The 55,634-nt window shown below is 58.5% G+C and carries 56 protein-coding genes (2 of these 56 cut by a window edge); 18 read left to right on the top strand and 38 right to left on the bottom strand.

Annotation, left to right across the window (positions count from 1 at the left end; all coding sequences use genetic code 11):
- From KGA69_RS03165 to KGA69_RS03150, 4 genes are all read right to left on the bottom strand, one after another.
- Positions 1-989: the 5' portion of a restriction endonuclease subunit S gene (locus KGA69_RS03165; RefSeq protein ID WP_213292797.1), read on the bottom strand. The gene continues 403 nt to the left of window position 1, outside the view; 989 of the gene's 1,392 nt are visible here — the first part of the coding sequence; its start codon is at positions 987-989; its stop codon lies off the left edge, out of view.
- On the bottom strand, positions 979-2,598 hold the full coding sequence (locus KGA69_RS03160; protein WP_213292796.1) for a type I restriction-modification system subunit M: 1,620 nt from the start codon (positions 2,596-2,598) through the stop codon (positions 979-981). The genes KGA69_RS03165 and KGA69_RS03160 overlap by 11 nt, the downstream gene beginning before the upstream one ends.
- A 63-nt stretch (positions 2,599-2,661) precedes the next feature.
- Complete coding sequence (locus tag KGA69_RS03155) at positions 2,662-3,828, bottom strand: restriction endonuclease (protein WP_213292795.1); 1,167 nt, start codon at positions 3,826-3,828, stop codon at positions 2,662-2,664.
- Positions 3,829-4,022: 194 nt separating this feature from the next.
- Entirely contained in the window at positions 4,023-5,435 is a 1,413-nt protein-coding gene (locus KGA69_RS03150; RefSeq protein ID WP_045395466.1) for an aminotransferase-like domain-containing protein, read from the bottom strand.
- Positions 5,436-5,612: 177 nt separating this feature from the next.
- Between KGA69_RS03150 and KGA69_RS03145 the strand changes: the two genes are divergently transcribed.
- The 4 genes from KGA69_RS03145 (at position 5,613) to KGA69_RS03130 (ending at position 8,518) form a co-directional block, all read left to right on the top strand.
- Complete coding sequence (locus tag KGA69_RS03145) at positions 5,613-5,777, top strand: DUF1127 domain-containing protein (protein ID WP_064571553.1); 165 nt, start codon at positions 5,613-5,615, stop codon at positions 5,775-5,777.
- A gap of 148 nt (positions 5,778-5,925) precedes the next feature.
- Entirely contained in the window at positions 5,926-6,390 is a 465-nt protein-coding gene (locus tag KGA69_RS03140; protein ID WP_045395468.1) for a MarR family winged helix-turn-helix transcriptional regulator, read from the top strand.
- Positions 6,391-6,396: 6 nt separating this feature from the next.
- Complete coding sequence (locus KGA69_RS03135; protein WP_213292794.1) at positions 6,397-7,464, top strand: HlyD family secretion protein; 1,068 nt, start codon at positions 6,397-6,399, stop codon at positions 7,462-7,464.
- On the top strand, positions 7,454-8,518 hold the full coding sequence (locus KGA69_RS03130; RefSeq protein ID WP_045395472.1) for a DUF2955 domain-containing protein: 1,065 nt from the start codon (positions 7,454-7,456) through the stop codon (positions 8,516-8,518). The genes KGA69_RS03135 and KGA69_RS03130 overlap by 11 nt, the downstream gene beginning before the upstream one ends.
- On the opposite strand, the gene KGA69_RS03125 is transcribed toward KGA69_RS03130, so the two are convergent.
- The 6 genes from KGA69_RS03125 to KGA69_RS03100 all read right to left on the bottom strand — a co-directional run bounded on the left by KGA69_RS03125 (position 8,515) and on the right by KGA69_RS03100 (position 13,649).
- On the bottom strand, positions 8,515-8,769 hold the full coding sequence (locus KGA69_RS03125) for a putative Se/S carrier protein (RefSeq protein WP_213292793.1): 255 nt from the start codon (positions 8,767-8,769) through the stop codon (positions 8,515-8,517). The two genes, KGA69_RS03130 and KGA69_RS03125, sit on opposite strands and share 4 nt — an antisense overlap.
- Positions 8,766-9,533: a putative 2-hydroxyacyl-CoA dehydratase activator YjiL gene (yjiL, locus tag KGA69_RS03120; RefSeq protein ID WP_045395476.1), complete on the bottom strand. Its 768-nt coding sequence runs from the start codon at positions 9,531-9,533 to the stop codon at positions 8,766-8,768. The genes KGA69_RS03125 and yjiL overlap by 4 nt, the downstream gene beginning before the upstream one ends.
- Before the next feature lie 9 nt (positions 9,534-9,542).
- Entirely contained in the window at positions 9,543-10,694 is a 1,152-nt protein-coding gene (locus tag KGA69_RS03115; protein ID WP_213292792.1) for a double-cubane-cluster-containing anaerobic reductase, read from the bottom strand.
- A 97-nt stretch (positions 10,695-10,791) separates the two neighbouring features.
- The gene (locus tag KGA69_RS03110) at positions 10,792-11,031 is read right to left on the bottom strand and encodes a DUF2164 domain-containing protein (RefSeq protein WP_045395479.1); all 240 of its coding nucleotides are present in this window, start codon (positions 11,029-11,031) and stop codon (positions 10,792-10,794) included.
- Between the two features lie 24 nt (positions 11,032-11,055).
- Positions 11,056-12,300, bottom strand: a complete 1,245-nt coding sequence (gene mdtM / locus KGA69_RS03105) for a multidrug efflux MFS transporter MdtM (protein ID WP_047043834.1) — start codon at positions 12,298-12,300, stop codon at positions 11,056-11,058.
- Positions 12,301-12,356: 56 nt separating this feature from the next.
- A complete protein-coding gene (locus KGA69_RS03100) occupies positions 12,357-13,649 on the bottom strand; it encodes a DUF445 domain-containing protein (protein WP_165430622.1) in 1,293 nt (430 codons plus the stop codon).
- 262 nt (positions 13,650-13,911) lie between these two features.
- On the opposite strand from KGA69_RS03100, the gene KGA69_RS03095 reads away from it, so the two are divergent.
- Entirely contained in the window at positions 13,912-15,282 is a 1,371-nt protein-coding gene (locus KGA69_RS03095) for an NAD-dependent succinate-semialdehyde dehydrogenase (RefSeq protein ID WP_213292791.1), read from the top strand.
- Positions 15,283-15,339: 57 nt separating this feature from the next.
- Here KGA69_RS03095 and yjiA read toward each other — a convergent pair whose 3' ends face one another.
- The 14 genes from yjiA to KGA69_RS03025 all read right to left on the bottom strand — a co-directional run bounded on the left by yjiA (position 15,340) and on the right by KGA69_RS03025 (position 29,497).
- Positions 15,340-16,296 (bottom strand): GTPase, encoded by a 957-nt coding sequence (gene yjiA, locus KGA69_RS03090; protein WP_015368442.1) that lies wholly within the window; start codon positions 16,294-16,296, stop codon positions 15,340-15,342.
- A gap of 11 nt (positions 16,297-16,307) precedes the next feature.
- Positions 16,308-16,511, bottom strand: a complete 204-nt coding sequence (locus KGA69_RS03085; protein ID WP_002887451.1) for a YbdD/YjiX family protein — start codon at positions 16,509-16,511, stop codon at positions 16,308-16,310.
- A gap of 109 nt (positions 16,512-16,620) precedes the next feature.
- Complete coding sequence (locus KGA69_RS03080; protein WP_045395482.1) at positions 16,621-18,771, bottom strand: carbon starvation CstA family protein; 2,151 nt, start codon at positions 18,769-18,771, stop codon at positions 16,621-16,623.
- A 300-nt stretch (positions 18,772-19,071) separates the two neighbouring features.
- Entirely contained in the window at positions 19,072-19,584 is a 513-nt protein-coding gene (locus KGA69_RS03075) for a 4-hydroxyphenylacetate 3-monooxygenase reductase subunit (RefSeq protein WP_002887467.1), read from the bottom strand.
- 19 nt (positions 19,585-19,603) lie between these two features.
- On the bottom strand, positions 19,604-21,166 hold the full coding sequence (gene hpaB / locus KGA69_RS03070; RefSeq protein ID WP_063447361.1) for a 4-hydroxyphenylacetate 3-monooxygenase, oxygenase component: 1,563 nt from the start codon (positions 21,164-21,166) through the stop codon (positions 19,604-19,606).
- 225 nt (positions 21,167-21,391) lie between these two features.
- Complete coding sequence (gene hpaA, locus KGA69_RS03065; protein ID WP_004182836.1) at positions 21,392-22,282, bottom strand: 4-hydroxyphenylacetate catabolism regulatory protein HpaA; 891 nt, start codon at positions 22,280-22,282, stop codon at positions 21,392-21,394.
- A 9-nt stretch (positions 22,283-22,291) separates the two neighbouring features.
- Positions 22,292-23,650, bottom strand: a complete 1,359-nt coding sequence (gene hpaX, locus KGA69_RS03060; protein WP_045395483.1) for a 4-hydroxyphenylacetate permease — start codon at positions 23,648-23,650, stop codon at positions 22,292-22,294.
- A 21-nt stretch (positions 23,651-23,671) separates the two neighbouring features.
- A complete protein-coding gene (gene hpaI / locus KGA69_RS03055) occupies positions 23,672-24,469 on the bottom strand; it encodes a 4-hydroxy-2-oxoheptanedioate aldolase (protein ID WP_045395484.1) in 798 nt (265 codons plus the stop codon).
- Positions 24,470-24,479: 10 nt separating this feature from the next.
- Positions 24,480-25,283 carry a 2-oxo-hept-4-ene-1,7-dioate hydratase gene (gene hpaH / locus KGA69_RS03050; RefSeq protein WP_002887487.1) on the bottom strand — a complete coding sequence of 268 codons (804 nt, stop codon included), beginning with the start codon at positions 25,281-25,283 and terminating at the stop codon, positions 24,480-24,482.
- A gap of 108 nt (positions 25,284-25,391) precedes the next feature.
- Positions 25,392-25,772, bottom strand: coding sequence for a 5-carboxymethyl-2-hydroxymuconate Delta-isomerase (locus tag KGA69_RS03045; protein ID WP_015368431.1), 381 nt, complete (start codon positions 25,770-25,772; stop codon positions 25,392-25,394).
- Between the two features lie 9 nt (positions 25,773-25,781).
- Complete coding sequence (gene hpaD / locus KGA69_RS03040; RefSeq protein WP_009485358.1) at positions 25,782-26,639, bottom strand: 3,4-dihydroxyphenylacetate 2,3-dioxygenase; 858 nt, start codon at positions 26,637-26,639, stop codon at positions 25,782-25,784.
- 1 nt (position 26,640) lies between these two features.
- Positions 26,641-28,107, bottom strand: a complete 1,467-nt coding sequence (gene hpaE / locus KGA69_RS03035) for a 5-carboxymethyl-2-hydroxymuconate semialdehyde dehydrogenase (RefSeq protein ID WP_008807572.1) — start codon at positions 28,105-28,107, stop codon at positions 26,641-26,643.
- Entirely contained in the window at positions 28,104-28,868 is a 765-nt protein-coding gene (locus KGA69_RS03030; protein WP_009485356.1) for a fumarylacetoacetate hydrolase family protein, read from the bottom strand. The genes hpaE and KGA69_RS03030 overlap by 4 nt, the downstream gene beginning before the upstream one ends.
- On the bottom strand, positions 28,865-29,497 hold the full coding sequence (locus KGA69_RS03025) for a fumarylacetoacetate hydrolase family protein (protein WP_025713114.1): 633 nt from the start codon (positions 29,495-29,497) through the stop codon (positions 28,865-28,867). Before KGA69_RS03025 ends, KGA69_RS03030 begins: the two co-directional genes overlap by 4 nt.
- Positions 29,498-29,784: 287 nt before the next feature.
- Between KGA69_RS03025 and hpaR the strand changes: the two genes are divergently transcribed.
- Complete coding sequence (hpaR, locus tag KGA69_RS03020; RefSeq protein ID WP_045395485.1) at positions 29,785-30,225, top strand: homoprotocatechuate degradation operon regulator HpaR; 441 nt, start codon at positions 29,785-29,787, stop codon at positions 30,223-30,225.
- Between the two features lie 3 nt (positions 30,226-30,228).
- Here hpaR and KGA69_RS03015 read toward each other — a convergent pair whose 3' ends face one another.
- From KGA69_RS03015 to KGA69_RS03000, 4 genes are read right to left on the bottom strand one after another with little or no spacing between them, the layout of a single operon-like run.
- Complete coding sequence (locus tag KGA69_RS03015) at positions 30,229-31,491, bottom strand: NAD(P)/FAD-dependent oxidoreductase (RefSeq protein ID WP_045395486.1); 1,263 nt, start codon at positions 31,489-31,491, stop codon at positions 30,229-30,231.
- Positions 31,472-31,735 (bottom strand): (2Fe-2S)-binding protein, encoded by a 264-nt coding sequence (locus KGA69_RS03010; RefSeq protein WP_045395487.1) that lies wholly within the window; start codon positions 31,733-31,735, stop codon positions 31,472-31,474. The genes KGA69_RS03015 and KGA69_RS03010 overlap by 20 nt, the downstream gene beginning before the upstream one ends.
- Complete coding sequence (locus KGA69_RS03005; protein ID WP_213292790.1) at positions 31,732-32,841, bottom strand: NAD(P)/FAD-dependent oxidoreductase; 1,110 nt, start codon at positions 32,839-32,841, stop codon at positions 31,732-31,734. The genes KGA69_RS03010 and KGA69_RS03005 overlap by 4 nt, the downstream gene beginning before the upstream one ends.
- Positions 32,838-33,785 carry a 4-hydroxyproline epimerase gene (locus KGA69_RS03000; RefSeq protein ID WP_213292789.1) on the bottom strand — a complete coding sequence of 316 codons (948 nt, stop codon included), beginning with the start codon at positions 33,783-33,785 and terminating at the stop codon, positions 32,838-32,840. Before KGA69_RS03000 ends, KGA69_RS03005 begins: the two co-directional genes overlap by 4 nt.
- A gap of 310 nt (positions 33,786-34,095) precedes the next feature.
- Here KGA69_RS03000 and KGA69_RS02995 point away from each other — a divergent pair, with 310 nt between their 5' ends.
- From KGA69_RS02995 to KGA69_RS02975, 5 genes are all read left to right on the top strand, one after another.
- Positions 34,096-34,920, top strand: coding sequence for an AraC family transcriptional regulator (locus KGA69_RS02995; protein ID WP_023288209.1), 825 nt, complete (start codon positions 34,096-34,098; stop codon positions 34,918-34,920).
- A gap of 151 nt (positions 34,921-35,071) precedes the next feature.
- Entirely contained in the window at positions 35,072-35,992 is a 921-nt protein-coding gene (locus tag KGA69_RS02990) for a dihydrodipicolinate synthase family protein (protein ID WP_008807565.1), read from the top strand.
- A gap of 14 nt (positions 35,993-36,006) precedes the next feature.
- Positions 36,007-37,611, top strand: a complete 1,605-nt coding sequence (locus KGA69_RS02985; RefSeq protein WP_213292788.1) for an aldehyde dehydrogenase (NADP(+)) — start codon at positions 36,007-36,009, stop codon at positions 37,609-37,611.
- Positions 37,612-37,626: 15 nt separating this feature from the next.
- Positions 37,627-39,228 carry an APC family permease gene (locus tag KGA69_RS02980; protein ID WP_045395494.1) on the top strand — a complete coding sequence of 534 codons (1,602 nt, stop codon included), beginning with the start codon at positions 37,627-37,629 and terminating at the stop codon, positions 39,226-39,228.
- An 11-nt stretch (positions 39,229-39,239) separates the two neighbouring features.
- The gene (locus tag KGA69_RS02975; RefSeq protein ID WP_045395495.1) at positions 39,240-40,256 is read left to right on the top strand and encodes an Ldh family oxidoreductase; all 1,017 of its coding nucleotides are present in this window, start codon (positions 39,240-39,242) and stop codon (positions 40,254-40,256) included.
- Between the two features lie 115 nt (positions 40,257-40,371).
- On the opposite strand, the gene KGA69_RS02970 is transcribed toward KGA69_RS02975, so the two are convergent.
- Entirely contained in the window at positions 40,372-41,592 is a 1,221-nt protein-coding gene (locus KGA69_RS02970; RefSeq protein WP_063447357.1) for an amino acid deaminase, read from the bottom strand.
- Positions 41,593-41,635: 43 nt separating this feature from the next.
- The gene (locus tag KGA69_RS02965) at positions 41,636-41,815 is read right to left on the bottom strand and encodes a hypothetical protein (RefSeq protein WP_075052444.1); all 180 of its coding nucleotides are present in this window, start codon (positions 41,813-41,815) and stop codon (positions 41,636-41,638) included.
- On the opposite strand from KGA69_RS02965, the gene KGA69_RS02960 reads away from it, so the two are divergent.
- The 5 genes from KGA69_RS02960 (at position 41,793) to KGA69_RS02940 (ending at position 46,777) form a co-directional block, all read left to right on the top strand.
- A complete protein-coding gene (locus KGA69_RS02960) occupies positions 41,793-43,232 on the top strand; it encodes an N-acyl-D-amino-acid deacylase family protein (RefSeq protein WP_045395497.1) in 1,440 nt (479 codons plus the stop codon). The two genes, KGA69_RS02965 and KGA69_RS02960, sit on opposite strands and share 23 nt — an antisense overlap.
- A 10-nt stretch (positions 43,233-43,242) precedes the next feature.
- Positions 43,243-43,635: a RidA family protein gene (locus KGA69_RS02955; RefSeq protein WP_015368415.1), complete on the top strand. Its 393-nt coding sequence runs from the start codon at positions 43,243-43,245 to the stop codon at positions 43,633-43,635.
- A gap of 186 nt (positions 43,636-43,821) precedes the next feature.
- Positions 43,822-45,309 carry a sodium:solute symporter family protein gene (locus tag KGA69_RS02950; RefSeq protein ID WP_045395499.1) on the top strand — a complete coding sequence of 496 codons (1,488 nt, stop codon included), beginning with the start codon at positions 43,822-43,824 and terminating at the stop codon, positions 45,307-45,309.
- A 9-nt stretch (positions 45,310-45,318) separates the two neighbouring features.
- Positions 45,319-46,191 carry a 2-dehydro-3-deoxygalactonokinase gene (locus KGA69_RS02945; RefSeq protein WP_049059819.1) on the top strand — a complete coding sequence of 291 codons (873 nt, stop codon included), beginning with the start codon at positions 45,319-45,321 and terminating at the stop codon, positions 46,189-46,191.
- Positions 46,178-46,777, top strand: coding sequence for a 2-dehydro-3-deoxy-6-phosphogalactonate aldolase (locus KGA69_RS02940; protein WP_049059818.1), 600 nt, complete (start codon positions 46,178-46,180; stop codon positions 46,775-46,777). Before KGA69_RS02945 ends, KGA69_RS02940 begins: the two co-directional genes overlap by 14 nt.
- Here KGA69_RS02940 and KGA69_RS02935 read toward each other — a convergent pair.
- Positions 46,774-47,637, bottom strand: a complete 864-nt coding sequence (locus tag KGA69_RS02935; RefSeq protein WP_015368411.1) for a MurR/RpiR family transcriptional regulator — start codon at positions 47,635-47,637, stop codon at positions 46,774-46,776. The genes KGA69_RS02940 and KGA69_RS02935 overlap by 4 nt on opposite strands.
- A gap of 81 nt (positions 47,638-47,718) precedes the next feature.
- Positions 47,719-48,252: a GNAT family N-acetyltransferase gene (locus KGA69_RS02930; RefSeq protein WP_063447354.1), complete on the bottom strand. Its 534-nt coding sequence runs from the start codon at positions 48,250-48,252 to the stop codon at positions 47,719-47,721.
- Between the two features lie 32 nt (positions 48,253-48,284).
- Here KGA69_RS02930 and KGA69_RS02925 point away from each other — a divergent pair, with 32 nt between their 5' ends.
- Positions 48,285-49,100, top strand: a complete 816-nt coding sequence (locus KGA69_RS02925) for a GNAT family N-acetyltransferase (protein WP_213292787.1) — start codon at positions 48,285-48,287, stop codon at positions 49,098-49,100.
- 27 nt (positions 49,101-49,127) lie between these two features.
- Here the strand turns inward: KGA69_RS02925 and opgB are convergent, their stop codons facing one another.
- From opgB to KGA69_RS02895, 6 genes are all read right to left on the bottom strand, one after another.
- A complete protein-coding gene (gene opgB / locus KGA69_RS02920; RefSeq protein WP_213292786.1) occupies positions 49,128-51,419 on the bottom strand; it encodes a phosphatidylglycerol--membrane-oligosaccharide glycerophosphotransferase in 2,292 nt (763 codons plus the stop codon).
- A 256-nt stretch (positions 51,420-51,675) separates the two neighbouring features.
- Complete coding sequence (locus KGA69_RS02915; RefSeq protein ID WP_015368407.1) at positions 51,676-52,167, bottom strand: YjjA family protein; 492 nt, start codon at positions 52,165-52,167, stop codon at positions 51,676-51,678.
- 65 nt (positions 52,168-52,232) lie between these two features.
- Entirely contained in the window at positions 52,233-52,970 is a 738-nt protein-coding gene (dnaC, locus tag KGA69_RS02910) for a DNA replication protein DnaC (RefSeq protein ID WP_026612409.1), read from the bottom strand.
- Between the two features lie 2 nt (positions 52,971-52,972).
- The gene (dnaT, locus tag KGA69_RS02905; protein WP_063447352.1) at positions 52,973-53,512 is read right to left on the bottom strand and encodes a primosomal protein DnaT; all 540 of its coding nucleotides are present in this window, start codon (positions 53,510-53,512) and stop codon (positions 52,973-52,975) included.
- A gap of 85 nt (positions 53,513-53,597) precedes the next feature.
- Complete coding sequence (locus KGA69_RS02900; protein ID WP_045395512.1) at positions 53,598-54,071, bottom strand: threonine/serine exporter; 474 nt, start codon at positions 54,069-54,071, stop codon at positions 53,598-53,600.
- Positions 54,062-54,838, bottom strand: coding sequence for a threonine/serine exporter family protein (locus KGA69_RS02895; RefSeq protein ID WP_047043890.1), 777 nt, complete (start codon positions 54,836-54,838; stop codon positions 54,062-54,064). The genes KGA69_RS02900 and KGA69_RS02895 overlap by 10 nt, the downstream gene beginning before the upstream one ends.
- Before the next feature lie 270 nt (positions 54,839-55,108).
- Here KGA69_RS02895 and pobA point away from each other — a divergent pair, with 270 nt between their 5' ends.
- On the top strand, positions 55,109-55,634 hold the 5' portion of the coding sequence (gene pobA / locus KGA69_RS02890) for a 4-hydroxybenzoate 3-monooxygenase (protein ID WP_063447351.1). Its footprint extends 659 nt past the window's final position; the window shows 526 of its 1,185 coding nt (coding positions 1-526); it begins with the start codon at positions 55,109-55,111; the stop codon falls past the right edge of the window.

Raw genomic sequence — 55,634 nt, 5'->3', positions numbered from 1 at the left:
ACACAAATACTGCCTTTGGGTATTAATTTTTTAATTTGTGTTTCACTTCCCAATGTACTTAATTTGTCAGTGGAGTTTGTGACAAAAACTTTGCCATGCATATCGGGAATCTTGATGAAAAGGTAATCTTTACCATAATATTCTTTGTTACTTTTGTCTGGCGTTTTTCCACAAATTATTTTACCGAGATTTTTTAGTGGTACATAATACCAATCTCTCGGCACCCAACCCAACTCTGTTTCTTCAAATTCAGCCGGGAACAATGTACGAATATCCGCCGGAAGTGGTTTGAAATTTTCACTATTGCGTACTTTTTGACGCAGCTCAGCGCGAGATTGCAGCGCTTCCGGAATGGGATTTCCCGCATCCAGCGCGTTATCAATCACCGGGTCGAAATCCACAAACCAGGATTTGAACAGGGTTTGGGACATTTGTTCCAGGGTTTGGTTGGTTTCTTTGTTAAGAATTATTTTGTCATCTAATTTTTTCAGGAAATTAGATATGTTTTTTTGTATTCTTATTTCTGGTACGGGAAATATTATGCGCTCTAAAGTTTGTAGATTTATATTATCCTGAACGCTTCCATTTGCTTGGGCTTGAATCCGTTTTTTTAAAAGGCGAAACAGGTATTCAATAAAGTATACATCGCATTGTTTTTTATCTGCGATAAAACCGATGATGCTGTCAGGGAAACAAGCAGGAAATGTTAGTATACCCGTTTCGGCGATGTTCGCTGCAATTGTTATACACATTGTCTCTGACGGCCACAGGCGGCTTTGCTTCAATCCTGCTTCACTATAAGTTTGGTTATAGGACGTTATTCTTCCATCAGAAGCTTTCACATCTCCTGTCTGTATGAAGGGATAGCTACCACCATATAAAAAAGCAGCATCACGAGGTCTATGCTTAGACTTTCCTCTATTTACTTCACCTAAGTCACTTAATTTTACTAATTTCCAACCATTAGGAACGCTGCCTTCAAACACCATAACCCAACCCCTCCAGGTTCTGGCGAATGGCTTTATCCAGTTCTTCCGCCTGCTTCATCTGCGCAAACAACGTCTGCGACAGCTCGCGCATTTTGGTTTCAAACGCCACGCCGTCGTCCTCCTGCTCGGCGGCGCCAACGTAGCGGCCCGGGGTCAGCACATAGTCGTTAGCCTTGATCTCTTCAATAGTCGCGACCTTGCAGAACCCGGCCTGGTCTTCGTACTGCGCCAGCTTGCTGTCGCCGCGCTTAACGCGTTCGGCCAGCTCTTCCGGCGTGCTGCGCCAGGCGTGGTAGGTGTCGGCGATAGTGGCGATATCGTCCGCCGTCAGCTCTTTGGTGGTGCGGTTGATCATGGTGCCAAGGTTACGCGCATCGATAAACAGCGTTTCGCCCTGACGGTTACGATAGCCTTTGGCTGGATCGGCCGCTTTCGACTTGGTCATAAACCACAGGCACACCGGGATCTGGGTGGTGAAGAACAGCTGGCCGGGCAGGGCAATCATGCAATCGATCAGATCGTTTTCGATCATCTGCGCGCGGATCTCGCCTTCGCCGCTGGTGTTGGAACTCATCGAGCCGTTCGCCAGCACAAAACCGGCGGTGCCGTTGGCCGACAGCTTGGAAAGCATATGCAGAATCCAGCCGTAGTTGGCGTTACCGGTCGGCGGCGTACGGTAGCCAGCAAAGCGCGGATCTTTGGTCAGCTCGGCGTCGTTACGCCAGTCTTTCAGGTTAAACGGCGGGTTGGCCAGAATATAGTCGGCTTTCAGATCCGGGTGCTGGTCGCTGAAGAAGGTGTCCGCCGGGCGTTCGCCGAGGTTGGCGGAAAGGCCGCGAATGGCAAGGTTCATCTTCGCCAGCTTGTAGGTGGTGGCCGTCAGCTCCTGACCGTACAGGGCGATATCACGGCTTTTCCCCTGATGACTTTCGACAAACTTCACCGACTGGACAAACATCCCCGCTGAGCCGCAGCACGGGTCATAAATTTTACCCTGGAACGGTTCGAGCATTTCGGTCAGCAACGTCACCACGCATTTTGGCGTATAGAACTCGCCGCCGCCTTTGCCCTCGGTGGCGGCAAACTTGCCGAGGAAATACTCGTACACGCGACCGACCAGGTCTTCTTTCGACAGCGCTTCGACGTCGGTTTCGTGGGCCAGCGTTTCGATGTTATCGATGGTGTCGATAAGCGACGCCAGCTTCTTGGTTTCCAGATTCTGGCGGCTGAAGTAGTTGTCCGGCAGCGCGCCTTTCAGCGTCGGGTTGCGCTTCTCGATGGTGGAGAGCGCAGTATCAATGCGTACCGCAATGTCGTCCTGCTTGGCATTTTGCTTGATGAACGACCAGCGCGCCTCTTCCGGCAGATAGAAGATGTTGTCCTGCTGATAGAAGACTTCCATCTCAAGGAAATCGCCCTGTCCCTCGTCTTTCATCTTCTGACGGCGGGCTTCAAATTTATCGCTAATAAATTTGAGGAACACGAGGCTCAGCACCACGTGCTTGTACTCGGAGGATTCTACGCTGCCGCGAAGCTGGTTCGCGGTATCCCATAATGTGTCTTCAAAGCCTTTCTTTGCTTTGGCTTTTTTAGTTGGTGCTTTGGCCATGATGAACTCGTTCTGGAAAAATTTGCTGGCTATTGTAACGGTAAAAGCGGTGAAGTTCGCCCTCTACTCAATCTCCAGCTCATCAAACAGCTGTAAGTCTACGTCGAGTAATTCAACGGCATTACTGCGTCTGATCCCGACGTTGTTTTCAATCAACAGTTCCAGCAGGCGATCGCCGTCGATCAGCGTAATCGGCGCGGCTCCGGGGAATAGCGCCGCCTCTGCGCATTTTGCCGCAAATTTTCCGGTAGTGATAAGCGTGCCGCGAATGGCTTTGTGGTAGGGCAAAGCGCCGCGCAGCTGATCGATAAACGGGCGGGTAATGGTATTTTGCATCCGCTTCACCTGCACCACTTCGGTAATGGTGGTGATGCCAACCTGCACTTTACCGACCACATCCACACCTTTATCGCCGGAGGCTTTGGTCACTTCGACTTGCTCATAGCCCATCGCTTCCAGTAGTTGGCCGACCAGATGCTCAAACTTGTAGGGATTAATCGTGGAGATCTGTTCACGCAACAGCTCTTTTTGCTGTTGATTGTAGCGCTTCACTGCATCCAGAAGTTCTTTGCGCGGGTCGGTTTGCCGTTCTGGCAGCGCTTTGCCAAGCCACTTTCTTCCTGCTTCGGTGATTTTGTAGCTCATGCCTTCACGAGTAATAAGTTCGCGCTCGACCAGATTGTAAAGCCGGGCATAGAGCGTTGTTTTAACTGAACTTGGAGAGGCGAATTTAGAGTGCTGATGCAAGAAAGCCAGCCATTCCGGAAGCAGATCGGCGCGCCGGGCCTGTTCGCGACCGGCGAGCAATTCCAGTAGCTGCAGCATGCCTTCAATATCGTCCAGTTTACGCAGCGTCGCTTCATCGTGAGCGAGGAATAAGCGTCCCTGTTCACTGGGATGCCAGCCACCATTCTCATCGGTCTGCATCAAATCGAATAGCGGATTATTGATAAACATATAACAGCCATAGCTGTGGCGGGGATTAAGTATATGGTTATCGGTATTCCAGATTTGCCAGGCTATTTTTGCATCTTCTCCGCTCAGTCGTTCCTTAATCCAGTGGTCCGGTTCTGACCAGTCTACCGGGTTCTGCGGGGTGCCGGTCTGTTCCTGAATGGCGGAGATCATATTACGGACCGATTTTACTGAGCATCCTGTTACGGCTTTCATCATCGCTCGGGTTTGGTCGTAGGTCGGAAACAATGGCGTGATGACTTTATAATTTCGCATGGCAATTCCTTCGCTAAAGCAATGTACGGCATCATGCCATTTTATAAAGGCTAATGGCGGGCCGACTATCACTAAATTCTTTTAATTTCATTCTATTGCTCGCCTGGCTTATGGTGAGTGTGTTTATCCCGGAGGCGGCGCATGCCGCGCCTTTTCCGGGCTACCGGTTCGTAGACGGTGGGGACGCCAGAGCCTCACTCCATCGCCACCTTCACCGCTTCCCCCAGCTTGACCATCACCTCTTTATGCTTCTCGATCGGCGGCAGGGCGCAGTTGATCCTTAAGCAGTTGCGATACTTCCCGGATGCCGAAAACAGCGATCCTGGCGCGACCTGGATCTTCAGCCGACACAGCTGCTTGGCGACGCAGACCATATCTACCTGCTCCGGCAGCTCGACCCACAGCATAAAGCCGCCTTTTGGCCGGGTGACGCAGATGCCGCAGGGGAAAAACTCCCGCAGCCAGCAGGTGTAGATCTCCATATTACGCTGATAGATCTGCCGCATCCGCCGCACGTGGCGGTGGTAATGGCCTTCGCGAATAAAGTTACAGGCCGCCAGTTGGGTTGAAGGGACGTTAGTGCCGCTGGCGGCGTACTTCATCTGCAGCAGACGATCGTAGTAGCGCCCGGGGGCAATCCAGCCGATGCGCAGGCCGGGGGCGATGGTCTTGGTAAACGAGCTGCAAAGTATCACCCGACCGTCGATATCCCATGAATGAATCGTACGCGGGCGCGGGTATTCCGTCGCCAGCTCGCCGTAAATATCATCTTCGAAAATCACGATATCGTGGCGCTGAGCAAGGGACAGCACCGCGCGTTTGCGCGCGTCAGGCATGATGTATCCCAGCGGATTGTTGCAGTTAGGCACCAGGATCACCCCTTTGATTGGCCACTGATCCAGCGCCAGCTCTAAGGCCTCGATGCTGATCCCGGATTCCGGATCGGTTGGGATCTCAATGGCTTTCAGCCCCAGGCCGCGAAGTATCTGCATGGTGCCGTAGTAGCAGGGGGATTCGACAGCGACGATATCGCCGGGGTGGCACACCGACAGCAGCGCCAGCGATAATGCGCTGTGGCAGCCGCTGGTGATCAGCAGATCGTCGGCGGTGACGACCGATCCGCCGTCGAGCATCAGGCGGGCGATCTGTTCGCGCAGTTCGCGACGCCCGGCCAGCTCGTCGTAGTTGAGCACTTCGCTGAGGTTGTGCTGAATTGCCCGGCTCAGTTCGCGCCAGATAGGCTTAAGGCTCGGCTGGGTGACGTCCGGCGAACCGCCGCCGAAGGTAATGATCGATTTATCATTGCGCGCATCGAGCATGGTCAACACCTGGTCCCACTGGGTGATCTCCACCGGGCGCTGCACCGGGCGCGACATCGTCGGTACCGGCGCCTGAGCTTTACGCGGGGCGACGAAATAGCCGGAGCGCGGCTGCGGCACGATCAGCTGTTGCTGTTCCAGCGTCTGGTAGGCCTGCTGAACGGTACTGATGCTGACGCCATGCTCCTGGCTCAGGCTGCGCACCGACGGCAACTTTTCGCCCTGGCGATACAGCCCTTGTTCGATACGCTCAGCCAGCAGGCTGGCCAGATGTTGATAACGGGTCATGCTGTATCCTTAGTAATTGCCATACAGATAGATAAACCAGTACAGATGGCGGTCAAAAATGGGGCATGGTGTACGTTTTAGCCAATCTGTATGTTAAAGAAAAGTGTTTTGTGAATCTGTATTGTTCAGGCCCGGATCCGTGAAGATAAAGCCTCTGGCAAGGCGAGGAGGTAGAGGATGGAATTTCACGAGAATCGGGCAAAACAGCCGTTTATCGGCTGGGTATTTCTGGCGCGAGCAATTAGAAAATGGTGGCTTCGTGGGCAAACGCGCAAAGTATTGCAGCGAATGAGCGACGAACAGCTGAAAGATGTCGGGTTGCGCCGGGATCAGATCAATTAAAGAGTGCTTTTTTGTAGCCCCGGTAAGCGTCAGCGCTACCGGGGAATTACATTCACAAAATTTATCAATTGATGCTTCTACTCCCATCGTTTCTTGATACTTACCATGATAAGTATTATTTTCCCCACAGCTAAGTGAGGAAAGTAACATGACCGAAGACGAACTGTTTGCCCGCCGCCCGATGGGGATGCGCATGGCGATGGTGGTGCGCCAGTGGCGCGCGATTATCGACAGCGCCATTACCGATACCGGCCTGACCCAGTCAAGCTGGACGGTGCTGATGCAGCTGCATCAACTGGGGTGCAACGTCTCGGTAAGCGAACTGGCGGAAGTGCAGGGTATTGAGCTGCCGCCGCTGATGCGCACTCTCACGCAGCTGGAAAAGCAGGGGTATCTACTGCGCTCAACATCGCCATACGACAAGCGCATTCGTCTGCTTACGCTGACGGTAGAAGGCCGTACAGTCCTGGAAAAGCTGAACCGCGTGATTGAAACCTATCAACGGCGCGTGACGGAAACCATCCCCGATGCGGACCTCGACACCTTCAGCGCCACGTTAAATCAAATCGCCTGCAACTTGCGGATTATCCGCGAAGAAGATAACAAGATCTAAAACACTATGATGACGCCAGAACAAAAATTTGCCCGCTGGGTAAGGGTAAGTATTGCCGCTTTCCTGGTGATATTCGCCTGGTTTATCGTTGCCGATATCTGGATCCCGTTGACCCCGGACTCCACCGTGATGCGCGTGGTGACTCCGGTCTCGTCGCGGGTCTCCGGCTACGTCTCGCACGTCTACGTGCACAACAATAGCCAGGTCAAAAAGGGCGACCTGCTGTATGAGCTCGATCCCACGCCATTCATTAATAAAGTTGAAGCGGCGCAAATCGCTCTTCAACAGGCCAAACTGAGCAACCAGCAGCTGGATGCGCAAATCGCCGCCGCTCGCGCCAACCTGCGCACCGCGCAATATACCGCGCGTAATGACAAAGTCACCCTCGACCGCTACCAGCGCCTGAGCACCATGCAAAACGTGTCGCAATCGGATCTCGATAAGGTGCGCACGACATGGCAGACCAGCGAACAATCGGTCAGCGCCCTGAATGCGCAAATTCAGAACCTGTTGATCCAGCGCGGCGAGCGCGACGATAAGCGCAACGTGACGCTGCAGAAATACCGCAACGCGCTGGAAGAGGCGCAGCTCAATCTCGGCTGGACCCAGGTTCGCGCCGAGACCGACGGTATGGTCAGCAACCTGCAGCTTAACCCGGGAATTTACGCCACCGCCGCCACCGCCGTGCTGGCGCTGGTTAACAACAACACCGATATCGTCGCCGACTTCCGTGAAAAAAGCCTGCGCCACACGGCGGTGAATACCGATGCGGCGGTAGTGTTCGATGCCCTGCCGGGTAAAGTCTTCCCGGCGCACGTGACCAGCAGCGACGCCGGTATTCTTGCCGGTCAGGAAGCGGTGAATGGCCAACTGTCGCAGCCTGAGCAGTCCAGCCGCTGGGTGCGTGATGCGCAGCGCATGCGGATCCACGTCGCACTGGATCAACCGCTGGATAAGCCGCTGCCGACCGGCGCCCGCGCTACGGTGCAGTTGTACAATAGCGACGGCCCTTTCGCCCGCACCTTTGCCGGCCTGCAGATCCACCTGGTGAGCTGGTTGCACTATGTCTATTAATACCCTGGCGCACGTCTTTACCCCGCATGGCAATATCGTCTACACGGCCAATGATTTTCGTCAGACGGTACGCATTGCCGTCGCCGGGACCATCGCGCTGAGTATTTCGACTTTCTACGACGTGCAGTACGGCGTGTTTTTCGTCGTTTATCCGCTGATGCTGATGTCGCTGGTGCCGGTGTTTAACCGTCACGTCGCCCGACAGTTTGTGTTCAGCGCGGCGGTGAATTGCGTCGAAATGGTGCTCATCGTCGGCTATCTGTCGCAGTGGCCGGTGATAATGACATTAGTTGTCTTTGGTCTGTATGTGATGCGCTTTCGCTTTATGAGCCAGGGGCCGCTGTTCTTGCTGGGGTCGATGGGCGTGGTGTGCCAGAGCACGATGCTCAATTTTATGAGCTATCCCTCCAGCAACTGGCACACGCTGATGTTCTCCAATATGGAGGCCTGCGTGATGGCGGTGGCGCTGAGCGCATTGCTCCATTACCTGATCCCGGATGTCGAACCGCGTAAGCCGCCGCCGCGCATTGAGAAAGACGCCGCGCGGATCCGTCATGAATCGCTGCTTTCCGGCACGGTTGCGACCATTATCTTTGTGATCTTCCAGATCTGCGATCTGAGCGATTCGCTATCGGCGCTAATGGCCGGGGTGCTGATCCTGTTTCCGATGCACTATCGCGGCGCGGTGATAAGCTCGATCTGGCGTGTGGCGGGGGTCGTGTTGGCTTGTCTTTACATTCTGGTGGTGCAGCTGATTATCTATGATTTCAGCAACCACATGATCCTGATGATGCCGCTGATTGGTCTTGGTCTGGCTTTTAGCGCCCGCCTGCACGTGATGGAAAAAGTGGGCGCGGGCGTGGGTTTCGCCAGCATTACTACTATCGGTATTATGTTTGGCCAGAACCTGCATCCGAATCAGGATCTGGTGTTCAGCGACCTGTACCGTATTACTTCGGTCACGGTCTCGCTGGTGGCGACGCTGACCATGGTGTTTCTGGTCCATCGGGTACTGAACTGCTTCGCGCCGACGCGTTTTGTGGTTACCGATTAATCCTCCTGCGGGAAGCGGGCGATGCAGCGCCACGCTTCCCCGTTTTGCTGATAAAGCGCCGCAGTATGCCCGGCGATTATCCAACTTCGCGCCGCTTCTTCGCTCCCCTCAATCAATATGCACAGGCCGCAGCCGCTGCGCAGCTGGCGGGGAATATCCTTTACCTCGAAGGTTATCCCTGCCGCCTGCAGGGCTTTGCGCATCCGCACGACGCCCACTGTTGAATGGAATAAGAATAGATATTTGCTCATCCGCGCCTCCGCTGGCGCTGGCCGATCAGCGCCGCGCCGATCGCCCCGGCAAATTGGGCATCGGGATGGGTCGCGACCGGCATGCCGAGATGCGTCTCCAGCATGCGGGCGAAGGCGGCGCAGTGGCTGACGCCGCCGGTGAACAGCAGCGGTCCCTGCGCCGATAAACGGCCAATAAAGTTCGCGCTGCGCCGCGCCATGGCGTTGATCACCCCGGCCAGAATCGCCTCCGGGGCAACCCCCGCGGAACGCAGGCTGATGACTTCCGATTCGGCAAAAACCGTACACATGCTGGTGATAGCGTGCGGTTCTACACCTTCGGTAATGGCGTCAAGCTGTTCGACGCTGGCGCCGAGGGTCCGTGAAATCACTTCCAGAAAGCGCCCGGTACCAGCGGCGCATTTGTCATTCATCAGAAAGTCGCTGAGATTGCCCTGCGCATCCAGTTGAATGACTTTGCTGTCCTGGCCGCCGATATCAATTACCGTGCGGGTTTTCGGCGCCAGCAGACGCGCGCCGAGCCCGTGACAGGAAATCTCGGTGACTTGTTTATCGGCGAAATCGACCAACTGGCGACCATAGCCGGTGAGGGTTAAAAAAGGCGTTGCCGCGAGGCCCGCGCGCAGCGTCTCCCAGGCCTCGTGAATGGCATCGGCGGGGCGAAAGGGCGTCGGGCCGAGGAAACGGCGCACGATGGCGCCGTCTGCCAGCAGGATACCTTTGGTGGCGGTGGAGCCGGAATCAATACCTACCGAGTAGATCACGCTTGCTCCTTATAGCATTTCAATAAAGGCGGCGACGCGGGTGCTGAGCTGGCCGAGATCCGCCGTCGAATAGTCGGTTTCAATCGCGATATAAGGAATGTCGTGCCGCTGGCGAACGTGGCGCTTGATCGCCAGCGATTCCACGGTGTAGGTATGGCAAGCCTGCAGAATCACATCGACCACGCCGTCGGCCTGATACTCCTCAACCATCTGACTTAGCAATTGCAGGCGCTGGTCGTTAGGTGAAATACAGGAGCAGCCGATGGCGAGATATTTATCGGTTAAGGCATCGTAGACGTCGCCATCTTCCGCTACGCAGCGTTCGGTGGCCTTCGCGCCGGTACAGTTCTCGTAGCCCACCACCCAGCCGCCGTTTTCTTCGATAGCGCGGACGACTTTTTCCGCCGCGCCGCCGATCGGGCAGCCGGTGATCAGAATACGCGGACGAGACGCCAGCCGTTGGCCTCCTTGCCATTGCTGATGGATACGTTCCGCCATCGCGTTCAGTTCGTCAATCAGCGCGCTTTTGTCGAAGCGGAAGGTGGCGCCATAAACCACCTTTAGAATATCGCTGCCGCTAAGCGCCGGCGGATTGAGTTGCCCGAGGCGATAGAAGTTGGCCAGCGCCCGGCGTTCGCGATTTTTCAGTACGATGGCTTCACGCAACGCCGCTTCGCTAATGGGCGTGGCGAACCGGGTTTCAACGACCTGCTGCAGGCGTTTGATTTCCGCTTTCCACAACGCGCGGGAGGCGGCGTCGCTGGCGCTGTTCGGTAGTTGCATTACGTGTACCGCCTTGAATTCGGCCATGTACTCGTACATCTTCTTTTTGCCGTCGCAGGTGGTTTCGCCGACCACCAGATCGGAGAAATAAAAGTAGGGGCATTTATCGGTTTTGCCAAAGCCGTAGCTGCTTTTAATCAGCGGGCAGAGATTGCGCGGCAGGTCTTTCTCCGCCTCTTCGATGGTTTCATCAGAAGTGGAACACAGTGAGACGACCACGGCGCCCGCCGCCATGACTATCTCCTGGGGCATAAAAGTGCAGTAGGTACCGACCAGCGGCACGTTCTGCTCTTTGAGTTCCATTACGCTGAGAAAGCCTTTCTGGCGAGCTTCTGAGAATTGATCGAAGAGGGCGGGTAGATCGGTGATGAGCGACATGATTTTCCTTCCCCGTACACGGGAGATGATGAAAGAGTCGCCATTATAACCTTGTTATTTGTGCGTGTTTATTGATCTCCCGCCCATCCTGACGGCGTTAATAGACCTTCTTCAAATCCATCTCTTCCTGAATGCGCTCGCTCCATGCCAGATGGGTGCGGATGGCTTCCTCAATACCGGCGTTGTAGAACAAAGGCCCCAGCTCTGTGGCGATAAAGTCGACAAAAAACTCGGCGTCGAACTGTTCCAGCTCCAGGTTAAAGGTCTCTTCGCAGTACTTGCTTAGCCGCTCGCGTAGCAGATCGCGCTGCGCCGGGCTGAGTTCAATATCGCTCATGCGTGGTTAATCTCGGTGAGTTAGTCAGGATTGCCGGGCTTCGATGACCGCCTCTGAACGCTGGCGCAAATTACGGAGTAACCCCGCCAGACAGCAGGCGGCGACGATCCCGGCGGCTACCGCCAGCAGGTGGAACGGCAATCTGCCGCCATGGAACCATAACCAGCGCGCGCCTTCAATCGACAATGCGCTGACGCTAAGGATCACGATATTCAGCGAGGCGGAAACGGTGCCTTTCGGCAAGTCGTTGGAAAAAAGGGTAAAACGGAACAGCGTCGGGAAAATCAGCCCGATGCCGAAGGCGTAGAAGCAGGTGCCGAGCACCGACCACAGCCAGACGTGCGGCCACGTCAGATTACCGATAATCAGGATCGCCAGGCCAACCATCTGGATGGGCACGGCGCTTAACACAAAGCGTGGGCGAGTCGGGTCTTTCACCCAGCGCGCCACCGACAGGTTAGCGATAATCACCGCGCTGAAGACCGGCACCTGGCTCCAGGCAAACTCGCTGGAGGTGAGCCCGCCGGCGTCCATTAAAATCACCGGCGATACTGCCACCCAACTCATCAGCGGAATATAGCTCAGCGCCAGCGTGGCGGCGCCGAGTAAAAAGATGCGGTTGCGGAAGACGTCGCGAAAATCGCACATCACGCCGAGCGGGCTAAACGGCACGTCGCCGCGACGCACCGTCTCCGGCATGTTAAACAGTAAACCCAGCCAGGCCACCAGACCCATCGCGGCGATAATGCCAAACAGCGCTTTCCAGTGGATAAAATGCATCAACGCCGCACCGGAAAGCGGGCCGACGATCGGCGCCACCAGCACGATGGAGGTAATCACCGCCATCAGCTTGATTGACCGCTTTTCGTCAAAGGCCTCCTGCACGGTGACGTAGCCGACGGTGGCGATAAAACAGATGCTGGTGCCCTGCACAAAGCGGGCAATCAGGAACTGGGTCATTGAGGTCGTCCACAGGGTGGCGAAGCAGGCGAGGGTAAAAATCAGCGCGCCGCTCAGCAGTACCGGTCGGCGGCCAATACGATCGGAAAGCGGTCCCAGCAGCCACTGTAGCGCCATCCCACCGGCCATATACAGGCTCACCGAGGCCGGAGCCAGCGCCACATCGGCGTTAAAATCCCGTACTACGTGCAGGATCCCCGGCTGGATGAGATCGGTGGTCAGGTAGGCGGAAAAGTCATACAGGATCAGCGCCATCGGAAAGAACAGCGATGCGCTGTAGCGGGCGCTCAATCGCGAAATCCATGACATAACCTTCTCCTTGCCGTCGGGTATTCATCGTTCGAATGGTTATGATGCTACCATTGTCAGCCGATATGCAGATGCAGCAGCGCCGGAATTTGCGATAACAGCCACAGGCCGAGGCCGATAGTGCCGCCGACCAGCGTGCCGTTGATGCGAATAAACTGCAGATCCTTGCCGATGTTGAGCTCGATCTGTCGCGACATATCGCGCGCGTCCCAGCTTTTGACCGTATCGCTGATATGGCGAGTGAGGAAAGCGGAGAATTCCGGCGCCACCCGATGCGCCGCCTGCTCCAGATGCTCATTCAGCGATTCACGCAGCGCGTCGTCGCGCACCAGCGTTTCGCCGAACCACTGACCGGCCTCGGCGATCCGCTGCTTGATGCGCGAATCGTCACTGCTGATATCGTTTTTCACCCAGCCGCGCAGATCCGCCCACACCTCGCCGAGATAGCGATTAAAGGTCTCATCGTTTTTCAGATACGCTTTGATGTTATCGGCTTTTTGCGCCATTTGCGGGTCGGATTTCAGATTGTCGATAAGCTTCTGCGCCGCGCGGTCGAAGGCCTGACGAATCTGGTGCGTGCGGTCCTGAGTGACCTCATCGAGCAGCGTATTCACCGCGTCAGTCACCATTTCGGCGCTGTGCTCGCCAAGCCACTCGGTGGGTAACAGTTTGGCCTTCAGCGGATGTTCGGTCTCCAGCCAGTGCACGATACCGCGGGCGATAAAGGCGCGGGAGCTGTCGCGCTGTAGCAGGGCGATCAGCTGGCTTATTAGTGAATCCAACAGCTTTTGATGACGGTTATCGCGGGTTAGCCCCTCCAGCATCATGGCGCTGGTCTGCGTCAGGTCGACCTTATCGATAGCCTTGTGCACCGCGCGCCGCAGCAGACGCTGAATACGGGTGTCATCGGTGAGCTCGAGAAAACCGCTCATCACCTGTAGCAGATGTTGACCCACACGGCGGGCGTTTTCAGGCTGGCTGAACCAGTTGCCGAGCATCAGGGCCGGTTCATAGCGGCGGATCAGCGCCACCAGAGATGGGGTATCAAGAAACTTCTCCTGCACGAAATGGCCGAGATTATCGGCGATCCGGTCTTTATTACGCGGGATGATCGCCGTATGGCGGGCGACAAACGGCAGCGGAATGCGGCGAAACAGGGCCACCACCGCAAACCAGTCGGCCAGCGCCCCGACCATCGCCGCTTCGGAAATAGCCTTTAGCGCGCTGACCCACGGCGTCGGCGGTAGCAGCAGCGTAGTGATAAACAGCGCCGCCGCAATGAGCAGCAGCGACAGCGCCAGCAGTTTGGCGCGTTTTAATTCAGCGAGTTTTTCCATAGGTTTAAGCATATAACCTGACGGCGAGGTCATGCAAAAATTGGCAGCACTTCCTGTGCCTGCGGGTCAATTTGCGAGTGGGCTGCCAATATTGGATAACGATTGCAGCACGCAGAAATTAGCTTTCGGCACGGCTCGTGAAAACGCTTTTTGCCCTCATGGAATATTCCGGATATACCTAACTTTACCCGCATCGTCAGCTATCTCGACTACCCTTAATATCCTTAGCGGCATTTTTGACTGCGTTAATAGCGATAACAAGGAGACATGCGATATGGCTTATCAGACAGTGAATCCTGCGAATAACCAGCTAATTAAGAGCTATCCCGCACACAGCGATGCGGACGTGGAGGCGGCGCTAAAACAGGCCGATGCGCTTTATCATTCTGCGTGGGCGAAAGGCGATATTGCGCAGCGTCTGCCGGTGTTGCATAAGCTTGCCGATCTTATCGACAGCCGGGCGGAGGAGCTGGCGAAAATCGCCAGCCAGGAGATGGGGAAGCTCATTAAGCAAAGCCGCGGCGAGGTCAAACTCTGCGCGCAGATCGCCCGCTATTACGCCGACAACGCCGAACGGTTCCTGGCGCCGGTGAAGTATCCCTCCGAGTCTGGCGAAGCCTGGGTTGAGCATCATCCCATCGGCGTCTTAATGGCGGTGGAGCCGTGGAACTTCCCCTATTACCAGTTAATGCGCGTGCTGGCGCCAAATCTGGCGGCCGGTAACCCGGTGATTGCCAAACATGCCAGCATCGTTCCGCATTGCGCCGAGACCTTCGCGCATCTGGTGCGCGAGGCTGGCGCGCCGGAAGGGGCGTGGACCAATCTGTTTATCTCCCAGGATCAGGTGGCGAAAATCATCGCCGACGATCGGGTGCAGGGCGTGGCGCTGACCGGTTCGGAAAAAGCGGGCGGCATCGTGGCGGCGCAGGCGGCGAAACATATCAAGAAAGCGACGCTGGAGCTGGGCGGCAACGATGTGTTTGTGGTGCTCGACGATGCCGACCTGGAACGCGCGGTGAAAATTGGCGTACAGGCGCGGCTGAACAACGCCGGGCAGGTTTGCACCGCCGCCAAGCGCTTTATTTTGCATGAAAAGATCGCCGAGCCGTTCCTGAGCAAGTTTAGCGATGCCTTCCGCCAGGTGAAGATCGGCGATCCGCTCGATGAAAGCACTACGCTTGGCCCACTTTCCTCGAAAGATGCGCTGGAAACCTTAAGCAAGCAGGTCGACGAGGCGGTGAAACATGGGGCCAAATTACACCTTGGCGGCAAGCCGGTTTCCGGCGAAGGCAACTTCTATGAACCCACCATTCTGACGGGAATTACCCGTGATAACCCGGCGTACTTCGAGGAGTTCTTTGGCCCGGTGGCGCAGATTTACGTGGTGAAAGACGATGATGAGGCGATTGCGCTCGCCAACGACTCTCACTACGGCCTGGGCGGCGCGGTGTTCAGTCAGGACATTGAGCGGGCGAAGCGCATGGCTTCGGGGATTGAAACCGGCATGGTCTATATCAACTGGTTAACGGATACCGCGCCGGAGCTGCCTTTTGGCGGCGTGAAGCGTTCCGGCTTTGGCCGCGAGCTCTCCGACCTCGGTATCAAAGAGTTTGTGAATCAGAAGCTGGTGGTCGTTCGCCGCTAAACCACCCTGCGCGCAATATCCCTCTCCCATCGGGAGAGGGTAACCTTTTTGCCGCGGCTATTTGCGTAGCCCGGCAAACGCGGCGCGGATTTCCTCTTCCGGCAGCTGAATGCCGATAAACACCAGCGTGCTGTGCGGAGTTTCATCGCCCCACGGGCGATCCCAGTCGGCGCTGTAGAGGCGCTGCACGCCCTGGAACAGCAGGCGATTTGGCTCTCCATCGATCCACAGCATGCCTTTATAGCGCATCAGTTGCTCGGCGAAAGAGAGCAGCAGGTTTTCCATCACCCGTGACACTTCGCTGATATCCACCGGATAGTCGAGCTCGACCACAATCGACGAGACGTCGTTCTGTTTTTCCGCCACGAAGTGAAAGCGCGGTGTGGCGCTGACAACCTTCTCTTCGAGCATAAAACCGCTGGTATTAAAGAGCAGGCTTAAATCGATATCGCCGTGGATGACGGTATAAATTGGCGCCCGCGCGTTGATGCGCGCCAGCCGTTCGCGCAGCTTTTCGGTGTCGCCGGCGACATCGGTTTTGGTTAACAAAATCCGGTCCGCGTAGCCGACCTGCGACTGGGCAATGGTGAACTGATCCATCTGCTGGTCGGCATGGACGGCGTCGACCAGGGCGATCACGCCGTCCAGCAGATAGCGTTCGCAAAGCACCTCGTGGGAGAAAAAGGTCTGGATAATCGGCCCCGGGTCGGCCATGCCGGTGCACTCAATCACCAGTCGGTCGAAGGCAATCTCGCCGCGATCGCGGCTGTCGAGCAGATCGAGCAGGGCATCCTCCAGTTCGTTGGAGCGCGTACAGCAAATACAGCCGTTGGTCAGGGTTTTAATCTGCGTGGCGCGATCGCCGATCAGCTGGTCGTCAACGGACACTTCGCCAAATTCATTTTCAATCACGGCGATTTTGAAACCGTGCTGCTCATTAAGGATGTGGCGCAGCAGGGTGGTTTTTCCCGCGCCGAGAAAACCGGTGAGTAGGGTGACTGCAATCGGTGCCATTATTGCCTCCATTAACAGCAGCGTACGCCGCCTTTGCCGTCGCCGCCGTAGCGGGCCTGCTGGCGTTCGCGGAAGAATTCTTCATAAGTCATGTACGGCTGATCCGGATGGTTGGTTTGCATATGGGTGACGTAGTTGTCGTAATCCGGAATGCCGATCAGCATTTTTGCCGCCTGACCGAGATATTTTTTTGCCTGACCTAAGTTACCAAACATTGTGAGTTCCAGATAACGAATAAAGCCGGATGGCGGCTAGCGCCATATCCGGCCTACGTTAATGCGCTTTTGGTAGGCCGGATAAGCGTAGCGCTATCCGGCATCAGGGTTAATGATGTGACGAAGTTTTCACGCCGCCTTCCGGTACCGGCACATACGGAGTCTCTTTGTCGGTGCGCACCTTATTGTTGCGGACATTGAGCCAGGTTTTGATGCCGTAGAAGATGATGCTATACACCACCACCAGGAACAGGATGCTCAGGCCGGCGTTGGTGTAGTTGTTAACCACGATATGGTTCATGTTGGCGACCTGCTGCGCGGTCAGCTCGCCGCCGGCGGCAATCTTCTCTTTATACTGCTGAGCCATAAAGAAGAAGCCTTCCATCTGCGGGTTGGTGCTGAACAGTTTCAGACCCAGCGCCCAGGTGGTGCACAGCAGCAGCCACGCAGCCGGAATAACGGTAACCCAGATATATTTGGTGCGCTGCATTTTGATCAGCACCACCGTGCCGAGCACCAGCGCCACCGCGGCCAGCATCTGGTTAGAAATACCGAACAGCGGCCACAGGCTCTTCACGCCGCCCAGCGGGTCGACCACGCCCTGATACAGCAGGTAACCCCACAGGCCGACGCAGCCGGCGGTACCGATAATACCGGCGACCAGCGAGTCGGTTTTTTTCAGGAACGGCACGAAGTTACCCAACAGATCCTGCAGCATAAAGCGGCCTGCGCGGGTACCGGCATCCAGCGCGGTGAGGATAAACAGCGCTTCAAACAGGATACCGAAGTGGTACCAGAAGCCCATATCCGCCATCGGGATGATTTTGTGGAACACGTGAGCGATACCGACGGCCAGCGTCGGCGCGCCGCCGGCGCGGTTCAGTACTGAAGGTTCGCCGATATCTTTCGCCGTCTGCAGGATCTGCTCAGGTGAAATTACGAAGCCCCAGGAGCTGACGGTAGCCGCCGCGTGGACGGTCACTTCTTTCAGCTGCGCAGCGATCATCGCCGCGTTTTCACCGCCCATTTCGTGCAGGTTCGGCATGACGATGCCAAGGCCTGCCGGCGGGGTATTCATCGCGAAGTAGAGACCCGGTTCGATAATTGATGCCGCGACCAGCGCCATGATGGCGACGAACGACTCCATCAGCATCGCGCCGTAGCCGATAAAGCGGGCGTCGGTTTCGTTGGCCAGCAGCTTCGGCGTGGTACCGGAGGCGATCAGCGCGTGGAAGCCGGAGACCGCGCCGCAGGCGATGGTGATAAACAGGAACGGGAACAGCGCGCCTTTCCACAGCGGGCCGGTACCATCAATGTACTGGGTCACTGCCGGCATTTTCAGGTCCGGGTTGAGGATAACGATCCCCAGCGCCAGGCCGACGATCACGCCGATTTTCAGGAAGGTGGCCAGATAGTCACGCGGCGCCAGAATCAGCCATACCGGCAGCAGCGCGGAGATAAACGCGTAGCCAATCAGGGTAAAGGTGATGGTGGTGTCTTTAAAGGTCAGCGCCGGGCCCCAGTACGGGTCGTGGGCAATGATGCCGCCAAACCAGATAGACGCCACCAGCAGCACGATACCGATAACCGAGACTTCACCGACGCGGCCAGGGCGCAGGAAGCGCATATAAATACCCATAAACAGCGCGATAGGCACCGTCGAGCAGACGGTAAAGACGCCCCACGGGCTCTCCGCCAGCGCTTTCACCACGATGAGCGCCAGCACCGCGAGGATGATGATCATAATCAGGAAGCAGCCGAACAGGGCGATAGACCCCGGTACCGGCCCCATCTCCTGTTTAATCATCTCGCCCAGCGAGGCGCCGTTGCGCCGCGAGGAGATAAACAGCACCATGAAGTCCTGTACCGCGCCCGCCAGCACCACGCCGGCCAGTAGCCACAGGGTGCCCGGCAGATAGCCCATCTGCGCGGCCAGTACCGGGCCGACCAGCGGGCCGGCGCCGGCAATAGCGGCGAAGTGGTGGCCGAACAGCACGTAGCGGTTGGTCGGCACGTAGTTCAGGCCATCGTTATTAATGACCGCCGGCGTCGCGCGCGTTGGGTCAAGCTTCATCACCTTCTGCGCGATATACAGGCTGTAATAACGGTAGGCGACGAGGTACACGGAAACCGACGCGACGACGATCCACAGAGCACTGACGTGCTCACCGCGGCGCAACGCGACGACTGAGAGGCAAAATGCCCCGATGATTCCAAGAATCACCCAGGGTATGTGCTTGAGTAGTTTTTTGGTATCCATAGTAAAACCTGGCGTTAATTAGATTAATAATTGGCCGAAGCCGTCTGGTTTTGTGTTTGGGTTGGTGGAGGTATTGATTAGCTAGGCTAGCGTCGATCTTGCCAGAACTGCGCGCGCGTAAAGTTGGGTAAATGAGTGAGTGGTTGTATGGGGGGTTAAGCGGTCGCTAGCTGGGGTAAGCGGTTGGCTATGAAGTGAACAGGAGATAAATATGTGATTGAGATCACAGGGTATTATGACCGGGAAGATGGTCATGAAAGATAAGGCTCCTCCCCGGGCGGAGAGGAGCAGACGAGGCCATTACACCGCGACTTCCATTTCCATCATCACCGGATGGAAACGGCGTTTAAAGTAAATCAGGCCGTGCCCTTGCGGGCTCAGGGTAATATTGCGGATCTCCACCAGATACACCAGGTGGGTACCAATGGTTTGCACCTGGCTTATCTCGCCTTCGAGGCTGGCCAGCGAGCCTTTCAGCACCGGCTGCCCGAGCGCGCCCTGCTGCCAGCCGCTGAGGGCAAACCGTTCTTCCATCGTCACCCCGGTCATCCCGGCGAAGTGACGGGCCATGATTTCCTGCTCGTGGTTCAGCACGTTGATGCACAACTTGCCGTTGCCCTGAAAGACCGGGTTCATCGCGCTGTTGGCGTTGATACAAACCATTACCGATGGCGGCGTATCCGTCACCGAGCAAACCGCCGTGGCGGTAATGCCGCAGCGGCCTGCTTCGCCTGCGGTGGTGACAACGTTAACCGCCGCCGACAGGCTGGCCATGGCATCGCGAAAACGCAGGCGTTGTTCATCTAATTGCATTATGACCTCCCGCTGTGAATTACTTCAGCAGCTTATCCAACATGTTGATATCAGCGTTATTGTGCAGATGCGGCACCGTCCAGCCGTTCTGGTCGTACTCGGACAGGCAGCGGTCAACCATCGCCATCATTTTGTCCATATTGCCGGAGCTCTGCGCCTGGCGCAGACACTGCAGGCGAATTTCATCCTGGCTACCGGAGTAGTTGATTTCATACAGTTCATGACGGCCACCGAATTCGCTGCCGATCGCGTCCCACATTAGTTTGAGGATCTTGATACGTTCAACGTGATCCATACCGTTGGAGCCGCGCACGTACTTCGCCAGATACTGGTCGATCTGCGGGTTGTTCAGATCGCGGGCGCTGGACGGCAGATAAATTAGGCCGCTGGTGACGTTACGCTCGATGATGTTCTTGATCTTGGCGTAGGCCATCGGCGCCATCACGCGATAGGTCTGCAGCGCGGCGTGATCCGGCAGCCATGCGCCGTTGACCCACGGCGTCGCTTCCGAGCACATAGAATCGCTTAACGCCCAGAACATGTTGCGCCACGCCACCACTTCGCCAAGGTCGGCCTGCACGCCGCGGAATTCGAGGGTGCCGGTACATTCCAGAGAACGCTTCAGCAGGGCGGTGATAAAGTCCAGTTTTACCGCCAGGCGCACGCAGGCCTGCAGCGGGTACATGCGGGCGAAACCGCCTTCCATGGTCCAGCGGCGGCAGCGGTCGAAGTCGCGATAAATCAGTACGTTCTCCCATGGGATCAGCACCTTATCCATCACCAGAATCGCGTCGTTCTCGTCGAAACGGCTGGAAAGCGGATAGTCGTACGGCGAGCCGGTCGCACCGGCGACCATCTCATAGGAGGCGCGGGAGATAAGCTTGACGCCTTCGGCATCCATCGGCGCGACGAACATCAGCGCGAAGTCCGGGTTCTCGCCCATCACCTGCGCGGAGCCGAAGCCGATCATGTTGTAGTGGGTCAACGCTGAGTTGGTGGCGACCACTTTCGCGCCGCTGACGATGATCCCGGCATCGGTCTCTTTTTCCAGCTTGATGTAGACGTCCTTCACTTCATCGGCCGGCTTGTGGCGGTCGATCGGCGGGTTGACGATAGCGTGGTTAAAGTACAGGCCGGTTTCCTGAATGCGGGTGTACCAGTTGCGGGCGTTCTGCTCGAACTGGCCGTAAAACGCCGGGTTGGCGCCCAGCGCGCAGCCGAAGGCGGCTTTGTAGTCCGGGGTGCGGCCCATCCAGCCGTAGCTTAAGCGCGACCACTCGGCGATGGCGTCGCGCTGCTGGCGCAGATCGTCGGCGCTTTTCGCCACGCGGAAGAATTTATGGGTGTAGCCGCCGCTACCGGTATCGGTGCCCCAGCACAGGGAATCCTGCATCTCCGCTTTGTGCAGCGCATCGTACAGCTGAGCGACGGAAGCCGCGGCATTACGGAAGGCCGGATGCGTGGTGACATCCTTCACGCGCTCGCCGTAGATATAAATTTCGCGGCCATCCTGCAGGCTTTTTAAATACTCTTCGCCAGTTAACGGGCGTTTCGCGTCGGCGCGGAAATCTTCAGGTTTCATAGGGGCCTCTTCAGTATTTATCGGAATAATAATGTTAAATATATGTTTTGTTTTTGTTGTTTAATTGAAGCGGTTATTGCGCTTGTCGTGAAGGGACGTTTGCGACAACGGCGGGTACTTTTCAGGCGGGAGTGAATTTTGTGATCTCTGCAGCTTTTGGCGGGCGGCGCGGCGCTGACCCGCCCTATGGACCGTAGCCCCGGCAAGCGCGGCGCCGCCGGGGTATTACGACACCGGTACTTTTTGCGCCCGGTAACTGCTTGGCGAGCAGCCGACCTGGCGGCTAAAAAAGCGCGCAAAATAGGCGGGATCTTTAAACCCCAGTTGCCAGGCTATCTCATTGACCGCGCTATCGGAAAACAGCAGCAGCCGCTTCGCCTCGCGTAGCTGGCGGTCGAATATCAATCGCTTCGGCGGGCGGTTGGCGAAGCGGCGGCAGATATCGGTCAACCGCGATTCGGTCAGATGCAGCTCGTTGGCGTAATCCGGTACCGTCCAGTGTTGATGAAAGTGGCTGTCGATCATCTGGTTAAAGCGCTGGAATAATTTCAGCTCGCCGCGCATCCCGCTGGCGGCATGATCGTCGAGCCTGGCGTTGCGCAGCAGCAGGGTAAATACCGCCTGCGCCAGCAGCGCCAGGGTATGCTCGCGCCCCGGCAGCTGAGCGGTGGATTCGCGGCGAATCAGCTGCCAGTAGTGCGCCAGCGCCGCCAGCTCGTCGGGTTTATCCGCCAGCGACAGGCAGATCCCCGGCAGGCCGAAGGTCTCCCGCGTGCCGGGATAAAGCACCTCCAGCAGCGGCCAGATGAGTTCTTCGTGCACCGTCAACACGTGACCATCGCTATCGGACTCGGTAATAAAGGCGTGCGGCACCGAAGGCGGCGTTATCACAAACAGCGGCGCCTGCACCGAGTAGCGATGGTCATCAAGCTGCAGCTCAATCTGCCCGGTATCAAGAAAGTGCATCTGAAAATAGCGGTCGTGGCGATGCGCCTGCATGTCGCGGCCAAAAAAGGCCGCCATACGGGCAAACGACTGATAGTGCACCTCTTCGGTACCCAGGCTCTCGTCGTAATCTTTATTGATATCGATGTTGGCGATTGAATGCTGACACATACCCGCTCCTTAGTGGCCTTTTTGCGCCGCTAAGCCCGGCGCGGCGGCGGCATCATCGCGCTGGCTCATCGGAATGCGGGTGAGCACCAGCGCGCCGACGATTAGCAGCCCGGCGACAAACCACAGCCCGGAGCTAAAGCTGCCGGTGGTATCGCGCAAAATGCCGATCAACAGCGGGCTGACGGCAGAGCCGACGTTGCCGATGGCGTTGATCACCGCCAGCGCCACCGCGCGCGATTGCAGGCTGATCACCCGATCCGGGGTGGTCCAGAAAATGGCCATCGCGGTAAAGGATCCCACCGAGGCCATAACAATACCGATCAGTTGGATCAGGCTGTGGTGGGTTGCCGAAGCCAGCAGCCAACCCGCCGCGGCGAACAGGTAGGGCAGGATGGTATGCATCTTGCGCTCTTTGCGCCGGTCGGATCGGCGACTCCACCAGATCATGCCGAAGATGGTGCAGAACTGCGGGATCGCCGCCAGCAGGCCAATCATGATGTTGCTGCTGCCGGTGTTGAAGCTCTGCAGGATCTGCGGCGTCCAGATATTAATGGCGCTGAGGGTATTGGTCAGGCAGAAGTAGGCGAGGGTATACATCAGCACCGCCGGCGTCAGTACTTCACGCAGCGTGGAACGCGGCGAAGCCGGGACGATCGCCGCATGTTCCCGTTCGCGATCGATCATCGCCTTCAGCGCCTGTTTCTCTTCGTTGTCCAGCCAGTTGGCTTTATCCGGCGTGTCGTTGAGGAAGAACCAGGTGACGACGCCGAGTACCACCGACGGCAGGCCTTCCAGCAGAAACAGCCACTGCCAGCCTTTCAGGTTCCACAGGCCGTCGAGCGCCAGAATATAGCCGGAAAGTATCGAGCCGAGCATCATGGTCACCGGCATGGCGATCATAAACAGGGCGTTGGCGCGGGCGCGATGGTAGGCCGGAAACCACCAGGTCAGATAGACGAGGATCCCCGGCAGAAAGCCGGCCTCGGCGATGCCGACCAGCATGCGCAGGATGTATAGCGTATGTGGATTGGTGGCGAACATGGTACAGGTCGAGGCGATCCCCCAGACCACCATGATCCCGGCAATCCAGCGGCGCGCGCCGACTTTCGCCAGCATGATATTGCTGGGGATCCCGCACAGCACGTAGGTGACGTAGAACAGCGTCGCCGCCAGGCCGAACATGGTGGAGGTCAGGCCGAGATCTTTGCCCATCGTCAGGCCGGCGAAACCGATATTAATTCGATCCAAAAATGAGAAAACAAAGAGAACAAACAGGAAGGTGATCAGGCGGCGGAACAGCTTTTTGATCACCCGGTTTTCTACTTCAACGGCTTTATTATCATTGTGTTGCAGGGTAGAGGTAGTCATGTTGCGCTCCACATTATCCGTTCAATAGACGGATTTATTGTTATCGGTTGTGGTCGTTGCGGTGTGGGTAAAACGGGCCGCCAGCGCTTCTGCGCCGCGGGCCAGCAGAGTGGTATCGACGCCGACGGCGACGAACAGCGCGCCCAGTTCGAGATAGCGTTTCGCCAGCTGTTCATTGGCCATCAGGATCCCCGGCGCCTTGCCGGCCTGACGGATTTGCTGGATGGCATCTTCGATGGCGGCCTGCACTTCCGGGTGCTGCGGATTGCCGCCGTGGCCCATATCGGCGCTGAGATCCGCCGGACCGATAAACACGCCGTCCACCCCGTCGACATCGAGGATCTGCGGCAGATTTTTCAGCGCTTCGCGGGTCTCAATCTGTACCAGTACGCACATGGCGTCGTTGGCCCGGTGGATATAGTCCGGGACGCGATTCCAGCGCGAGGCGCGGGCCAGCGCGCTACCGACGCCGCGGATGCCGGCTGGCGGGTAGCGGGTGGATCTGACCGCCAGCCGCGCTTCTTCGGCATTCTGCACCATCGGCACCAGCAGGGTCTGTGCGCCGACATCCAGCAGTTGTTTAATTTGTACCGGATCGTTCCACGACGGTCGCACCACCGGCTGGCTGGGGTAGGGCGCAATGGCCTGAAGCTGGGCCAGCACCGTTTGTACATTGTTGGGCGCGTGTTCGCCGTCGATCAGCAGCCAGTCGAAGCCCGCGCCGGCCAGCAGTTCGGCGCTGTAGCTGCTGCACAGCCCGAGCCACAGGCCGATTTGCGGACGCCCGGCCTTGAGCGCCTCTTTAAATGCGTTGTTCATGTTGCTCTCCTCAAACAAAGCGGCAGCTGATGGCGCCCATGTTGCCGTAGTCGACGTGGAAGGTATCGCCCTTGCGCGCCGGGACCGGGCGGGTGAACGAGCCGCCGAGGATAATCTGCCCGGCTTCGAGCTGGACATCGTACGGCGCCAGCTTGTTGGCCAGCCAGGCCACGCCGTTGGCCGGATGATTAAGCACGCCCGCGGCGACGCCGGTCTCTTCAATCACGCCGTTGCGATACAGCAGGGCGGAGATCCAGCGCAGGTCGAGCTCGTCCGGTTTAATCGGCCGGCCGCCGAGGATCACCCCGGCGTTGGCGGCGTTGTCGGAGATGGTGTCGAACACTTTGCGCGGGCGCTGGGTTTCCGGGTCGATGTTGTGGCAACGCGCGTCGATAAGCTCAAGCGCCGGGATAACGTAGTCGGTGGCGTTGTAGACATCAAACAGCGTGCAGTTCGGGCCGCGCAGCGGTTTGGCCAGCACGAAAGCCAGCTCGACTTCGATACGCGGCACGATAAAGCGGTCGGTGGGAATATCGCTGCCGTCGTGGAAGAACATATCATCGAGCAGCGCGCCGTAGTCCGGCTCGCTGATCTGCGAACTGGCCTGCATCGCTTTAGAGGTCAGGCCGATCTTATGGCCTTTGAGCACGCGGCCTTCGGCGATCTTCATTTCGACCCACTCGCGCTGGACGGCGTAGGCGTCCTCAATGGTGATCGACGGATAATCCAGCGAGATCGCGCGGATCTGTTCACGCTGTTTTTCGGCCTGGTTCAGCCGCTGGGCAATCAGGGTCCGGGTCTGTTTATCGAGCATAGTGATTCCTGTGGCATTGTATTGCCGGATGGCGCTTCGCTTATCCGGCCTACAAATTCATGGCCGTTGTAGGCCCGGTAAGCGCAGCGCCACCGGGCAATTTGCACATTATTTAAATAACGCGTGCACGTTGTTCTGTTTGTAGTTCAGCGTCGGGTCGAGCTCTTCCATGGCGAACGACAGCGCCAGATAACGGCTCTCCATCAGCGCGGCAAAGTGGGCCTTGATCAGCGCGAACAGCATTTCGCCCACCTCCTGACGGCTCTCCAGGCTACGGCCGGCGCCGATCTTCAGGGTCATATGCACGAAGGCGTAATCATGCTTGCCGTCGGCCATCTGCCAGGTATCCAGCCAGTGGGCGCGGCTGCGAATACCGCCAATCGGAAAGATGCCGGTGGCGGCCAGCGCCTCGTTGACTTTGGCGAACAGCCCCGGTAAATCGGCCTGTTCGCGGATATTGTCGCTACACTCGGCGATAAAATGCGGCATTGGGCCTCCTTACGCCTGCGCCGGCAGCGGGAACACGGCGTTAACCTGGCCGGTACCGGAGCTGGCGAATAGCTCGGTGATAAACTCCACCTTGCCGTCGTATTTATCCCAACCCAGCAGGCCGAGCAGCATCACCGTGTCGTGCATGTTGCCTTCGCCGTAGCAGTAGTCGGCGTACTCCGGCAGCATGGTGCAGAACTCTTTGAATTTGCCTTCGCGCCACAGCTTCACCACGCGCTCATCCATCTGATGGTCAAACTCGCGGGTATAGCTGTTCATGCCCTCTTCGGCGCGCTGGTCGTCGATAAAGCGATGCGACAGCGAACCGCTGGCCAGCACCGCCACGGTGCCGTCATATTTGTCGATGGCCTTGAGGATGGCCTCGCCCAGCTTGCGGCTGTCGGCAAAATCGTGAACGGTACAGAAGGCGGAAATGGACACCACTTTGAAATGCTTATCGCTATTCATGTAGCGCATCGGCACCAGGGTGCCGTATTCCAGCTTCAGGCTCGGAATATTGTGCGCTTTGGCGCGTACGCCAAGCTTGACGGCCTCGTCGGCAATCAGGTGACCCAGTTCCGGGTTGCCGTCGTAGTCGTAGGTCATGTCGCGAATAAAATGCGGCAGTTCGTTACTGGTGTAGACGCCCTGGAAATGGTCGGCACAGTTGATGTGGTAGGCGCTGTTGACCAGCCAGTGGGTGTCGAACACGATAATGGTATCGACGCCCATTTCACGGCAGCGCTTGCCAATTTCTTTATGTCCGTCGATCGCGCCCTGACGGCAGCCGTGGTTTTTCCCCGGCAGCTCAGACAGATACATCGACGGCACGTGAGTGATTTTTGCTGCTAACGCTAACTTACCCATATCAGACTCCCCATTTCGGGATCGGATGGTCGCCCATCGAGATGCAGACGTTTTTCATTTCGGCGAACACTTCAAAGCTGTACTCGCCGCCTTCGCGGCCGGTGCCGGAGGCCTTCACGCCGCCGAACGGCTGACGCAGGTCGCGCACGTTCTGGGTGTTGACGAACACCATCCCGGCTTCAATACCGCGCGCCAGACGCAGCACTTTGCTGACGTCCTGGGTCCAGATGTACGACGCCAGGCCGTATTCCACATCGTTGGCCAGGCGCAGCCCTTCCGCTTCGTCTTTGAACGGCAGCAGGCAGGCGACTGGGCCAAAAATCTCTTCCTGGGCGACGCGCATGCGGTTGTCGACATCCGCCAGTACCGTCGGGCGCAGGAAGTTGCCGGCTTTCAGATGCGCCGGCAGATCGGACGGCTTATCCGCGCCGCCGGCCAGCAGGGTGGCCCCCTCTTCGATACCGAGGCGAATGTAGCCGGACACTTTCTCCCAGTGCTGCTTGCTAATCAGCGCGCCGACCTGGGTATTCGGATCGGTCGGATCGCCTACGCGCAGGCGGTTGGCGCGCTCGGCGAAGCGCTTGACGAACTCCGGATAAATACTCTGCTGAATGAAAATGCGTGAACCGGCGGTGCAGCGTTCGCCGTTGATCGAGAAAATGGTGAACAGCGCGGCGTCGAGCGCGCGCTCAATATCGGCGTCTTCAAAAATCAGCACCGGCGATTTTCCGCCGAGCTCCATGGAGTACTTTTTCAGGCCGGCGTTCTTCATAATGTTGCGGCCAGTGGCGGTGCCGCCGGTGAAGGAAACGGCGCGCACATCATGATGGCGTACCAGCGCGTCGCCAGCGGTGGCGCCATAGCCCTGCACCACGTTGAGCACGCCAGCCGGGATCCCGGCTTCCAGCGCCAGTTCGCCCAGACGATCGGCGGTCAGCGGCGACAGCTCGGACATTTTCAGCACCGCGGTATTGCCCAGCGCCAGGCACGGCGCCACCTTCCAGGTTGCGGTCATAAACGGCACGTTCCACGGCGACACCAGCGCGCAGACGCCAACCGGCTGCACGAGGGTGTAGTTAAGCATCTTGTCGTCGACCGGATAGGTCTTGCCGTTCATCTGCTGGCATACTTCGGCGAAAAATTCGAAGTTATGCGACGCCCGCGGGATCAGCACGTTTTTGGTCTGGTGGATAGGCAGGCCGGTATCGGCGGTTTCCATCGCCGCGATCTCCGGGACGTTCTGATCGATCAAATCGCCCAGGCGGCGCATCAGGCGCGCGCGCTCTTTCATCGGCAGGTTAGCCCACTTCGGGAAGGCCTCTTTCGCCGCCGCTACCGCCTGGTTGATTTCGGCTTCGCCGCCGGAGGCGACTTCAGCCAGTACCTCGCCGGTGGCCGGGTTGGTGGTATGAAAATAGTCTGCGCCGGCAACGTTTTTACCGTTGATCCAATGGTTAATCTTTTTCATGACAGTGTCTCCTCATACGCTTGCTGGCTGATGATATGGTTGACCAGGCGGCCCACGCCCTCGACTTCAACGATCACCTCATCGCCCGGCACCACATCGGATAGCCCTTTCGGCGTGCCGGTGGCGATCATGTCGCCCGGTTGCAGGGTCATAAATTCGCTTAAATAAGCGATGAGGAACGGGATGCTGAAGATCAGATCGGCGGTGGTGCCCTGCTGGCGCAGTTCGCCGTTGACCCAGGTACGCAGGGCCAGATTATGCGGATCCGGGATCGCCTCTTTGGCGACGATCCACGGGCCGATCGGCGTCAGGGTGTCGCGGCTTTTCACCCGCAGGTTCGGGCGGTAGTAGTTTTCCAGATAGTCGCGGATCGCGTAGTCGTTGCACACGGTATAGCCAGCGACATAGTCCATGGCCTCGGCTTCGCTGACGCGGCGCGCGGTTTTCCCGATCACCACCACCAGTTCGGCTTCGTAGTGCATGTATTCGACGTTATCTGGGCGTACCGACTGCTGCTGGTGGCCAATAAAAGTGTTCGGCGCTTTGATGAACACCAAAGGCTCGGTTGGCGGTTTAAACTCCAGCTCGCTGGCGTGGTCGGCGTAGTTGAGCCCCAGCGCGAACAGCGTGCCGTCGGCGGGCGGCAGCCAGCGGAATTCGCCTTCTTTCAATACCGTGCCATCGGGCAGGCGCACCTGGTCGCGTTCATCGACCAGCACGTCGCGTACCTGTCCCTGCCATTCAATACGTGCCTGTTTCATGCCAGCTCTCCTTCTGCGACAACCGGGTTTTCGAGCGCCGGGAAACCGTCGGCGAGAATACGTACGCGGTCGCCGGGGCGCAGCGTGACGCGGGAGTGGGGCGTGCCGATAAGGATCGCGTCGCCGGGATTGAGGGTAGCGAACTCGCTTAAGGCGCTCAGCAGCTGCGCGGCGTTACGCTGCAGATCGCCGGTATGCCAGCTATCCGCCTCGCGGCCGTTGATTTCGGTGATGATGGTCAGGTTATCGACGTTGCGCACCGCCGACAGCGCGCCGATGGGGCAGAAGCCATCACGGCATTTGGCCTTGATCGCCGGGCGATAAAAACTCTCTTCCGGCAGGCTAACGTCGTTAGCCAGCGCGTAGCCGGCGATATAGTTCGCCGCCTCTTCCGCCGCCACTTTACGCGCGGTTTTGCCGACAATCAGCGCCACCGTCGCGCCGCTTTGTACGGTCTCGCCCTGCGGATGGGGAATGGCTTCGCCATCGCCAATCACGGTATTACGGGGTTTGATGAACCAGACCGCGGTTTTCGGCGGCGTCTTGTAGGGGGCCTGTTGAAACGCTTCGCGCCAGGCGTCGAGCTGGCTGCGATGATTGAGCGCAACGGCGAAGATGGTACCTTTCATTCACCACTCCTCTGGTACTGATTTCGGATTCGAAGGGATTTCATTAATATGTTAATGATCATCTTTTATTCTTTGCGCGAAGGTTTGGCAAATAGAAGTGAATGTTTTGTGATCGGATTAACACAATATTTACATGTTTTTTATTTATATCTTATATATCAACTATATATATTTATTTTTGATAGCGACTGGTACTTTTCAGGTGCAGAAACCGGTTGTACATGGCAGGATTAGGGCTAATTATTAAATTGTTAATAAGTTTTGGTGAGCGTTGTTGAGGGGATACCATGCATGATTCATTAACCATTGCGCTGCTGCAGGCGCGAGAAGCGGCGATGGGCCATTTCCGGCCGATCGTTAAACGCCACAACCTGACCGAACAGCAGTGGCGTATTGTGCGTATCCTTGCGGAAAACCCATCGATGGATTTTCACGACCTGGCCTGGCGTGCCTGCATTTTGCGCCCCAGCCTGACCGGGATTTTGACGCGCATGGAACGCGACGGTTTAGTGCTGCGCTTAAAACCGGTCAACGATCAGCGCAAGCTCTACCTGTCGTTAACGCCCGCCGGGCTGGCGCTGTATGAGAGCGCCCAGGCGCAGGTGGAAGAGGCCTACCGGCAGATAGAAGCGCAGTTTACGGCGGAAAAGATGCGCCAGCTGACCACGCTGTTGGAGGAGTTTATTGCGCTTGGCGTCCCTGCCGCGCGCGGTGATGAAGAAGAGTAGCGGTTACGGCTCGGCGCTCGGCCGGGCGAGGGCAATAAGCGTTTCCGCGCGGGCGGGGGCCAGCGGTTCTCTTGGCTGCGGCAGCGGCCAGCCGTACAACCAGCGGGCGCTGGCGGCGCAGGTGCGCCCCTGACAGGCGCCCATTCCGCAGCGCAGGTTAAGTTTGGCCTGCGGCCAGCCTCCGGCGGCGTCAACGTCGCCGCAGCGTACATCTTCGCATCGGCACAGCAGGCTTTCCGGCGTCGCGGCGTTTTTCAAGGACTCCCTCAGCCGGAAGGTACGGTTGATTGCTTCGGCGAAGCGCTGCCAGCGGGCGCGACGGGCAAAAATCGCCTGCGCTTGATGGCTGGCCCCGGCGGCGGCAAAACCGGCGATTTCGCCCTCCGCCAGCGCCAGTTCGCTACCGCCGAAACCGGTGCACTCGCCGGCGGCGTAGATATCCTCGATGCTGGTCTGCTGCCAGCGGTTAACCTGTATCGCCTCCTGCGCCGTGGCGCAGCCGAACAGCAGCGCCGTCTCGATATTGGGTATCAGCCCGTAGCCGATAGCCAGCCGATCGCAGGCGATAGTCCACTCGACGCCGCGCTGGCGAAGCGTAACGGCTTCCAGCCGCGTTGTACCGTGAGCGCGGATCGCCTGCGCGCCGCTAAGATAGCCTTTCGGGGCCAGCGTCGCTAACTGGCGCAGCTTCTGCGGCCAGCGCCACAGACCGCTGGCGAAGCGCAGCAGCGCCGGGAGCGGCGCTTGCTCAATGATATTCGTCACTTCGCCTCCGGCCTTGTTCACCGTATCCGCCACCGCCAGCAGTAGCGGACCGCTGCCGGCAATCACCACCTTTTCACCTTTCAGCGACAGCCCCTGTTTGATTTGCGCCTGTAGGCCGCCCGCGCCGGTCACGCCGGGTAAGGTCCAGCCGGGAAAGGGCAGCGACAGCTCGCGCGCGCCGCAGCAGAGGATCAGTTTCTGCCAGTAAACCACGCCGCCGCCGTCGGCGGTTTCAAACAGCACGCTGTGCGAGGAGGGGCGGGCAATCAGCCGCGCGCCGTTCACTACCCGGATGGCGGCAGACGCGGCGATGGCGTCGCGGTAGCGCCGGGCCAGGGCGGGCAGCGTCGCCTGCGGACCCGCGCGCCAGATTTGTCCGCCAGGGGCGGGGTTATCGTCGAGGATGATGACCTGTTTATCGCAGGCGGCGGCGGAGAGCGCGGCCGCCATGCCGGCGGGGCCGGCGCCGAGGATTAAAATGTCACAGCGCAGCGTGTTCATCGCGGCTCCTTTCTATTTGCATACCGGCCCGGCACAGGGTCTGGCAGGCCAGCACCCGTAGGCCATCGACGGCGATCCGGCACTCCTGGCAGACGCCCATGCCGCAAAACGGCGCGCGGAGCTCGCCGTTAACCGCCTGGCGGGTGGTGGGGTCGCCGGTCAACGCCAGCGCCGCCGCCACGCTGATCCCTTCCGGCACCGTCAGAGGCTGGCCATCGACGGTGATGTTGAGAGTGGCCTTCATGCAATCGCCTCCTGTTGACACAAACGAGCCGGGAGCCAGACGTCGGGCGCCAATGGGCAGCGTTCATCGAGGATCTGCGCCGCCAGCAGTTCGGCCGTGGCCGGAGCGGTGGTGACGCCCAGCCCTTCATGGCCCAGCGCTAACCATACGCCACGGCGAGCGGGGTGCGGGCCGATCAGCGGGTTGCCATCCTGCGAGGCGGCGCGCAGACCGCTCCAGCAGCGGATAATATTCAACGTCGCCAGCGACGGCACGAAGTGGCGGGCGCGATCGAGCATCTGCGCCAACAGGGGCAGATCCAACTCGCGCTCGCGGTTATCAAACTGACGCGAAGAGCCAATCAGCAGTTGGCCGGTGGGCCGCGGCTGAAGGTTAAACGCCACCGAGGTGCCGCCGCCGTGGGCGCTGGCGCCGTAGCCCAGTTCAACCAGCTGGTGCTGCACTAGCGGCCGGTAGCGATCGGTTATCGCCAGTTGGCCTTTTTTCGGTCGCAGCCAGTTTTCCGCTAACAGCACATTGGCTTCAAGGCCACAGGCCACCACGATCGCCCGCGCCTGTAGCCGTTGGCCGCTGGCGAGCAGCACCTGCGGCTCTTCAATCGTCTGTACGCTATCGCGCAGGCAGGTAAGATGGTCTCCGGCATCGATAATCAACCAGCGGGCGACGTTCGGCGCGTAGACGATGCCATCGCCCGGCACCCATAGCCCGCCGGCCAGCCCGCCGCGCAGCAGCGGCTCGCGTCCGGCGATCTGCTGCGGAGTCTGGAGTTCGCTGTGCACCTGATGGCCGGCCATCCGCCGCTGTTTTTCGTCGGCGACGGCCCTCTCTTCTTCGCTTTCCGCCAGCCACAGCGTGCCGCAGCCGCGCCAGGCGCAATTGTCGGGCATCCGCGGCGTGATAGCGCGCCAGCGTTCCAGCGACCACGCCGACAAGGCAAGCTCGGCGGGGTCATCATCCATGCACACCAGATGGCCCATACCGGCCGCCGTGGCGCCGGGCTGACCGTTATCGATAAGCGTCACGCTCTGCCCCCGCTTCGCCAACTGCCACGCGCAGGCGGCGCCGATGATCCCGGCGCCGATCACGATGACATCGCTCTGTTTCACTGCGCGATCCCCCAGCAGAAGGGATCGTCAGGGTTGAGGATCAATTGGTTATCGCCGCAGACCCAGGCTTCGCCGCGGATCGTTGGGATGATGCCTTCAGCGGTGCGCTGGTAGCTGGCGGTAAACTGGCTGCCGATGATGCTGGCCTGACGCCATATTTCCCCCTGCTGCAGCTTGCCATCCTGCGCCAGACAGGCCAGCTTGGCGCTGGTGCCGGTACCGCACGGCGAGCGATCCCAGGCCTTTCCCGGGCAGAGTACGAAGCTGCGGCTGTCGGCGGTATCGTCATCGGCGAAGAGTTCGATATGGTCGATAACGCCGCCGTCGTCGCCGCGGATCCCCGCTGCTTCCAGCCCCTCGCGCACTGCCCAGGCGTAGTCGGTGAGCTGTGGAATTTGTTCGGGGGTAATGGCGAACGGGTGGTCGTTAATCAGGAAAAACCAGTTGCCGCCCCAGGCAATATCGCCGATGACGGGACCCAGCGCGGTTTCAACGCGGATCTGTTTTTTCCAGCGACGGGCCGGGACGTTTTGCACCGATACGCTGCCATCGTCGTGCAACGTCGCGCTTACGTCGCCGACCGGCGTTTCAATCAGGTGTACGCCGGGCTTGATACGCCCAAGCCAGGCCAGCGAGGCGATAAGCCCGATAGTGCCGTGGCCGCACATATTCAGAAAACCGGCGTTGTTGAAGAAAATCACCCCAGCGGTAGCCGCCGCCGAGACCGGTTTGCACAGCAGCGCGCCGACCAGTACGTCATTGCCGCGCGGTTCGAGAATGGCCGCCTGACGCCAATGGTCGAAGTCGCGGGCGAAGCGGTCGCGGCGCTCCGCCATGCTGCCGTCGCCGAGGCCGGGGAAGCCGTCAACGATCAGGCGGGTCGGTTCGCCGCCGGTATGTGAATCGATAGCTCTCAGCGTAATAGGGGGGCGTGGCGCGGTCATCAGACTCTCCGGAAGTTAACAACATGTTTCATCATGCTGGCGCAACCTTTCCCGGCCTGCTTGAGCGCTTTCGTCAGAGAAAATGACGAAATCTGCATAGTACTGAGCGCGGTATATTTCTATTTCACATAGTTATTTCTTATTAATCATTTGTTTAATGCTGTGGTAAACCGAAAGTGACCATTGCGCCAGTGGCTAAATCAGGGGAAGGCGTAAAGCGGATCCAGGATCGCAAATCCAGCGCTTGCTGCTTGTGGTGTTAACGGAAAGTGAATAAATATCCCTCGGTCACTTACCATGAGGAGGCCTTATGATCGGTGTTTCTGATGCGGCGCCGCCGCGCGCGGTTAACCAACCTGAGCTGGCCGTCGATGAGCTGAGCCAGATCTGCGAAGGGCTGGCGCGCCAGCGGCCGGAAAATATGCCGGCGCTGCTGAATGCGCTGGCGCTGATTGCGCCCCTGCTCAATGCCATTCCTAATGTGGTCTTTTTTATCAAAGATCGCCAGGCGCGTTATTTGTTGGCGAACCTGACGCTGGCCCGCCGCTGTGGTTTCAAAAGCGTCTCCTCGCTGCTGGGCAAAACCTCCGCCGATGTCTTTCCTTCCGCGCTGGGTCAGGGTTATACCGAGCAGGATCTTCGGGTACTACGGGAAGGCGTGACCCTGCGCGATCAGCTGGAAATGCATCTCTACAATGGCCGCGAGCGCGGCTGGTGCCTGACGCAGAAATTGGCGCTACGCGATATCAGCGGCCAGGTGATCGGCATGGCCGGGATCTCGCACGATCTGCAGGAGGCCCACGCCCGCCATCCGGCATGGCAGCGGCTGGCGATCGTCGACGATCATATCCGCCGCCACTATCACCGGCCGATCGCCATGGAAGAGTTAACCGCCTTAAGCGGGATGTCGATTGCGCAGATCGAACGCTACTGCAAGCGGATCTTTCATCTCACCCCGCGGCAGATGATCCATAAAGTGCGGCTGGAAAAAGCCACCGAACTGCTGGCTGGCGATACGCCGATTACCGATATCGCCCTGCAGTGCGGCTATACCGATCACAGCGCTTTTAGCCGCCAGTTCAAGGCGATGACCGGCTCGACGCCGCGCGATTTTCGCCTCACGCTGCTCGGATAAACGCTGGCTCACACTTTTGCCGACTGTGCTAATTTCGTCATCGTATTGAGGGAAAACCGACAAGCCGCCGGTTCCGCGACACGTCAATCTGTCAGTGAATATTCACCATTCATTCACTTTGACTTAACAAAATGACGACAAGGAACCGAGCATGAGCAAAAAAGCGATTCACTGGAGCGGCGTATTCCCGGCGGTCAGCACGCAGTTTCGTAGCGACTACTCCCTCGATTTAGACGCCACTCACGCGGTGATGAAAAACCTGGTGAAAGATGGCGTTTCCGGGCTGGTGGTGTGCGGAAGCGTAGGTGAAAACACCTCGCTGAGCACCGATGAAAAACTGCAGATTATCGAGGTGGCGAAGGATGCCGCCGGCGGCAAAATTCCGGTCATCGCCGGGGTGGCCGAGTTCACCACCGCCTTTGCCCAGAAAATGGCGAAAGAGGCGGAGCGCGTCGGCGTCGACGGGATCATGGTGATGCCGGCGCTGGTCTACTCCTCAAAACCACATGAAACCGCGGCCCACTTCCGCAGCGTGGCGAGCGCTACCGACCTGCCGATTATGGTCTACAACAACCCGCCGATTTACAAAAACGACGTGACGCCGGACATTCTCGCCACCCTGACCGACTGCGACAACATCGTCTGCTTTAAAGACTCCTCCGGCGATACCCGCCGCTTTATCGACCTGCGTAACACCGTTGGCGACCGCTTCGTGCTGTTTGCCGGGCTGGATGACGTGGTGGTGGAAAGCATCGCCGTCGGCGCGGAAGGCTGGATCTCCGGGATGTCCAACGCCTTCCCGCGCGAAGGGGAAACGTTATTCCGTCTCGCCCGTCAGCAGCGTTACGAAGAGGCGATGGCGCTGTACCGCTGGTTCATGCCGCTGCTGCATCTCGATGCGCGTCCGGATCTGGTGCAGTGCATCAAGCTGTGTGAAGAGTTGCTGGGTCGCGGCAGCGCCATCACTCGTCCGCCGCGTCTGGCGCTGGAAGGCGAAACGCGCCAGCAGGTAGTGGCGATCGTTGAACAGGCGCTGGCGACTCGTCCGACGCTGCCGGATGTCGGCCTCTGAGCACAGGAGTCAATATGAATGCATCTCAGACCACGGCGGGACGGCAGTTTATTGCCGGACGCCGCATTGCCAGCGGTGAGGCGACGCTATTGAGCCTGCGGGCGGTGGACGGCGAAGCCACCGGCCACCGCTTTTATCCGGCTTCACGCGAGGAAGCCGCTCAGGCCGCAGAAGCCGCGCAGCAGGCCTTTGCCGTCTATTCACAAACCACGCCGCAGCAGCGGGCGCGCTTTCTCAACGCCATTGCTGATGAACTGGATGCGCTGGGCGAGGCGTTTTTTGTTATCGCCGGACAGGAGACCGCGCTGCCGCTGGCGCGGCTGCAGGGTGAACGGGCGCGCACCAGCGGCCAGCTGAGAATGTTTGCTGGCGTGATCCAGCGCGGCGATACCTTCGCCGCCCGTATTGATACCGCCTTAGCCGACCGTCAGCCGCTGCCGCGCCCGGACCTGCGCCAGTATCAGCAGGCGTTAGGGCCGGTGGCGGTGTTTGGCGCCAGCAACTTTCCGTTGGCCTTTTCCACCGCCGGCGGCGATACCGCCTCGGCGCTGGCGGCTGGCTGCCCGGTGGTGGTGAAGGCCCATCCGGGCCATATGGCCACCGCCGAGCTGACCGCTGAAGCGATCGTCCGGGCGGTGGTGCGGTGCGGTTTACCCGGCGGCGTATTCAATATGATTTTCGGGACCGATATTGGCGCCGAATTGGTCCGCCATCCGGCGATTCAGGCCGTTGGCTTTACCGGTTCGCTGGCCGGTGGTAAGGCGCTGTATCAGCTGGCGCAGCAGCGCCCGCAGCCAATCCCGCTGTTTGCTGAAATGTCGGCGATTAACCCATTGATTATTCTGCCGCAGGCGCTGCAAACGCGGGCCGAGGCGCTGGCAAACGAGCTGGTGGCGTCATTCACCCTCGGCGGCGGCCAGTTCTGTACCCGTCCGGGGCTGATTCTGGCGCTGCGCGGCGCCGGGCTGGAACGCTTTAAGTCGGCGCTGTGCGCGGCGGTAGCGGGCTCCCCGCCGCAGGTATTGCTCAATGCGCCGACCCTTCAGCACTACCGCCAGGGCGTGGCGGCGCTTGCGGCGCACCCGCGTATCGAGAAGCTGGCGAACGGCATCGCCGCCGGCGCCGGGCAGGCGCAGACCCTGCTATGGCAGGCTCAGGTCGAGGATCTGCTGGCGCAGGATACGCTGCTGCAGACCGAAGTTTTCGGCCCGCTATCGCTACTGGTGGAAGTGGACGACGTGGCCCAGCTGCAGGCGGTGGTGAAAGCGCTGCAGGGGCAGCTCACCGCGACGCTGCATGCCGAGGCGGATGATGGCCCGCTGGCGGCGAGCCTGCTACCGCTGCTTTGCGAAAAGGCCGGACGGGTACTGTTTAACGGTTATCCCACCGGCGTGGAAGTGTGCGATGCGATGGTCCACGGCGGCCCGTGGCCGGCGACCACCGACGCGCGCGGGACTTCGGTTGGCAGCCGGGCGATTGAACGCTTTCTGCGCCCGGTCTGTCTGCAGAACGCGCCCGCCGCCCTGTTACCGCCGGCGCTGCAGGATGCGAACCCTTTGAACCTGCTGCGCCTGGTCAACGGCCAGTGGACCCGGGAAGCGATTTCCTCCTCTCATTGACGCAAGGGCATCACCATGACCATTCACTCTACGCATAACAGTCAAACCCGCGTTGCAGAGTCGGGTAAGTTTAAAAAACAGCTGACCCTAACGGATCTCACGTTTATCGGCCTGGGCGCGATTTTCGGCTCCGGATGGTTATTCGCCGCCAGCCACGTGGCCTCCATCGCCGGTCCGGCCGGGATCGCGTCGTGGGTGATCGGCGGTTTTGCAGTATTGCTGTTGGGGATTGTCTACTGCGAACTGGGGGCGGCGCTGCCGCGCGCCGGCGGCATTATTCGCTACCCGGTCTTTTCCCACGGCGAGCTGATGGGCTATCTGCTGGGGTTCATCACCCTGATCGCTTTCTCCAGCCTGATCTCGATTGAAATCGTCGCCGCCCGGCAATATGCCGCGGCCTGGTTTCCGGCGTTGACCCAGCCGGGTTCCAGTTCGCCGACGCTGCTGGGGTGGGTGGTGCAGTTCCTGCTGCTCTGTTTCTTCTTTGCGCTGAACTACTACAGCGTCAAGACCTTCGCCCGATCGAACAACTTCATCAGCGTGCTCAAGTTTCTGGTGCCGCTGCTGGTGGTGGTGACGCTATTCGCCTTCTTTAAACCGGAGAACCTGCACGCTCAGGGTATTGCGCCATTCGGCATGTCCGGGGTGGAAGCGGCGATCAGTGCGGGGGGAATTATCTTCGCTTATCTGGGATTGACGCCGATTATCTCGGTAGCCAGCGAAGTGCAAAAGCCGCAGCGCACTATCCCTATCGCGTTGATTTTATCAGTGGTGCTGTCGACGATTATCTACGTGCTGCTGCAGCTGGCGTTTCTTGGCAGTATCCCCACCGAGATGCTAAGCGGCGGTTGGGCCGAGGTGAGCAAACAGTTCTCGCTGCCGTATCGCGATATCGCTATTACCCTCGGCATGGGCTGGCTGGCCTTTATGGTGATAAGCGATGCGATCATCTCCCCGAGCGGCACCGGCAATATCTATATGAACGCGACGCCGCGGGTGATCTACGGCTGGGCGAAGGCGGGTACCTTCTTTAAAGCCTTTACCCATATTGATAAAGAGTCAGGTATTCCGCGCCCGGCGCTATGGCTGACTTTTGGACTGTCGATTTTCTGGACGCTGCCGTTCCCATCCTGGGAACAGCTGATTAGTGTGGTGTCGGCTGCCCTGGTGCTGAGCTACGCCATCGCCCCGGTAACCGCCGCCGGGCTGCGCCGCAACGCGCCGGATCTGCCGCGGCCGTTCCGCGTGCGCGCCTTCGGCATCATCGGCCCGGTATCGTTTATGATCTCGGCGCTGATTGTCTACTGGTCCGGCTGGAATACGCTCTCGTGGCTGTTGGGGCTGCAAATCGTGATGTTTGTCGTCTATGTGATGTGCAAAGGTAAGGTGCCGGAACATACCGTGAGCCTGGCGCAGCAGGTGAAATCGTCGCTGTGGCTGATCGTTTTTTATGCGTTGATTATCCTCTTTTCCTGGCTGGGCAGCTTCGGCGGGCTTAATGTCATAGGTCACCCCTGGGATACGGTGCTGGTGGCGGCGATGTCGTTGGGGATTTACTACTGGGGCGCGCGCAGCTGCCTGCCGCAGGCTAACTTTAGCGGAGACGAAGAAGAGTAAAGGAGAACAGTATGGAGTCGGTAACTCTATCGTTACCTGAAGCTTATGACCTGGCGCTGGAGGTACTCAGCGCCAATGGATTTAGCGCCGACCACGCGGCGGCCATTGCACGTAATGTGGCCGCCGGGGAGCGCGACGGCTGCGCTTCCCACGGCCTGTGGCGGCTGTTGGGCATTGTCGATACCTTGCGTAAAGGCAAGGTATCGCCTGATGCCGAGCCGCAAATCCACGATCAGGCGCCGGCGATTGCGCGGGCGGACGCCGGCGGCGCTTTTTCGCTGCTGGCCTACGAGCGCGCGCTGCCGTTACTGCTGGAGAAGGCGCGGCACAGCGGCATTGCGGCGTTGGCGATTAACCGCTGCGTCCATTTTTCCGCGCTGTTTGCCGATATTGAGCCGTTGACCGAGGCAGGGCTGGTGGGGCTGTCCTGCACGCCAAGTCACGCCTGGGTCGCCCCGGCGGGCGGCACGCGTCCGCTGTTCGGCACCAACCCTATCGCCTTTGGCTGGCCGCGGCGGGATAAGCCGCCGTTTATTGTTGATATGGCGACCAGCGCCGCGGCGCGCGGCGAGATACAGCTGCATCAGCGCGCCGGCAAAGCGCTACCTGAAGGGTGGGGAATCGACAGTCAGGGACAGCCAACGACCGATGCCGCAGAGGTGCTGAACGGCGCGATGTTAACCTTTGGCGGCCATAAGGGCTCGGCGCTGGCGGCAATGGTTGAGCTGCTGGCCGGGCCGCTTATTGGCGATATGACCAGCGCCGAATCGCTGGCGTGGGATAACGGCGCGGGCGGTCTCCCCTACGGCGGCGAGCTTATCCTGGCGCTGGATCCGCAGCGCTTTCTCGGCGCGCAGGCACCAGAGCAGCTGGCGCGCGCCGAAACGTTGTTCAATGCGATGCAGGATCAGGGGGCGCGGCTGCCGGGCGAGCGGCGTTTCGCCTGCCGCCAGCAGAGTGAGCGGCAGGGGGTCGTCATCAGCCGTTCATTGCATGATGAGATTTGCGCCTTGCGCCAGGGCGGGTAAGGCGCAGCCGCCATCCGGTACATTCCCCGGCTTGCGCTACGCTTAGCCGGGCTACCGAACGTCGCGGGTTGTGTAGCCCGGGTAAGGCGCGAAGCGCCGCCACCCGGGATATCTGTCAAAACAGCGTGTCGAGCTCGTCCAGCACGTTGTAGTCGTCATCGACCAGCAGCAACGTCTTCCACTTATCAAAGGTCAGACACGGGTGCGAGGTGCCGAACAGCAGAATATCGCCGACCTGCACATCGCTGCCCGGCGCCAGGCGCAGCATGCAGTGCTGATCCATGATGCCGATACTGACGATCGACTCCGCGCGCAGCGCTAACTGCTGGCCGTTACGATAATGGGCGATCGGCTGCGGCAGCCCGGCGTCGAAAGCGCAGTCGCGCTTGCCGAAATTCACCACTGCGCGATCCGCCTCTGGCACCGATTGCACCATCGCCATCAGCTCCAGCGCTGAAGTGAGATCGCCGGCGAGATCGCAGGCAATCGGATCGCGTGCGATCAGCTCTTGTTGTGCGAGATCGTAGATCCCGCGATCGTGGGTGATATAACAGCCAGGGCGGATGACGATACGGCAGCGGCGCGGTTTTGCCGCCGCCAGCCAGATGTTGCACACCACGTCATACCAGACGGTGCCCGCGCCGGTGAGAATAAATTCGCCGTCAACCAGCGGCTCCATGCGGCAGGCAAGCGCCGCGGCCTGTTGTAATAACGCTTCTACCTGCGGCTGCGGATCGTCGCCGTGCAACACTCCTTCATACAATTCCAGTCCGCGTAGCCGTAACCCCGGCAGGTCGCTTACCCGCTGCGCCAGCGCCAGCGCGTCATCGACGCTACGACAGCCGCAGCGCCCGCCCGGCACGCCAAGTTCAATCAGCACATCCAGCGTTTGTCCCTGGGCGGTGAAGAAAGCGGAGAGGGTGCGCACGTTGGCCTCGCTATCGACGCAGCAGATAAAATCTACTGCCCGATAGTGGGCTTTTAGCTGCGCGACCACCTGCATATTGGCCTTGCCGACCAGCTGATTGACCATCAGGACGCGTTGGATGCCGCTGGCCATCGCCGCGCTGGCCTGCCAGGCGCTACCCACGCCGATCCCCCACGCTCCCGCTCGCTGCTGCGCCTGAAATATCCATGGCGTCATTGTCGTTTTACCATGCGGCGCCAGCGACACGCCGCGGGCGTCGGCATAGCGCTGCATCCATGAAATATTGTTTTCCAGCGCCGACTTTTTTAACAGCGCGGCGGGCAGACAGACCTCTTCCGCCAGCAGATTAGCCGGCGCGGACATGAGGGCGGATTTGTGCGGGATGAGCGGTGCTGAATGGTATTTCATAACACTATCCTTTCAGGGTTTATAATCGGTTAGTCGCTGGGTATCATTTATAACTATTTGATAAATATATTTTTAATATAAAAATGTTATTTTTTTTGAATAAAAGTATCACAAAATGATCTGGGTTTTGCGTAGTTTTCCACTGTTTTTTGCGCTTGTAAATGGTTAACTTATCGGCATGTCGAAAGGGAGTAATTGCTATGAAAGTTGACTGGCTTTTCAAAAACGTCACGGTGATCGACGGGAGCGGCGGGCCGCAATACCGTGCCGATGTGGCGGTGAAGGGCGACCGAATAATCGCTATCGCCCCGGCGCTGGACGTCGCGGCGGAGCAGGAAATTGATGGCCAGGGGCGGGTACTGGCGCCGGGCTTTATTGATGTGCATACCCATGATGATATCAACGTTATCCGCATGCCTGAGTACTTGCCGAAGCTCAGCCAGGGGGTGACGACGGTGATCGTCGGCAACTGCGGGATTAGCGCGGCGACCGCCACTATGCGCGGCGAAGTGCCGGACCCGATGAATCTCCTCGGCGAGCAGCAGCACTTTATCTATCCCACCGTGGAGGCTTATGCCCATGCGGTTGAAGCGGCGCGGCCGTCGCTGAATGTTGGCACGTTAATCGGTCACACCGCGCTGCGCAATAACCATATGGACGATCTGTTTCGTCCGGCGAACGAGACGGAAATCGCCGGCATGCGCGTACAGCTACGCGATGCGCTGCGCCAGGGGGCATTAGGGCTCAGTACCGGGCTGGCCTACGCCAGCGCCTTCCAGTCGACCACCGAAGAGGTGATGGCGTTGGCGGAAGAGTTAGCCGCCGGGAAGGGCGTCTATACCACCCATTTACGTTCAGAGTTCGAGCCGATTCTTGAGGCGCTGGACGAAGCCTTCCGTATCGGCCGTCACGGCAACGTGCCGGTGGTGGTTTCGCACCACAAGTGCGCCGGGGCGAAAAACTGGGGGCGTACCAAAGAGACGCTGACGTTTTTCGATGAGATGCGCCAGCAGCAGGATATCGCCTGCGACTGTTATCCCTACTCCGCCAGCTCGTCGACGCTGGATATGAAACAGGTGACCGATGAGTTTGATATCGTGATCACTTGGTCCGAAGCGCAGCCGGAGCAGGCGGGGAAAACGCTGCAGCAGATCGCCGATGAGTGGCAGGTGAGCCTGCACGAGGCCGCGGCGCGGCTGATGCCGGCGGGCGCTATCTACTACAACATGGATGAACAGGACGTACGGCGGGTGATGCGCTATCCGGTCACCATGATTGGCTCTGACGGGCTGCCGAACGATCCGATGCCGCATCCGCGCCTGTGGGGCGCCTTCCCGCGGGTACTTGGTCACTATAGCCGCGACGAGCAGCTATTCCCGCTGACTACCGCGGTACACAAGATGACCGGGCTGTCGGCGGCGCGCTTCCAGCTGGCGGATCGCGGGCTGGTGAAAATTGGCTACTTCGCCGACCTGGTGCTGTTTGACCCGCAGACGGTGCGCGATGTCGCCAGTTTCTCCGACCCGAAACGCCCGGCGGACGGCATTGAGGCGGTGATGGTCAACGGCGTGATGAGCTACGGCAGTGATAAGAAAATTACCGGGCGGGCAGGGCGTTTCCTGCGCCGTCGGATGGACTAAGGAGTTGAGTATGAGTATCAAACGTTATGGCGTAGAAGGCGGTACCGGAACCGGCGGTCAGCATCTGCCGTTCGCCCGCGCGGTGGAAGCGGGCGGCTGGCTATATGTCTCCGGGCAGACGCCGATGAAAAATGGCGAAGTCGTGGAAGGCGGCATCGTCGAACAATCGCGGCTGGCGATCCAGAACTGCGTCGACATCATGAGCGAAGCAGGTTACGGCCTGGCGGACGTGGTGCACGTGAAAGTGATCCTCACCGACGCGCGCTATTTTCAGTCGTTCAATAAGGTTTTTCGCGAGTTCTTTGGCGATAATCCGCCAGCGCGCATTTGCTGCGTGGCGGACCTGGTGGTGGATTGCAAAGTTGAAGTGGATGTGACCTGTTTTAACGCTGCGCGACAATAACGCTCGAAACCTAAAAATAAATCCCTCCCTTTGCGGGAGGGAGCATCAAAAAAGTGTGATATCGGCACCAGAGTGAATAAATAAATCGGTGCCACTGGGTTCGCTATGCCTTTTTTCAGGCATGGTTCCTGTTAACTCATAATATTCAGCGGCACGAATATTATTTATTACGTCTGGATGTGAGCCATGAATAATATGTCATTTATGATTTGGTTTTCCGTTTATGCCTGCGCGATGATTACCTTAGGCTGGTACGTTTCGCGCAAACAGAAAACCGGCGAAGACTTTTTACTTGGCGGCCGTTCGCTGCCGATGATCCTCACTCTCGGTTCGACGGTCGGCACCATGGTGGGGACCGGCTCCAGCGTCGGCGCCGTCGGCTTTGGCTACAGCAACGGCTGGGCCGGGATGCTTTACGGCCTCGGCGGCGCGGTGGGGATTCTGCTGGTGGCATGGTTATTCGCTCCGGTACGTAAACTTCGCTTCATGACCATGAGTGAAGAAATGTCGTATTACACTGGCGGCAGTAAAATAATTAAAAACCTCGTCGCGATACTTATTTTTATTGCCTCTATCGGCTGGCTGGGAGCGCATATATTAGGTGGCGGATTATATCTGGCGTGGGCCAGCGGCATTGATATTAATGTCGCGAAAATTATTATCGCGCTGGCTTTTGTGGTTTACGTCGGTATTGGCGGCTATTCCGCGGTGGTGTGGATCGATACTATTCAATCGATCGTGCTGTTCGTCGGCTTTATTTTAATGGCGGTACTCGCAGTCCATCACGTTGGCGGCTGGAGCCATATTCAGCAGGCCGTCGATCCGGCGGCGCAAAGCCTGTTCGCGGTCGATAAATTAGGCGTACTGCCGGCGCTATCGCTGGCGATGGTGATCGGTGTCGGCGTGCTGGCGACCCCTTCTTATCGCCAGCGTATTTACTCGGCGAAGACCGTCTCCTCGGTACGTCAGTCCTTCACGATTACCGGCCTGCTGTATCTGGGCTTCTCCTTCCTGCCGGCGATCATCGGTATGGCGGTATGGACCATGAACCCGCAGTTGGAGAACAGCGGCTTCGCCTTCTTGTTTGCCACCCAAGTGCTGCCGCCGGTGCTGGCGATGGCGATCCTGATTGCCGGCATGTCGGCCAATATGTCTTCCGGCAGCTCTGATGCCATCGCCGCGGTGTCCATTATGCTGCGCGACCTCTACACCCTGGTGACCGGCCATATGCCCGCGCCGGAGAAAGCGATTCGCCTGTCGCGGATCTTCCTGGTTCTGGTGATTGCGCTGGCGCTGCTGTTTGCCCTGACCTCCAACGACATCATCAGCTATATCACCAAAATGATCTCGATGATTATGTCCGGGATGTTTATCTGCACCATGCTTGGCCGTTTCTGGACACGCTTTAACTGGCAGGGCGCGGTCGCTGCGCTGGCCGGCGGCGCCGGGGCATCGGTTGCGGTGCTGGTGGATAGCGACTGGCTGGCGTTCTGGGGCAACCCGTGTATTCCGGCGGTACTGACGAGCCTGGTGGCTTCGGTTGTGGTGACGTTACTGACCCCGGCCAGCAGCCTGAGCCGCGAGCAGGCGCTGGAAATGATTACCCACGAACGTGAAAGCCGCCCAACGCCGCCGCCGCTGCCGATTGGCAAACGTCATACCTCACGCGGGTAAGGGGCCATCATGAACGAGTATATTGCCGTCGATTGGGGCTCTACGCAGCTGCGGGCATGGCGGATGCGCGATGGCGAATGCATCGACAAGCTGAAGCTGCCTTACGGCATCACGCGCCTGAACGGGCAGCGCGCCGAAGCGGTTTTTCAGCAGCAGCTGGCGCCGTGGCGCGGCGACCCCGCGCTGCCGGTAGTGATGGCGGGCATGATCGGTAGCGATGCCGGTTGGCAACCGGTGCCTTATCTGGCCTGCCCGCTGGCGCTGGAGGCGCTCAACGGTCAGTTACATGAGGTGGCGGAAAAAGTGTGGATCGTGCCGGGGCTGAAAGTAGCGCAGGCCGCAGAGTACGACGTGATGCGCGGCGAGGAGACCCAGCTGCTGGGGGCCTGGCAACGGATGCCCGCGGAGTGTTACGTGATGCCCGGCACCCACTGCAAATGGGTGCAGGTGCAGAACGGCGTGGTGCGCCAGTTCGCCACCGCGATGACCGGCGAACTGCATCACCTGCTGCTTAACCATTCGCTGCTCGGCCAGCAACTGCCGGCACAACAACCTGATGACGCCGCTTTCGCTCTCGGTATGGAAAAAGGGCTAAATCAGCCGGCGATACTGGACGGGTTATTCAGCGCCCGCGCCGCGCGGGTGTTAGGGGCGCTGGCGGCGACTTCGGTGAGCGATTATCTCTCCGGGCTGTTGATTGGCGCGGAGGTGGCGACCTTCAGCGAACGCTATCGCGCCAGCCGCGTGGTACTGGTTGGTGAGCGCTCGCTCAGCGCACGTTATCAGCAGGCGATGGTGGCACGCGGATTGGCCGTTTCTTGTTGTTCCGGCGAGGCGGCGTTTCTTTCGGGTATGGCGAGGATGATAGATGGACAAGGTTAAACTGGTGGCGATTTTACGCGGTATTCAACCCGATGAGGCGGCGGAGCATATCGCCGCGCTAATCGATGCGGGTTTTCGCTATATTGAAATTCCGCTTAATTCGCCGGACTGGCAGCAGAGTATTCCAGCGATGGTGCGCCAGTTTAGCGAGCGGGCGGTGATTGGTGCAGGGACGGTGCTGAAGGTTGAACAGGTTGATTTTCTGGCTGAAGCCGGGGCGAAGCTTATCGTGACGCCCAATACGGCCCCGGCGGTGATCCGCCGCGCGGTAGATAAGGGGATGCTGGTGTGCGCCGGCTGCGCGACGGCCTCCGAGGCGTTTAGCGCGCTGGATGCCGGGGCGCAATGGCTGAAAATCTTTCCGTCATCGGCATTCGGCCCGGACTATATCCGCGCGCTGAAAGCGGTGTTGCCGCCGGAGGTGCCGGTGCTGGCGGTAGGCGGCGTGACGCCGGAAAATCTGCACAGCTGGCGTCAGGCGGGCTGCGCGGGGGCGGGATTAGGCAGCGATCTCTACCGCGCCGGGCAGCCGTTGGCGCGTACCCGCCAGCAGGCGCAACGCTTTATCGCCGCCTGCGGCGATTAATCGCCGAGCGGCAGTCGGTCGACGCCGTCACGGTGGTCGTCGAGCGCCAGCTTAATGCGGCGCAGACGGTCTTTCGCCTGCGGTTTATTGGCCATCGCCAGCTCGGTGGCCAACACATCTACCATCGCCAGCATCGCATAGCGTGAAGCGCTGGGCTTAAAGATATAGTCGTTTTCGCTCACCAGTAGCGGCAGCACGATATCGGCCTGCGCCGCCAGCGGCGTTTCCGGCGGGGTAATGGCGACAATTTTCGCCCCGTATTGCCGGGCGATGGCGGCGCTTTCGATCATCTCTTTGGTATAGCCGCCGAGCGACAGCACAATCACCACATCTTTCGCCGTCACCGCTGAACTCATCATGCGCACCAGCAGGCCATCGCTCTGGCTGACTACCGGCAACCCGAGGCGGAACAGGCGATACTGGATCTCCTGCGCGCAGATGGTCGAACCGCCGCCCATACCCAGCGCAAGCACCTGACGGGCGTCGCTAATCCATTCCACCGCGCGTTTCAGCGCCGCAAGATCCAGCGCCCGGCGGTTGGTTTCCAGCACGCTGATGATCGACTCATAAATTCCCTGTACGCCTTCCAGATCCGGCACATCGAGAATAAAGCGCTGACCAATGGCCAGCGACTGGGCGAGCTTCATTTTCAGTTCGCGCACGTCTTTACAGCCCAGCGCACGCGCAAAGCGCGTCACCGATGCCTGGCTGGTGTCGGTCAGGCGCGCCAGTTCGGCAATCGGCATTTCCGCCGCGGCGGCGACGTCGTCGAGAATAAACTGCGCAATGCGCTTTTCGGTCGCGGTCAGCGCCATAAAGCGGTCGGTGATGCAGGAGATGATATCGATCGAGTAGGCCATTCCGGGTATCAGGTTATGTATTGGGAATGGTACTTTGTACCATATACCGGTGACAAAATCAGCGCGGCGCCTCTCGCGGCGTTAAAAATCAAGGCGCATCGCGCAGCGGGTTTCCGCCGTCAGGCCGTGCTCTGCTTCCAGCGCGCGTTTCGCCGCCAGCCCTTCGGGTAGGTGCAGTTCATTGAGGATGGTGAAGCCCAGCCGGATATAAAAGGGCGCGTTCCACGGCACCTCGCGAAAGGTGGTGAGCGTCACCGCCGGGAAGCCGTCGTGGCGGGCGGTGTCGATAGTTTGGCTAAGCAAGGCGCGGCCAATGCCCTGGCCCTGCCACTGCTGATGGACGGAGATTTCTACAATAAATAGCGCATCGTCCAGCGGCTCGCTCAGCAGGAAACCGACGGGCCTGTCGTCAGCGAGCGCCAGCAGACTGTGGCCGGTTTCCAGGTATTGCCGGTGCTGTTCAACGCTCATCACCGGGCTTTCCGCCAGCCAGGCGAAAGCGGGAATGCGCGCAAAGGACTGTGCCGCCGAACGTTCCAGCGCGGGCAGCTGCGGCAGATCGCGTTCTTCGGTCAGGCGAAAAGTGATGGTGGGGTTTATAGTGTTAGTTTTCATTGCCTCAGCATAGCAGCCTCAGGGAGAAATGCATGGAGTTCACCGCCGTTCCTGCCGTCCAGTTTAGCGGCGCGCAGTTGACTACGATTTTGAATGACTGCTTTGCCGATTATCTGGTGCCGGTGTCGATGTCGGTAGATCTGTTTGTACAACGCTTTAGCGCCGAAGGGTTAAACCTGTTGCAGTCTAAAGTGTGGTTGGCAGGAGATGAACCGGCCGCTATCGGGCTCATCGCCCGCCGCGGGCGCGATGCGCGGCTGGCGGCTTTTGCTATTCATCCCGGCTTTCGCGGCAAAGGACGAGGGCGACAATTGATGACTTCGCTTATCGCCGATTTACGCGCTCAGGGCGTACAGCGAATGTGGCTGGAAGTGATCCGCGATAATCATCGGGCGGTGGCGCTGTATCAGTCATTGGGTTTTACCGTGCGTCACGGGCTGTGCGGCTATCTCAGCGCGGCGCAAGCGGACCCGCGTGAGTCCACCCTGGAGGATTACGATTTGCTGAGCCTGCTGCGTCATGCAAGCGTAGAGCTGGAAGGACAACTGCCGTGGCTGCTGGATCCGCTGACCTTTATTACCTTGCCCTGTCGGGCGTTGACGCTGCAGCAGCAGGCCTTCGCCGTGCTGGCAACCACCGCCAGCAAGCCGCAGCTACAGTTTTTATGGCTGACGCCGGCGGCGCGCGGACGCGGGCTGGGGCGAGAAATGCTGCTCGCGCTGGCTCAACAGTTTCCTGGACTAAGCACTTCGGTGACCATCCCGGAAACCTTCACGCCGCTGTTTAAATCGGCGGGCTATGCGCCGCTGGCGCTGCAGCAGTACGAGATGTGCCTGCCGTTGAACTAGCCCGGCGGCGGAGCCGGGCTACGGGTATTAGCCTTCGCGGCTGACGATTTTAATATCCACCATGCCAATGCCTAACTGGCGCGGCGCGTGACCGACAATGTTGCCTTCGTTGGTGGACTGCGGTTCCGGCGGAGTGATAGTTAAGGTGTTGCTGCGCGCCGGATTGTCGAAATGCAGCGTTGTGGTGGTCACTTCATTGGCTAAAGTAAGTACTTGCTCACTTTTCCCGACGCGTACCGGTATCGGTTGGTTGGCGTTCGGGCCGAAGGCTTTGGCGGTGATCACCAGGTCGAATTTTTCCGGCAGTGGTTCTTTATATTCAATCTTCACCTCGTCTCCGAGCTGGGCGTTGGACCAGCGTCCCCATAGCTCAGGTCGCGAGATGCCGCTGAACTGTTTGACCTCTTCCGGCGCGCCGGCGACGTTAAACACGAAACTGTCGGCTTTGTAGCGAATATCGTTATCGACAATTTTCAACGTATCGACGTTGCCTTTATAGCGCTCCATATCGATGACGGTATCTTTGAAGGCGGTTTTGCCCTGCCACTGCGGCTTATCGACATGCTGTACTTTTTGTTCGCCGCCCAGTTGACCCTGAGAGACGCACCAGTCGGTGGACAGCGCCAGTTCCGGCCGCCACAGTTGGCCCATCTTGTAGCAGCGGTCGACCCATACGAAGTTGTCGCGCGGGGCGAAGTCCGCCAGCTGAAAGCGCAGCGGCGCCGAGTATTCGCTTTCCGGAATCGGTTCGACGCGCTGATCCGAGACCCGCAGCAGCAGCGGCAGACGGAAGTGGCTACCGGAGAATGCGATCATGTTCTTCTGCGAGTCGATACTGAAGCTCTTAATCTCCTTCGGGAAATTCCACAGACGAATGACATCCGGCTTCCAGGCCAGCACTTTCTCTTTCATATTCATGAAAATGGTTGAAAGCGATTCGGCGGAAAGGCTGCTGCGGCCGAGGCCGATATAGTTATCGCCGCCGAGAATATCCAGCACCGTTGCGCCGTTATCCATGGTATTACGCTTCACGGCCAGCACATCCTGTTGAGGCTGGTCGCCGCGCAGGATAAAGAACAGATTGCTGCGATCCTGTTTGTTCAGATAATCCCAGGCGCTGTTTTTCATCGCCAGATGATCGGACGAGACCACGATGACCGTATTTTTGAAGTACGGCGAGGCCTTAATCTTTTCAATCAGCGCGGCGATGTGCTCCTGGCTACAGGCCACGGCGCTGAAGGAGAGGTTCTTTTTGCCATCCATGTCATAGCGTTTGCGCTCGCAGGTGCGCGAGATAAAGCCGTCAGGGTGGTGGGTATCGACGGTGAGGGCGAACAGCGAGAAGCGTTTGCCGGATTGGGAGAGCTCTTCGAACTTTTTCCACGTTTCGTCGAGCACGGTGTCATCGTAGAAGCCCCAGTCGTTGCGGTAGGACGGGTCGGCCACCGTTGTTTTCAGCTCTTCCGCGCCGAACAAGTGATCGAAACCGTGAGATTTGAGGAAAACGTCTTTACCGGCAAAACGCAGGTTGGCGCCCTGCACAAAGTAGTTTTCGTAACCGGAGTTTTTCAGGATATCGCCAAGGCAGATATTTTGCGGGAAGAAGCTGGATACCGCCGCGGAAGCGTTGCCTTCGAACGGCGCGAACAGCGGAATACCGCACTGGGAAGCGACCATACCGGCGATGGTGTAATCGGTGCCGGGAAGCTGCGCGGTGTTGCTGAAATCCAGCCCTTCGCTTTTGATTTTACCCAGTTCCGGCGTCAGCTCCGGGAAAGCCTCGTTATTGAAGTAGGTGCGTTCCAGGCTCTCGCCGTAGATATAGACCAGATTCAGATGCGGATTGTTGATGCTTTTCGACGGCTCTTTGTAGTAAGTCGTGAAGTCCGGATCGCCGTCGCGGGACTGCGATTTCACGAGTTCGGTGATTTGGCGGAACGCCGGGCTGGCGTCGACGGAGGCCAGCGCCAGTACCAGCGCAATCAGGCTGTAGCCAAAGTGATGCGGATGATGGCGGCGACGGCGTAATATCCAGCCGAGAGCGCCAAATACGGCGACCAGCGCCAGCACCAGACCGATACCTGGCAGAATATATTTACTGACGCCCGCGCCGGTCAGGCTATTGGTCAGGGTATAAAGTACCGCGTCGTTAATACCGTCGCCGGTGAAGTAGTCGCTGGCGTAGAGGGTGATATTGAGCACAACAAACAGCCCCAGCACCGCAAGAGTGGCAGAAAACCACCAGGTATTGCGACCGGCTTTCCAGGCATAGATCACCACCGAGGCGAGAAACAAGGCGATGGATAACAACTCTGACACAGCTAACCCTCATGTGCGCCAGCGGCGGGCTGGCCGGATAGATCGATTTTCACGCTACACTGTAATGGCAGCGTCTTTCTGCTGCAATTGTAGTGTCATGAAAGTGTGCTGTGATTCAGAATTGGTTTAGAAAGCCTCTTTTTTGTACGATGTCTCATCCTGTCATAGCGCGGAAAACAGGAGCAGAAAAGTAAAAATAGCGATTGCGGCCGCGCTGGCAACGCTAAAGCGCCAAACGCGGCATCGGCGGGGAAATTTAAGACAGGAAGTTAACGCCCTGTTTCAGCACCAGGTCACAGGCCTTGGTCTTCACTTTTTCAGCCAGCGGGCTGCTGCCGAGGGTGTTGAGATTCAACTGCTGGCCGTTATTGCTGCTCAGCAATCCCTGTAGCCCTTCCAGATAACCGGTATCTTGTTTCTGTTTCTCCGGCGTGCTCAGGCCAAGCTTATCCAGTACCTGGTTTTTCACGTTGTCGGCGTTGGTGACCGAGGTCAGTTTTTTTTGTGCGCAGTAAGAGAGAACGCCGGCGGCATTGTTCATGCTGCTGGAGGTGAGCGCCTGGTTGCCGCCATTGAGCAGGCTGGTTAAGGACGACATAGACATACCGCCGCCGCTCTGTTGGGAACTGCTGCTGAGCTGGCTGGCGGCGCTATTGAGTGAGTCCTGCCAGGAGGCGGCGTAGGTGGGGGCCGCCATCAACGCGCCGGCTGCGATAGCGGCGCAAAAAGCTGTCTGCAAAGATTTCATAAACGTACTCTTCGTCGTTACTTAAGAATCTCTTCAGTATAACGCCGCTTGAGCTCGGAAATCTCTCAATACTCTTTACCGGTAACGCGATCGCGGTAGCTATCCCAGGTGAAGTTCACCCACAGGCTATTGCCGAGGCGCATGCGATCCATGACGCGTTCGCCGAGCAGTTTGTTCATTTCGTCCATCGTACTGTTGGTCAGCATGCCGGTTGGGCGTTTCGAGGAGGAGCGACGATCGACAATCTGGTTGATTATCACTTTCTCGTAGCGCGATTCCGTTTGCATACCGATTTCGTCGATAACCAGCAGATCGACCCGGCTCAGGTCGCTTAGCAGTTGCTCTTCGCTGGTTTCCCGATTACCGAAGGTATCTTTCATTGCCGACATAATATCGGCGACGGTGATGATTAATACTGATTTACCGCGCAGCAGCAGCTCGTTGCAGATAGCGGCGGCAAGATGATTTTTACCGGTGCCCGGCTTGCCGGAGAAGATGAAGCTCGCGATGTTGCCGTCAAACTCTTCAACGTACTGACGAGCGCGGGACAAGGCGATCATCTGTCCGTCGTTTTCGACGCGGTAATTATCGAATGAACAATTTTGATGTAAGGGGCGGATCCCGGAGCGGTTAAAGGTGCGCTGCATTTTCATCGCCCGGTTTTCCCGCTCCAGCGCCTCCGAACGCAGCTTGCCTTGTTCTTTTTGCCAGGCCAACAGCTCTTCGCCGGTTTTAAACGCCGGTTGCACGTGGGCTGGCATCATTTTTTGCAGGCGCTTCATAAGATCGCCAACGTTTTTCATGCTCATCCTCGGAAACCTCGCGGGATCTGGTTATCGGGTTCGCTAATGGCGTTTACGTCGCGCTTCGGCTGCCCGCCGTTGCTGGCACGGCCAATTTGCACGCTACGCGCCAGCTTTTGCTGCCACTGCACGTGGTGGAAAACTTTGCCTTCCGCCTGCCAGTAGGCGACGAAGGCGGCCAGTTCTTCCGGGGTGACCGGCTGCGTCAGGGCGATGCCCCATAACGCCGCCAGACGTTGAAAATCGGCATCCGGCTGCCAGCCGGCATACATGGCGAATTTACCCATCGGCACGGCGACGGGCGCGGCGTTCGGCTCGTCAAAGAACTGCGCATCCAGCGCGATATCGCTGGTGGGGCGCGCCAGTTTCGCTTCCAGCTCCAGCAGCTGCGCCAGGCGCTCCGGCGTCAGCGCGTAAAACGCCGGGGCGTTATTGGCAAACACGGCGACGGCGCCGCTGGCTGATTTTTGCAGCCTGGCCGCGTGGTTCTCGACGAAATCGTCAAGACCGCAAAAGTCGGTGGTTAAAATTCGTGAAGACATAACGCTATCTCAACTCTGAACAGCAAAGAGTGGGGGAATTGCTGACATAGTAGCATAGTGCGAGGCCAGGAAGCAGCGCTGCCGGTTACACGCGCGGGCGTTTGCGGTACAGCCACAGCCCAGGGATAGAAAGCCCGATAGAGAGCGCCCCGACGATGGAGGAGGCTTTTAAAAAATTGCTCAGCAGCATAATCATCATCTCCTCGGAATAACCAAAATGGCTAATTTTGACGGCCGAGATCATCGCCGTATAGGCCGAAATCCCGGGGAACATCGGGATCACCGCGGCGACGGTAAAAATCTTCGGGTGCGCCAGATACCAGCGCGACCACTGAATGCCGATACTGCCGACCAGTAACGCGGCGAGAAAGGTGGCCCATTCAATGTTGAAGCCTGCGCTCATCATTACCATCCGCGAGCCGTGGCCGATAGCGCCCAGTAATGCGCACCAGCGCAGCGCGCGCTGTGGGACGTTGAACACCATCGCGAAACCGACAGCAGGGATGGCTGCCAGCGCCATATCCTGCGCCAGGTCGAAAAGAAAAGAGATTATGCCCATCCGCGTAGCCCCCACACGGTCATTGCCATCACCACCCCGATACAGGTCGCCAGCGTCAGCAGGCTGGCGATCGCCCAGCGGGCCAGCCCGGTATTGATATGGCCCTTGAACATATCGGCGACGGCGTTAATTAACGGAAAGCCGGGAACCAGCAACAGCACGCTGGCGGCCATGGCGATAGTCGGCGTGTCGCTAAATGCCGGCAGGCGCAGCATCAGCCCGGAAATCGTGGTGGCGACGAAGGCGGTAATGCAGAAATTAATCTGCGGATGCATGGAGCGATGGGTCAGCAACTGGCGAATATACATGGCGACGGTGCTGGCAAAGAAGGTGACCACCGCGCCATCCCAACCACCGTTGTTCAATTTACAAAAGCAGGCGCAGGAAAGGCCAACCATCAACACCAGCAGCCAACGCGGGTAGCGTAGGGGTTTAATTTGCGCGAAGCGCTTCTCGACGTCTTTATAATCCAGCAGCTTATGTTCGGCCATGATCACGATATGCTGTACCTCCGTCACCACGTGCATGTTAATTCCGCGATCGCTGTTTTTGCGCGTGGACGTCAGGCATTCACCATCTTTAATCGTCGTTAGCACAATCGCGTTAGAAGAGATGGCGCTCTCAACGCTATCCATGCCTAATGCCCGCCCAAGACGGGTAGAAAGCTCCTCAACCAGCGCGCTTTCCGCGCCGTGCTGGAGTAAATAAAGGGCACACTGAATACACAGCCGGGTGATGGCGCGCTGTTCTGATTTATCTACCTGCATAAGTACCTGCTGTCCGCGTCTCTATTGATACTTTTACCTGAACTCCACCCCGTTGTGCGGCGTGCGGGATCAAACAATGTGCAAAAATTGCTCCATCAATGGCGTTGGCTGAAATTTGAACCGCGCCACACTTTCGTCACTTCGTTGGAAAGTGCAATTTTTACCGCCATTCATCCCTTCTTTTTCCCGTTTGAGTTATCAAAAATGCATCTGTGAACTTTTAATAAACAAAAAACAAACAAATAATTAACTTTCGAGAGCGAGTACCCTATGAGAACACAGGTTGCCATTATTGGCGCGGGCCCGTCGGGGCTGCTGTTGGGCCAACTGCTGCATAACGCTGGTATTCATACCGTTATCCTTGAGCGTCAGAGTGCGGAATATGTGCTGGGGCGCATCCGCGCCGGGATACTGGAAAATGGTACCGTCGAGCTACTGCGCGAAGCAGGGGTGGCAAAGCGAATGGACGCGGAAGGGCTGGTTCATCATGGCGTAGAGTTTTTATTTGAAGGCCAACGAGTGCCGGTACCGCTCAGCGAGTTGACCGGCGGTAAAAGCGTGATGGTCTATGGTCAGACCGAAGTCACCCGTGACCTGATGGCGGCAAGACGCGACAGTGGCGCGCCGATTATTTATGGCGTTAGCGAGGTTGCACTCGAAGATGTTAAAAGCGATCGGCCGGCAGTCTCATACGTAAGCGGCGGCGAAAAATGTCGCCTGGAGTGCGATTTTATTGCAGGTTGCGATGGCTTCCACGGCGTTTCGCGGCAAACCATTCCACGTGACATTCTCAAAG

The sequence above is a fragment of the Klebsiella sp. A52 genome (genome assembly GCF_018388785.1).
Taxonomy (GTDB): Bacteria; Pseudomonadota; Gammaproteobacteria; order Enterobacterales; family Enterobacteriaceae; genus Klebsiella; species Klebsiella aerogenes.
The sequence above is the reverse complement of the archived record's forward strand: the minus strand, read 5'-3'. Positions and strand labels throughout refer to the sequence as shown.

What these genes read in the sequence shown, in the direction of transcription:
- KGA69_RS03160 (WP_213292796.1), bottom strand. Translation starts at nt 2,598, where the DNA reads ATGGCCAAAGCACCAACTAAAAAAGCCAAAGCAAAGAAAGGCTTTGAA.
- KGA69_RS03155 (WP_213292795.1), bottom strand. Translation starts at nt 3,828, where the DNA reads ATGCGAAATTATAAAGTCATCACGCCATTGTTTCCGACCTACGACCAA.
- KGA69_RS03150 (WP_045395466.1), bottom strand. Translation starts at nt 5,435, where the DNA reads ATGACCCGTTATCAACATCTGGCCAGCCTGCTGGCTGAGCGTATCGAA.
- KGA69_RS03145 (WP_064571553.1), top strand. Translation starts at nt 5,613, where the DNA reads ATGGAATTTCACGAGAATCGGGCAAAACAGCCGTTTATCGGCTGGGTA.
- KGA69_RS03140 (WP_045395468.1), top strand. Translation starts at nt 5,926, where the DNA reads ATGACCGAAGACGAACTGTTTGCCCGCCGCCCGATGGGGATGCGCATG.
- KGA69_RS03135 (WP_213292794.1), top strand. Translation starts at nt 6,397, where the DNA reads ATGATGACGCCAGAACAAAAATTTGCCCGCTGGGTAAGGGTAAGTATT.
- KGA69_RS03130 (WP_045395472.1), top strand. Translation starts at nt 7,454, where the DNA reads ATGTCTATTAATACCCTGGCGCACGTCTTTACCCCGCATGGCAATATC.
- KGA69_RS03125 (WP_213292793.1), bottom strand. Translation starts at nt 8,769, where the DNA reads ATGAGCAAATATCTATTCTTATTCCATTCAACAGTGGGCGTCGTGCGG.
- KGA69_RS03115 (WP_213292792.1), bottom strand. Translation starts at nt 10,694, where the DNA reads ATGTCGCTCATCACCGATCTACCCGCCCTCTTCGATCAATTCTCAGAA.
- KGA69_RS03110 (WP_045395479.1), bottom strand. Translation starts at nt 11,031, where the DNA reads ATGAGCGATATTGAACTCAGCCCGGCGCAGCGCGATCTGCTACGCGAG.
- mdtM (WP_047043834.1), bottom strand. Translation starts at nt 12,300, where the DNA reads ATGTCATGGATTTCGCGATTGAGCGCCCGCTACAGCGCATCGCTGTTC.
- KGA69_RS03100 (WP_165430622.1), bottom strand. Translation starts at nt 13,649, where the DNA reads ATGCTTAAACCTATGGAAAAACTCGCTGAATTAAAACGCGCCAAACTG.
- KGA69_RS03095 (WP_213292791.1), top strand. Translation starts at nt 13,912, where the DNA reads ATGGCTTATCAGACAGTGAATCCTGCGAATAACCAGCTAATTAAGAGC.
- yjiA (WP_015368442.1), bottom strand. Translation starts at nt 16,296, where the DNA reads ATGGCACCGATTGCAGTCACCCTACTCACCGGTTTTCTCGGCGCGGGA.
- KGA69_RS03085 (WP_002887451.1), bottom strand. Translation starts at nt 16,511, where the DNA reads ATGTTTGGTAACTTAGGTCAGGCAAAAAAATATCTCGGTCAGGCGGCA.
- KGA69_RS03080 (WP_045395482.1), bottom strand. Translation starts at nt 18,771, where the DNA reads ATGGATACCAAAAAACTACTCAAGCACATACCCTGGGTGATTCTTGGA.
- KGA69_RS03075 (WP_002887467.1), bottom strand. Translation starts at nt 19,584, where the DNA reads ATGCAATTAGATGAACAACGCCTGCGTTTTCGCGATGCCATGGCCAGC.
- hpaB (WP_063447361.1), bottom strand. Translation starts at nt 21,166, where the DNA reads ATGAAACCTGAAGATTTCCGCGCCGACGCGAAACGCCCGTTAACTGGC.
- hpaA (WP_004182836.1), bottom strand. Translation starts at nt 22,282, where the DNA reads ATGTGTCAGCATTCAATCGCCAACATCGATATCAATAAAGATTACGAC.
- hpaX (WP_045395483.1), bottom strand. Translation starts at nt 23,650, where the DNA reads ATGACTACCTCTACCCTGCAACACAATGATAATAAAGCCGTTGAAGTA.
- hpaI (WP_045395484.1), bottom strand. Translation starts at nt 24,469, where the DNA reads ATGAACAACGCATTTAAAGAGGCGCTCAAGGCCGGGCGTCCGCAAATC.
- hpaH (WP_002887487.1), bottom strand. Translation starts at nt 25,283, where the DNA reads ATGCTCGATAAACAGACCCGGACCCTGATTGCCCAGCGGCTGAACCAG.
- KGA69_RS03045 (WP_015368431.1), bottom strand. Translation starts at nt 25,772, where the DNA reads ATGCCGCATTTTATCGCCGAGTGTAGCGACAATATCCGCGAACAGGCC.
- hpaD (WP_009485358.1), bottom strand. Translation starts at nt 26,639, where the DNA reads ATGGGTAAGTTAGCGTTAGCAGCAAAAATCACTCACGTGCCGTCGATG.
- hpaE (WP_008807572.1), bottom strand. Translation starts at nt 28,107, where the DNA reads ATGAAAAAGATTAACCATTGGATCAACGGTAAAAACGTTGCCGGCGCA.
- KGA69_RS03030 (WP_009485356.1), bottom strand. Translation starts at nt 28,868, where the DNA reads ATGAAACAGGCACGTATTGAATGGCAGGGACAGGTACGCGACGTGCTG.
- KGA69_RS03025 (WP_025713114.1), bottom strand. Translation starts at nt 29,497, where the DNA reads ATGAAAGGTACCATCTTCGCCGTTGCGCTCAATCATCGCAGCCAGCTC.
- hpaR (WP_045395485.1), top strand. Translation starts at nt 29,785, where the DNA reads ATGCATGATTCATTAACCATTGCGCTGCTGCAGGCGCGAGAAGCGGCG.
- KGA69_RS03015 (WP_045395486.1), bottom strand. Translation starts at nt 31,491, where the DNA reads ATGAACACGCTGCGCTGTGACATTTTAATCCTCGGCGCCGGCCCCGCC.
- KGA69_RS03010 (WP_045395487.1), bottom strand. Translation starts at nt 31,735, where the DNA reads ATGAAGGCCACTCTCAACATCACCGTCGATGGCCAGCCTCTGACGGTG.
- KGA69_RS03000 (WP_213292789.1), bottom strand. Translation starts at nt 33,785, where the DNA reads ATGACCGCGCCACGCCCCCCTATTACGCTGAGAGCTATCGATTCACAT.
- KGA69_RS02995 (WP_023288209.1), top strand. Translation starts at nt 34,096, where the DNA reads ATGATCGGTGTTTCTGATGCGGCGCCGCCGCGCGCGGTTAACCAACCT.
- KGA69_RS02990 (WP_008807565.1), top strand. Translation starts at nt 35,072, where the DNA reads ATGAGCAAAAAAGCGATTCACTGGAGCGGCGTATTCCCGGCGGTCAGC.
- KGA69_RS02985 (WP_213292788.1), top strand. Translation starts at nt 36,007, where the DNA reads ATGAATGCATCTCAGACCACGGCGGGACGGCAGTTTATTGCCGGACGC.
- KGA69_RS02980 (WP_045395494.1), top strand. Translation starts at nt 37,627, where the DNA reads ATGACCATTCACTCTACGCATAACAGTCAAACCCGCGTTGCAGAGTCG.
- KGA69_RS02975 (WP_045395495.1), top strand. Translation starts at nt 39,240, where the DNA reads ATGGAGTCGGTAACTCTATCGTTACCTGAAGCTTATGACCTGGCGCTG.
- KGA69_RS02970 (WP_063447357.1), bottom strand. Translation starts at nt 41,592, where the DNA reads ATGAAATACCATTCAGCACCGCTCATCCCGCACAAATCCGCCCTCATG.
- KGA69_RS02960 (WP_045395497.1), top strand. Translation starts at nt 41,793, where the DNA reads ATGAAAGTTGACTGGCTTTTCAAAAACGTCACGGTGATCGACGGGAGC.
- KGA69_RS02955 (WP_015368415.1), top strand. Translation starts at nt 43,243, where the DNA reads ATGAGTATCAAACGTTATGGCGTAGAAGGCGGTACCGGAACCGGCGGT.
- KGA69_RS02950 (WP_045395499.1), top strand. Translation starts at nt 43,822, where the DNA reads ATGAATAATATGTCATTTATGATTTGGTTTTCCGTTTATGCCTGCGCG.
- KGA69_RS02945 (WP_049059819.1), top strand. Translation starts at nt 45,319, where the DNA reads ATGAACGAGTATATTGCCGTCGATTGGGGCTCTACGCAGCTGCGGGCA.
- KGA69_RS02940 (WP_049059818.1), top strand. Translation starts at nt 46,178, where the DNA reads ATGGACAAGGTTAAACTGGTGGCGATTTTACGCGGTATTCAACCCGAT.
- KGA69_RS02935 (WP_015368411.1), bottom strand. Translation starts at nt 47,637, where the DNA reads ATGGCCTACTCGATCGATATCATCTCCTGCATCACCGACCGCTTTATG.
- KGA69_RS02930 (WP_063447354.1), bottom strand. Translation starts at nt 48,252, where the DNA reads ATGAAAACTAACACTATAAACCCCACCATCACTTTTCGCCTGACCGAA.
- KGA69_RS02925 (WP_213292787.1), top strand. Translation starts at nt 48,285, where the DNA reads ATGGAGTTCACCGCCGTTCCTGCCGTCCAGTTTAGCGGCGCGCAGTTG.
- KGA69_RS02915 (WP_015368407.1), bottom strand. Translation starts at nt 52,167, where the DNA reads ATGAAATCTTTGCAGACAGCTTTTTGCGCCGCTATCGCAGCCGGCGCG.
- dnaC (WP_026612409.1), bottom strand. Translation starts at nt 52,970, where the DNA reads ATGAAAAACGTTGGCGATCTTATGAAGCGCCTGCAAAAAATGATGCCA.
- dnaT (WP_063447352.1), bottom strand. Translation starts at nt 53,512, where the DNA reads ATGTCTTCACGAATTTTAACCACCGACTTTTGCGGTCTTGACGATTTC.
- KGA69_RS02900 (WP_045395512.1), bottom strand. Translation starts at nt 54,071, where the DNA reads ATGGGCATAATCTCTTTTCTTTTCGACCTGGCGCAGGATATGGCGCTG.
- KGA69_RS02895 (WP_047043890.1), bottom strand. Translation starts at nt 54,838, where the DNA reads ATGCAGGTAGATAAATCAGAACAGCGCGCCATCACCCGGCTGTGTATT.